This is a genomic window from Pseudomonas sp. Z1-29, from assembly GCF_051131995.1.
Lineage (GTDB): Bacteria > Pseudomonadota > Gammaproteobacteria > Pseudomonadales > Pseudomonadaceae > Aquipseudomonas.
On sequence record NZ_CP071645.1, the window covers coordinates 1,714,053 to 1,771,221 of the forward strand.

The 57,169-nt window shown below is 60.2% G+C and carries 52 protein-coding genes (2 of these 52 only partly in view); 44 read left to right on the forward strand and 8 right to left on the reverse strand.

Annotated features, from left to right (window positions below):
* A protein-coding gene (locus J3P84_RS07990) for a DMT family transporter (protein WP_434629164.1) crosses the window boundary here: on the reverse strand, positions 1-882 show its 5' portion. It extends 9 nt beyond the left edge of the window; 882 of the gene's 891 nt are visible here — the first part of the coding sequence; its start codon is at positions 880-882; its stop codon lies off the left edge, out of view.
* A 92-nt stretch (positions 883-974) separates the two neighbouring features.
* Positions 975-1,718, reverse strand: coding sequence for an AraC family transcriptional regulator (locus J3P84_RS07995; protein ID WP_434629166.1), 744 nt, complete (start codon positions 1,716-1,718; stop codon positions 975-977).
* Between the two features lie 135 nt (positions 1,719-1,853).
* On the opposite strand from J3P84_RS07995, the gene J3P84_RS08000 reads away from it, so the two are divergent.
* Positions 1,854-2,672, forward strand: coding sequence for a UDP-2,3-diacylglucosamine diphosphatase (locus J3P84_RS08000; protein ID WP_434572576.1), 819 nt, complete (start codon positions 1,854-1,856; stop codon positions 2,670-2,672).
* 73 nt (positions 2,673-2,745) lie between these two features.
* Here the strand turns inward: J3P84_RS08000 and J3P84_RS08005 are convergent, their stop codons facing one another.
* Both J3P84_RS08005 and J3P84_RS08010 read right to left on the reverse strand, forming a co-directional pair.
* Positions 2,746-3,327 (reverse strand): HD domain-containing protein, encoded by a 582-nt coding sequence (locus tag J3P84_RS08005; RefSeq protein WP_434629168.1) that lies wholly within the window; start codon positions 3,325-3,327, stop codon positions 2,746-2,748.
* Between the two features lie 11 nt (positions 3,328-3,338).
* On the reverse strand, positions 3,339-3,650 hold the full coding sequence (locus J3P84_RS08010; protein ID WP_434629170.1) for an Mpo1-like protein: 312 nt from the start codon (positions 3,648-3,650) through the stop codon (positions 3,339-3,341).
* 160 nt (positions 3,651-3,810) lie between these two features.
* Here J3P84_RS08010 and J3P84_RS08015 point away from each other — a divergent pair, with 160 nt between their 5' ends.
* A complete protein-coding gene (locus J3P84_RS08015; protein ID WP_434629172.1) occupies positions 3,811-4,866 on the forward strand; it encodes an AraC family transcriptional regulator in 1,056 nt (351 codons plus the stop codon).
* On the opposite strand, the gene J3P84_RS08020 is transcribed toward J3P84_RS08015, so the two are convergent.
* The gene (locus tag J3P84_RS08020) at positions 4,823-6,277 is read right to left on the reverse strand and encodes a TrkH family potassium uptake protein (RefSeq protein ID WP_434629174.1); all 1,455 of its coding nucleotides are present in this window, start codon (positions 6,275-6,277) and stop codon (positions 4,823-4,825) included. The genes J3P84_RS08015 and J3P84_RS08020 overlap by 44 nt on opposite strands.
* A 155-nt stretch (positions 6,278-6,432) precedes the next feature.
* Here J3P84_RS08020 and J3P84_RS08025 point away from each other — a divergent pair, with 155 nt between their 5' ends.
* Positions 6,433-6,996 (forward strand): NAD(P)H nitroreductase, encoded by a 564-nt coding sequence (locus tag J3P84_RS08025; RefSeq protein ID WP_434629176.1) that lies wholly within the window; start codon positions 6,433-6,435, stop codon positions 6,994-6,996.
* Between the two features lie 190 nt (positions 6,997-7,186).
* On the opposite strand, the gene J3P84_RS08030 is transcribed toward J3P84_RS08025, so the two are convergent.
* From J3P84_RS08030 to phhA, 3 genes are all read right to left on the reverse strand, one after another.
* Entirely contained in the window at positions 7,187-8,380 is a 1,194-nt protein-coding gene (locus J3P84_RS08030) for an amino acid aminotransferase (RefSeq protein ID WP_434629177.1), read from the reverse strand.
* Positions 8,380-8,736, reverse strand: a complete 357-nt coding sequence (locus tag J3P84_RS08035; RefSeq protein ID WP_434629178.1) for a 4a-hydroxytetrahydrobiopterin dehydratase — start codon at positions 8,734-8,736, stop codon at positions 8,380-8,382. The genes J3P84_RS08030 and J3P84_RS08035 overlap by 1 nt, the downstream gene beginning before the upstream one ends.
* A 99-nt stretch (positions 8,737-8,835) precedes the next feature.
* Positions 8,836-9,621: a phenylalanine 4-monooxygenase gene (gene phhA / locus J3P84_RS08040; protein ID WP_434629180.1), complete on the reverse strand. Its 786-nt coding sequence runs from the start codon at positions 9,619-9,621 to the stop codon at positions 8,836-8,838.
* Positions 9,622-10,016: 395 nt separating this feature from the next.
* Here phhA and J3P84_RS08045 point away from each other — a divergent pair, with 395 nt between their 5' ends.
* The 41 genes from J3P84_RS08045 to J3P84_RS08245 form a co-directional block, all read left to right on the forward strand.
* Positions 10,017-11,576 carry a sigma-54-dependent transcriptional regulator gene (locus J3P84_RS08045; RefSeq protein ID WP_434629182.1) on the forward strand — a complete coding sequence of 520 codons (1,560 nt, stop codon included), beginning with the start codon at positions 10,017-10,019 and terminating at the stop codon, positions 11,574-11,576.
* A gap of 339 nt (positions 11,577-11,915) precedes the next feature.
* Positions 11,916-12,653 (forward strand): flagellar basal body rod protein FlgF, encoded by a 738-nt coding sequence (locus J3P84_RS08050; protein ID WP_305499560.1) that lies wholly within the window; start codon positions 11,916-11,918, stop codon positions 12,651-12,653.
* A gap of 49 nt (positions 12,654-12,702) precedes the next feature.
* Positions 12,703-13,488, forward strand: a complete 786-nt coding sequence (gene flgG / locus J3P84_RS08055; RefSeq protein WP_434572605.1) for a flagellar basal-body rod protein FlgG — start codon at positions 12,703-12,705, stop codon at positions 13,486-13,488.
* 71 nt (positions 13,489-13,559) lie between these two features.
* Positions 13,560-14,255, forward strand: a complete 696-nt coding sequence (gene flgH / locus J3P84_RS08060) for a flagellar basal body L-ring protein FlgH (RefSeq protein WP_434629184.1) — start codon at positions 13,560-13,562, stop codon at positions 14,253-14,255.
* 45 nt (positions 14,256-14,300) lie between these two features.
* On the forward strand, positions 14,301-15,371 hold the full coding sequence (locus J3P84_RS08065; RefSeq protein ID WP_434574135.1) for a flagellar basal body P-ring protein FlgI: 1,071 nt from the start codon (positions 14,301-14,303) through the stop codon (positions 15,369-15,371).
* A 10-nt stretch (positions 15,372-15,381) separates the two neighbouring features.
* Positions 15,382-16,686 (forward strand): flagellar assembly peptidoglycan hydrolase FlgJ, encoded by a 1,305-nt coding sequence (flgJ, locus tag J3P84_RS08070; RefSeq protein ID WP_434629186.1) that lies wholly within the window; start codon positions 15,382-15,384, stop codon positions 16,684-16,686.
* 10 nt (positions 16,687-16,696) lie between these two features.
* Positions 16,697-18,763, forward strand: coding sequence for a flagellar hook-associated protein FlgK (flgK, locus tag J3P84_RS08075; protein WP_434629188.1), 2,067 nt, complete (start codon positions 16,697-16,699; stop codon positions 18,761-18,763).
* Between the two features lie 13 nt (positions 18,764-18,776).
* Positions 18,777-20,342: a flagellar hook-associated protein 3 gene (locus J3P84_RS08080; protein WP_434629190.1), complete on the forward strand. Its 1,566-nt coding sequence runs from the start codon at positions 18,777-18,779 to the stop codon at positions 20,340-20,342.
* 93 nt (positions 20,343-20,435) lie between these two features.
* On the forward strand, positions 20,436-24,005 hold the full coding sequence (locus J3P84_RS08085; RefSeq protein ID WP_434629192.1) for a glycosyltransferase: 3,570 nt from the start codon (positions 20,436-20,438) through the stop codon (positions 24,003-24,005).
* A gap of 239 nt (positions 24,006-24,244) precedes the next feature.
* Positions 24,245-25,018, forward strand: coding sequence for a glucose-1-phosphate cytidylyltransferase (gene rfbF / locus J3P84_RS08090; RefSeq protein WP_434629194.1), 774 nt, complete (start codon positions 24,245-24,247; stop codon positions 25,016-25,018).
* Complete coding sequence (rfbG, locus tag J3P84_RS08095; RefSeq protein ID WP_434631204.1) at positions 25,009-26,082, forward strand: CDP-glucose 4,6-dehydratase; 1,074 nt, start codon at positions 25,009-25,011, stop codon at positions 26,080-26,082. The genes rfbF and rfbG overlap by 10 nt, the downstream gene beginning before the upstream one ends.
* Positions 26,079-26,639 (forward strand): dTDP-4-dehydrorhamnose 3,5-epimerase, encoded by a 561-nt coding sequence (rfbC, locus tag J3P84_RS08100; protein ID WP_434629196.1) that lies wholly within the window; start codon positions 26,079-26,081, stop codon positions 26,637-26,639. The genes rfbG and rfbC overlap by 4 nt, the downstream gene beginning before the upstream one ends.
* Entirely contained in the window at positions 26,639-27,508 is an 870-nt protein-coding gene (locus tag J3P84_RS08105) for an NAD-dependent epimerase/dehydratase family protein (protein WP_434629198.1), read from the forward strand. The genes rfbC and J3P84_RS08105 overlap by 1 nt, the downstream gene beginning before the upstream one ends.
* Positions 27,498-28,568, forward strand: coding sequence for a class I SAM-dependent methyltransferase (locus tag J3P84_RS08110; protein WP_434631207.1), 1,071 nt, complete (start codon positions 27,498-27,500; stop codon positions 28,566-28,568). Before J3P84_RS08105 ends, J3P84_RS08110 begins: the two co-directional genes overlap by 11 nt.
* Positions 28,569-28,583: 15 nt before the next feature.
* Positions 28,584-29,321 carry a cephalosporin hydroxylase family protein gene (locus tag J3P84_RS08115; protein ID WP_434629200.1) on the forward strand — a complete coding sequence of 246 codons (738 nt, stop codon included), beginning with the start codon at positions 28,584-28,586 and terminating at the stop codon, positions 29,319-29,321.
* Between the two features lie 51 nt (positions 29,322-29,372).
* A complete protein-coding gene (locus tag J3P84_RS08120; RefSeq protein ID WP_434629202.1) occupies positions 29,373-32,306 on the forward strand; it encodes a TIGR00180 family glycosyltransferase in 2,934 nt (977 codons plus the stop codon).
* Positions 32,307-32,335: 29 nt separating this feature from the next.
* Positions 32,336-33,337, forward strand: coding sequence for a UDP-N-acetylglucosamine 4,6-dehydratase (inverting) (gene pseB / locus J3P84_RS08125; RefSeq protein WP_434629204.1), 1,002 nt, complete (start codon positions 32,336-32,338; stop codon positions 33,335-33,337).
* Positions 33,334-34,494, forward strand: coding sequence for a UDP-4-amino-4,6-dideoxy-N-acetyl-beta-L-altrosamine transaminase (gene pseC, locus J3P84_RS08130; RefSeq protein WP_434629206.1), 1,161 nt, complete (start codon positions 33,334-33,336; stop codon positions 34,492-34,494). The genes pseB and pseC overlap by 4 nt, the downstream gene beginning before the upstream one ends.
* Before the next feature lie 6 nt (positions 34,495-34,500).
* Positions 34,501-35,202 carry a pseudaminic acid cytidylyltransferase gene (pseF, locus tag J3P84_RS08135; protein ID WP_434629208.1) on the forward strand — a complete coding sequence of 234 codons (702 nt, stop codon included), beginning with the start codon at positions 34,501-34,503 and terminating at the stop codon, positions 35,200-35,202.
* Positions 35,199-36,704, forward strand: a complete 1,506-nt coding sequence (gene pseG, locus J3P84_RS08140) for a UDP-2,4-diacetamido-2,4,6-trideoxy-beta-L-altropyranose hydrolase (protein ID WP_434629210.1) — start codon at positions 35,199-35,201, stop codon at positions 36,702-36,704. Before pseF ends, pseG begins: the two co-directional genes overlap by 4 nt.
* Complete coding sequence (gene pseI / locus J3P84_RS08145) at positions 36,697-37,749, forward strand: pseudaminic acid synthase (protein WP_434629212.1); 1,053 nt, start codon at positions 36,697-36,699, stop codon at positions 37,747-37,749. The genes pseG and pseI overlap by 8 nt, the downstream gene beginning before the upstream one ends.
* 196 nt (positions 37,750-37,945) lie before the next feature.
* On the forward strand, positions 37,946-38,872 hold the full coding sequence (locus J3P84_RS08150) for a ketoacyl-ACP synthase III (protein ID WP_434629214.1): 927 nt from the start codon (positions 37,946-37,948) through the stop codon (positions 38,870-38,872).
* A gap of 83 nt (positions 38,873-38,955) precedes the next feature.
* Complete coding sequence (locus J3P84_RS08155) at positions 38,956-40,248, forward strand: motility associated factor glycosyltransferase family protein (protein WP_434629216.1); 1,293 nt, start codon at positions 38,956-38,958, stop codon at positions 40,246-40,248.
* Positions 40,245-40,514: a hypothetical protein gene (locus tag J3P84_RS08160; RefSeq protein ID WP_434629218.1), complete on the forward strand. Its 270-nt coding sequence runs from the start codon at positions 40,245-40,247 to the stop codon at positions 40,512-40,514. The genes J3P84_RS08155 and J3P84_RS08160 overlap by 4 nt, the downstream gene beginning before the upstream one ends.
* Positions 40,515-40,767: 253 nt before the next feature.
* A complete protein-coding gene (locus J3P84_RS08165; protein ID WP_434629220.1) occupies positions 40,768-41,619 on the forward strand; it encodes a flagellin domain-containing protein in 852 nt (283 codons plus the stop codon).
* 72 nt (positions 41,620-41,691) lie between these two features.
* Positions 41,692-42,057 carry a flagellar protein FlaG gene (locus J3P84_RS08170; protein ID WP_434629222.1) on the forward strand — a complete coding sequence of 122 codons (366 nt, stop codon included), beginning with the start codon at positions 41,692-41,694 and terminating at the stop codon, positions 42,055-42,057.
* Between the two features lie 83 nt (positions 42,058-42,140).
* Positions 42,141-43,577, forward strand: a complete 1,437-nt coding sequence (fliD, locus tag J3P84_RS08175) for a flagellar filament capping protein FliD (protein WP_434629224.1) — start codon at positions 42,141-42,143, stop codon at positions 43,575-43,577.
* A 133-nt stretch (positions 43,578-43,710) separates the two neighbouring features.
* Complete coding sequence (gene fliS, locus J3P84_RS08180; protein WP_305499598.1) at positions 43,711-44,106, forward strand: flagellar export chaperone FliS; 396 nt, start codon at positions 43,711-43,713, stop codon at positions 44,104-44,106.
* Between the two features lie 11 nt (positions 44,107-44,117).
* Positions 44,118-44,414: a flagellar protein FliT gene (locus J3P84_RS08185; RefSeq protein ID WP_434629226.1), complete on the forward strand. Its 297-nt coding sequence runs from the start codon at positions 44,118-44,120 to the stop codon at positions 44,412-44,414.
* A gap of 174 nt (positions 44,415-44,588) precedes the next feature.
* Positions 44,589-46,064, forward strand: coding sequence for a sigma-54 dependent transcriptional regulator (locus tag J3P84_RS08190; protein WP_305499600.1), 1,476 nt, complete (start codon positions 44,589-44,591; stop codon positions 46,062-46,064).
* A 128-nt stretch (positions 46,065-46,192) separates the two neighbouring features.
* Positions 46,193-47,383 (forward strand): sensor histidine kinase, encoded by a 1,191-nt coding sequence (locus J3P84_RS08195; protein ID WP_434631210.1) that lies wholly within the window; start codon positions 46,193-46,195, stop codon positions 47,381-47,383.
* Between the two features lie 4 nt (positions 47,384-47,387).
* Positions 47,388-48,776 carry a sigma-54-dependent response regulator transcription factor FleR gene (gene fleR, locus J3P84_RS08200; protein ID WP_434629228.1) on the forward strand — a complete coding sequence of 463 codons (1,389 nt, stop codon included), beginning with the start codon at positions 47,388-47,390 and terminating at the stop codon, positions 48,774-48,776.
* A gap of 232 nt (positions 48,777-49,008) precedes the next feature.
* Positions 49,009-49,335 carry a flagellar hook-basal body complex protein FliE gene (gene fliE, locus J3P84_RS08205; RefSeq protein ID WP_305499603.1) on the forward strand — a complete coding sequence of 109 codons (327 nt, stop codon included), beginning with the start codon at positions 49,009-49,011 and terminating at the stop codon, positions 49,333-49,335.
* Positions 49,336-49,350: 15 nt separating this feature from the next.
* A complete protein-coding gene (fliF, locus tag J3P84_RS08210) occupies positions 49,351-51,135 on the forward strand; it encodes a flagellar basal-body MS-ring/collar protein FliF (protein WP_434629230.1) in 1,785 nt (594 codons plus the stop codon).
* The gene (gene fliG, locus J3P84_RS08215) at positions 51,128-52,147 is read left to right on the forward strand and encodes a flagellar motor switch protein FliG (protein WP_007958288.1); all 1,020 of its coding nucleotides are present in this window, start codon (positions 51,128-51,130) and stop codon (positions 52,145-52,147) included. Before fliF ends, fliG begins: the two co-directional genes overlap by 8 nt.
* A gap of 7 nt (positions 52,148-52,154) precedes the next feature.
* Positions 52,155-52,985, forward strand: a complete 831-nt coding sequence (gene fliH, locus J3P84_RS08220; RefSeq protein WP_434629232.1) for a flagellar assembly protein FliH — start codon at positions 52,155-52,157, stop codon at positions 52,983-52,985.
* Entirely contained in the window at positions 52,975-54,333 is a 1,359-nt protein-coding gene (gene fliI / locus J3P84_RS08225) for a flagellar protein export ATPase FliI (RefSeq protein WP_434629234.1), read from the forward strand. Before fliH ends, fliI begins: the two co-directional genes overlap by 11 nt.
* A 6-nt stretch (positions 54,334-54,339) precedes the next feature.
* Positions 54,340-54,789: a flagellar export protein FliJ gene (gene fliJ / locus J3P84_RS08230; protein WP_434629236.1), complete on the forward strand. Its 450-nt coding sequence runs from the start codon at positions 54,340-54,342 to the stop codon at positions 54,787-54,789.
* Between the two features lie 102 nt (positions 54,790-54,891).
* On the forward strand, positions 54,892-55,197 hold the full coding sequence (locus J3P84_RS08235) for an STAS domain-containing protein (RefSeq protein WP_434601464.1): 306 nt from the start codon (positions 54,892-54,894) through the stop codon (positions 55,195-55,197).
* 5 nt (positions 55,198-55,202) lie between these two features.
* On the forward strand, positions 55,203-56,909 hold the full coding sequence (locus tag J3P84_RS08240) for an ATP-binding SpoIIE family protein phosphatase (RefSeq protein ID WP_434629239.1): 1,707 nt from the start codon (positions 55,203-55,205) through the stop codon (positions 56,907-56,909).
* Positions 56,910-56,940: 31 nt separating this feature from the next.
* Positions 56,941-57,169: the 5' portion of an Hpt domain-containing protein gene (locus J3P84_RS08245; RefSeq protein ID WP_434629241.1), read on the forward strand. 116 nt of this gene lie beyond the right edge of the window; only the first 229 of its 345 coding nucleotides appear in the window; it begins with the start codon at positions 56,941-56,943; its stop codon lies off the right edge, out of view.

Sequence of the window (57,169 nt, forward strand, 5' to 3'; positions counted from 1 at the left end):
CGAGGCCTGGGCGCCGGCGCTGGATTTTTTCGTGCCGTCGAGCTGGCTCGACACCACAATCGCAACGATGATCAGCACGCCACCGAGCAGCATGCGCAGCGTCGGGTTTTCATCGAACAGCAGCCAGGCAATGGTAATGCCGTAGACCGGTTCCATGGCGAACACTACCGCCGCGGTGCGCGCCTTGATCACCGCGAGGCTGGCGACGAACAGGCTGTGGGCCAGGCCGGTGCAGAACACCCCGAGCAGGCCGATCCACAACCAGTCGATGGGGCGCACGTCGCTCAGTTGTGGCGCGGCCGTCGGCAACAGGCATAAGCCCACGACCACGTTCTGGCACAGCGCGGCCTGCACCGGCGGTACGTGCGCGGAGCCGGCGCGATTGGTCAGCGACAACAGCGAGAACAACAGTCCCGAAGCCACGGCCCAGAGCAAACCGGTGGTGGCGCCGCTGGCCAGGTCAAAGTCCGGTGTGACCAGCACCAGGCCGACGCTCACCAGCACCACCAGGAGAATTTCGTTGGCACGGATCCGCTCGCGGAAAATCAGCCCTTCGAGCAATACGGTGAAGGCCGGGAAACTGGCGAACCCCAGGGTGGCGATGGCCACCCCGGCGACTTTTACCGAGATGAAAAAGCTGACCCAGTGTCCGGCCAGCAACAGCCCGCCGAGCAGCAACCGGCGAGCGTCGCGGCCGCGCAGTTTTTGCCAGCGGGTGCGGCTGGCGAACCGGGCAAACACCGCCAGGGCCAGCACGGCGAACACCGCACGGCCAAACACAATGACCGCCGGCGAGGCGGCGGCCAGTTTGCCGAACACGCCGGTCAGGCCAAACATGAGCGCGCCGATGTGCAAGGCGCCGAGGGCGGTACGGGGAGTCATTGCAATCCTTGTTGAGCGGTTGAGCGTCCGGCTATTGAACCCTTTGCCAGCCGTTTCTGTCTGTCGCGAACCTAGCGATTTTTAGCGCGGATCTAGCGCCGAAGCTTGCCCGGCGAAACACCGAACTCGCGCAGCACCGCCGCCGCGAAGGCGCTTTGCGAACTGTAGCCAACCTGATGGGCGATTTCGCCGATAGGCAGGTTTGAGTCTCGCAACAGTCCCACGGCTTTGTGCAGGCGGCGGCTGCGGATGTATTCCATTGGCGTCTGCCCGCATTCAGCGACAAAACGCGCATGCAGGCGCGCGCTGGAAAGCCCGGCGACCCGCGCCAGGTCCGCCACTTGCAGCGGATAGGCCGCGTGCTGGTCGATATGGGCGTCCAGCGCGGCATAGGGCAGGCGCCGGCTGCCGCTCGTTTGCTGGCGGGCGCCGTTGAGGCTGGCCAACAGCAGCACCGCGCCTTGCTGGGCGATCAGCGGATCGTCCACCGGACTGCCCGCGAGCCAACTGACCAACTGGCTCTGCCCCGTATCCAGGGGCAAGCGGATATTGCGGTCGAGCAAGCGCCGGCTGGCATCGGCGTGATCGCCCAGGCATTGCCCGACCCAGTCATCATCAGGCACATCCAGCACCAGGCAACGGCTGCCCTGGGGGCTGCCGCAGGCGTGATGGGCGCCGGCGGGTACCACCACGAAACTCTGCTGCACCACCTGGCTGCCACGCCCTTCGACTTCGAAGTCCAGCGCGCCGGACAAGCCGAACACCAGCTGCGCATGGTCGTGGCTGTGGACAATCAGATCGTGGCTGTAGTGGCGTAGCGTGAGGATCGGTCTCATCGCGGTCTCCCGTGGCAGGCGGCCAGTCTACACCGAGGGCGCGCCGCCTCGCGCTGTCATGCAACCGACGCATTATTGTCATGGGCCATTAACCGCTGGGGTGCACTGTGGTGAAAACGATCAGAGGGTTGCCCAATGACCAGCGCCGAGCTCGCCAGGCCCAGCCGCAAACAGCGTGTCCGCACCCTGTGGATTTCCGACGTTCACCTGGGTACGCGAGATTGCCAGGCCGAGCACCTGTCGCACTTTCTCAAGGGCTATCACGCCGACAAGGTCTATCTGGTGGGCGATATCATCGACGGCTGGAAACTGCGCAGTGGCATGTATTGGCCCCAGGCCCATACCAACGTCATTCGTCGCTTGCTGACCATGAGCAAGCGCGGCACCGAGGTGATCTATGTCACCGGCAACCATGACGAATTCCTGCGACGCTATTCGAAGCTGATCCTGGGCAACATTCAATTGGTCGACGAAGCGGTGCATGTCACCGCCGATGGTCGACACCTGCTGGTGATCCATGGCGACCAGTTCGATGTGATTACCCGTTATCACCGTTGGTTGGCCTTTCTTGGGGATTCGGCCTACGAATTCACCCTGACGCTCAATCGCTGGCTTAATCATTGGCGGGCCCGTTACGGCTACGGTTACTGGTCGCTGTCGGCGTACCTCAAGCACAAGGTCAAGACCGCCGTCAGCTTCATCAGCGACTTTGAAGAAGCCATCGCCCATGAATGCGTGAAGCGTGAACTGCATGGCGTGGTGTGCGGGCACATCCACCATGCCGAGATTCGCACGGTGGGCGGGGTGGAATACCTCAACTGCGGCGATTGGGTCGAGTCGTGCACGGCGCTGATCGAGCATTGGGACGGCTCGATCGAGCTCTATCGCCTGGCGGACGCCCAGGCGCGCGAAGCGCTGGTCAAGGCTGAGTTGAAAGTGACTGAGCCTGCCTGAATTTTAAACGTTTAGTGGAGAGGAGCTTTTGTGGCGAGGGGATAAATCCCCTCGCCACAGAGGGTTCCTTGTCTTATCTCTCGGCCATCGCCGCCTTGTAGATCGATTGCTTCGGTGCCGCAAACAGTCTTTCCAGCATTGGCTCGAAGAAACTCAGCGGCAGCGTGTCGTACTCGGGATCGAACGCCGCGGCGTCGTATTCTGCACAGAAATCGATCGTCGCCTGGTACTGCGGGTGCTCCCTAAACTGCTCGCGCAGGTGCCGGTCCATGCCCAGGTGATGGAAGAAGTAGTAGCCCTGGAAGATCCCGTGTTTTTCCACCATCCACAGGTTCTCGGCGCTGACGAACGGCTTGAGGATCGCCGCCGCGATGTCTGGATGGTTGTACGAACCCAGTGTGTCGCCAATATCGTGGAGCAGGGCGCAGACCACGTACTCCTCGTCTCGCCCGTCGCGGTAGGCACGGGTGGCGGTTTGCAGGGAGTGGGTCAGGCGATCCACGGGGAAACCGCCGAAGTCGCCATCGAGCAATCTCAGGTGGGTCAGAATCCGGCCCGGCAACTGCCGCGCGTAAGCGCTGAAGTCGGCGGCGATGATTGCCCAGTCTTCCCGGCTGCCGTCCTGCATGTGGGTGAAGCGCGCGTGAGACGTCATCGGCAATCTCCTTAGAACGCCACCTTGCCCAGCAGCATGTCGCGGTACATGACGAAGTCGCCGAGCAGACTGTAGAGAGGGTGTTGGAAAGTCGCAGGGCGGTTTTTTTCGAAGAAGAAGTGCCCGACCCAGGCGAAGCCGTAGCCGGCCACCGGCAGCGCGACCCACAGCCACCAGGCGCCGACGACGAGGGCCAGGGCGAAAACCAGGATGACCAGGGAGGTGCCGATGAAGTGCAGACGCCGGCAGGTGCTGTTGCTGTGTTCGCTGAGGTAATACGGGTAGAACTCGGCGAAGGTATTGAATCGTCTGGTGTTTTCCAAGAATGCAGGCTCTTTGGTTATTGTTTTGGCGGCCGATGCGTCGAGCCGCATACATTGAGTCTAGAGCGAACAATCTCCATAGCCAGTGACAAAGAGCGCCACTTTAGTATCCTTCGCAAATCCAGCCGTACCCTGCGGCTCGTCATGCAAGCAAAACGTCATGAGCGAACGAACGACTTCTTCAAGCTGGGCGATGGGGATTGTCAAGGCGTTGGAAATGGACGGCCTGGACTGTCGGGCGCTGTTCAAGCAACTGGCGCTGGATTTTGCTGCGCTGGAAGATCCCGACGCGCGCTTTACCCAGGACTCGATGACGCGGCTCTGGCAATTGGCGGTGGCTCGCTCCGGCAACCCCGCCATCGGCCTGAACATGGGCAAGGTGGTACGCCCGGCATCGTTCCATGTGGTCGGTTACGCATTGATGTCCAGTCGCACGCTGGTCGAAGGCTTCCAGCGGCTGGTGCGCTACCAGCGGATCATTGCCGAAAGCGCCGACTTGAGTTTTCGTCATCTGGAGGAGAGCTATGGGCTGATTCTCACCGTGCATGGCGATCACCTTCCGCCGACCCGGCAAAGTGCCGAAGCCTCCCTGGCCTGCGCGCTGTCCTTGTGCAGTTGGTTGACCGGACGCACCTTGCATCCGGTAAAGGTACTGTTCCAGGGTTCCGAACCCGTTGACCTGGCACCTTATCAACAGGCTTTTGGCGCGCCACTGGTGTTCGATGCTCCCTATGACGCGCTGATTTTCCAGCAGGAGGACATGGAGGCGCCGCTGCCCACGGCCAACGAGGCCATGGCGCAGCTCCACGATCGGTTTGCCGGCGAATACCTCGCGCGTTTTTCCGGAAGCCGCGTGACCCACCAGGCGCGGCAGGTGCTCTGCCGGCTGCTGCCCCGGGGCGAGCCCAAGCGGGACGTGGTCGCGCAGACCCTGCACTTGTCGCAACGTACCTTGCAGCGGCGCTTGCAGGATGAGGGCACGAGTTTCCAGAACTTGCTGGACGATACGCGCCGCGAACTGGCCGAGCAGTACCTGGCGCAGCCGACCATGACGCTTCTGGAAGTGGCTTATCTGTTGGGGTTTGCCGACCCGAGCAATTTTTTCCGGGCCTTTCGGCGCTGGTTCGGCACCACGCCCGGCGAATACCGGGCGCGGGCTGTAGCGACGCCGGTCAGTGACGCCAGAACGCCGGAATACACAGCACGAACACCGTAATGATCTCCAGCCGGCCGAGCAGCATGCCGCCTGAAAGAATCCACTTGGCCGCATCCGGCAGCGGAGCGAAGTTGCCGGCCGGGCCGATGGTCTCGCCAAGCCCCGGGCCGACGCCGGACACGGTACTGGCGGCGCCGGTCAGCGCCGTCATCCATTCGACGCCCAGCAGCGATAGCAGCAGCGCGATCACGCAGATGGTGATGGCGAAGAAGAACGAGAACGTCAGGATCGACCGGACGATTTCTTCGTCAAGGCGGTGACCGTTGTATTTCTGCTTGATCACCGCGCGCGGGTGAATCAGTTGGTTAAGGTTGGCCCGAAGCAGGATGTAGGCAACCTGGAAGCGGAAAATCTTGATCCCGCCGGCGGTCGAACCCGAGCAGCCGCCGACGAAACCCAGGTAGAAGAACAACATCAGCGAGAAATTGCCCCACAGGCTGTAGTCGCCCAGGGCAAAACCGGTGGTGGTGACGATGGACGTCACGTTCAGCGCCACGTGCCGCAGGGCGTCGAGCCAATGCAGGTCGGTGGTGGCCCAGTACCAGGTGCCGAGCACCAGCCAGGTGACCAGCAGCACGCCGATCAGCCCCTGGACTTGCTGGTCCTTGATCAGCGCCCGGCGGTTGCCGCGCAGGGTCGAGACGTAGAGGGCAAACGGCAGGCTGCCGAGGATCATGATGACAATGGCGACCCAATGCACGGCCGGTTGCGTCCATTTGGCCAGGGACAGGTCGGAGGTGGAAAAACCGCCGGTGGAAATGGCTGACATCGAATGGTTGATCGCATCGAACAGACTCATCCCGGCCCACCACAGTGCCAGCGTGCCGAGAATGGTGATGCCGACGTAGGAGGCCACGATCAGCCGCGCCACCATGTGCGAGCGCGGCATGACTTTTTCCGAGCGATCGGACGATTCGGTCTGGAACAGCCGCATGCCGCCGATGCGCAACAGCGGGAGAATCGCCACCGCCATGCCGATGAAGCCGATACCGCCGAGCCAGTGCAGCAGCGAGCGCCACATCAGGATCCCCGGCGACATTTTATCCAGGCCACTGAGGACCGTTGCGCCGGTGGCGGTAATGCCCGACATGCTTTCGAAAAAAGAATCGGTGTAGCTGATGTGCTGGGTCAGCAAGAACGGCAGCGCGGCAAAGACACACACCACCAGCCAACTGCTGACCGTCAGCAGGTACATGTCCCGGGGGCGCAGATGGATGTGCTCGGGGCGTCCGGGAAGAATCAACGCGAGGCCGGCGACAAAGGTAATCATGCTCGACCAGAGGAATGATGGCAGGTCGCTGGTGCGTTCGTAGATCAGCAACGTGGCCATCGGCACGATCATGAAGATCGCCAGGGTGATCAGGAAGATGCCGATGATGAAACCAATGATCCGCAGGGTCGGCAACGCCATGAAGTCCGCTCGGGCTGATAGGGGAAAGGGCGCCATTCTACCTGTGACAAGCGGCATGTAAACCGGCGCCCGGCGCTGCTTGCAACTGAATTTGCACTAACGAACTGGCGGCACAAGCCACTAGAATAGCCGAACATTTTTCCAGGAGGTCGCCGATGCAGGCTCTCGACGCTTTGCTCAACCGTGTTTCCGTTCCGCGTCTGGTGGACCCTGCGCCCACGCCCGAACAACGCCAGGTCATGTTCGCCGCAGCGATGCGTGCGCCGGATCATGGCCAACTGCGCCCGTGGCGTTTCCTGACCATCGAAGGCGAAGCACGTCACCGCATGGGTGAGCTGCTGGCCGAGGCGGCACGCTTCAATGATCCGCTGGTGCCGGAAGCCGTGGTGGAGAAGGCCCTCAATGGCCCATTGCGCGCGCCCTTGGTCGTGGTGGTGATCGCGCGATTGCAGGACCATTTCAAGATTCCCAAGCCTGAGCAATTGCTGGCAGCCGGCTGCGCGGCCCATGGGATTTTGCTGGCCGCTTATGCCCAGGGCGTTGGCGGGGTGTGGCGTACCGGGGAATTGGCCTATTCGCCCCACGTCGCGCGGGGGCTGGGCCTGGAGGAAGGGGAGGAGGTGATCGGCTTCCTTTACCTGGGTACACCGCAAAAAGAGGCGCGCGCGGCGCCGCAGGAAGATATCGGGCAGTTTGTGCAGGAATGGACCGGCGCCTAGAAAACCAGCCTGGCCCTTGGCGGAGGGAATTTATCTGTGGCGAGGGGATTTATCCCCGTTGGGCTGCGAAGCAGCCCTTAAAGCTGACGCCTCGGGATATCAAGTGGCTCGATACAAATCTTGGGGCTGCTACGCAACCCAGCGGGGATAAATCCCCTCGCCACAACGGATGTCTAGCCACAGACGTTGCTTACTTGCAAACATCCGCAATCGCCAGCGCCAGCGCATCCAGGCGCGTCGCGTCGATGCCGGCCACGTTGGCCCGGCCGGTGCCGACCATGTAGACGCTATGGCGCTCGCGCAGTTGCCCGACCTGTTCCGGCGAGAGTCCGGTGTAGGAAAACATACCGCGTTGCACCCCCATATGGGCGAAGCGTTCGCGTAGACCATGGGGTTCGAGCGCTTCCAGCAATCCGCCGCGCAACTGCGCGATGCGCAGGCGCATGGCTTCCACTTCGTCGGCCCACAGGCCTTTCAACTGCGGATTGCCAAGGATCGTCGCAACCACCGCCGCACCATGGTCCGGTGGCGTCGACCACAGGTTGCGAGCGATGTTGGCCAGTTGACTGCGGATGTCGACCAGTTTCTCACCATCGTGGGCGCAGACGATCAGCGCACCGGTGCGGTCGCGATAAAGACCGAAGTTCTTCGAGCATGAGCTGGTGATCAGTACTTCGGGCAGCGCTTCGGCGAACAACCGCACAGCCCAGGCGTCCTGCTCCAGCCCGTCGCCAAAGCCCTGGTAAGCGAAGTCGATCAGCGGCAGCAGACTGCGGCTGCGCACCACGTCGAGCACCTGGCGCCATTGCTCATGGGTCAGGTCGAAACCGGTGGGGTTGTGGCAACAGGCGTGCAGCAGTACCACGTCTCCCTTTGGCACCTGGTTCAGGGTTGCCAACATTGCCTCGAAATCCAGGCGGTTGTCGGCACCGACGTAGGGGTAGTGGCTGGCCTTGACGCCGGCGGCGGCGAAAATGGTCTCGTGGATTGGCCAGGTCGGGTTGCTCAGCCAGACGCCACGGCCCGGCAGGCACTGGGCGATGAAGTCGGCGCTCAAGCGCAGGGCGCCGGTACCGCCCGGCGTCTGGGTGGCGCCGGCGCGTTTATCGGCGAGCAGCGGCGAGTCTGCTCCGAGCACCAGTTCATTGATCAACCGGCCGAACGCGGCGTCACCATGGCCACCGATGTAAGTCTTGGTGAACTGACGGTCTACCAGTTGCTGTTCGGCCTGTTTCACTGACTGGAGAATCGGCGTCAGGCCCTGGGCATCCTTGTAGACACCCACGCCCAGGTCGAACTTGCCAGGATTGCTGTCCGCCCCGTAGGCCTCCATCAGGCCGAGGATCGGGTCGCCGGGCACGCGGCCGATGGCATCGAAATGCATTACTTGCGGCCCTCGGCGGTCTTGGCGACGTCGTCGGTACGGGCGGCCATGATGAAGTCGTTGCGGTGCAGACCCTTGATGGAGTGGCTCCACCAGGACACGGTGACTTTGCCCCACTCGGTGAGCAGGCCGGGGTGATGCCCTTCAGCCTCGGAGATTTCGCCGACCGCGTTGGTGAACGCCAGGGCATGCTTGAAATTCTTGAACAGGAAAACCTTTTCCAGCTGCATCACGCCGTCGCGCACTTCGATGTTCCAGTCGGGGATCTGCTTGATCAGGATCGGCAGTTCTTCGTCGCTGACCTGCGGGGCATCGGCGCGGCAGGCTTCGCAATGGGCTTGGTTCAGAGTGTTCATGGTGTGTTCCCGGATCGAATATTTGGAAAACGTCGATGCGCCCACGCTAAAGCAAAGCCGCGTGGCGCAACAGACTCAATTGAAAGCAAAAGTAGCGGTTCACGCCGCTTTCGGTGGAAATTTCGGCGCGTGCAGGCCCAGTTCCCGGCCGCGCCCGACCATGCCCATGATGTCCTCGTGGGCCAGGTCGAACAGGCGCTTGAGCTCGGGCAGGACGAAATACACCGGCTGCAGGATGTCGATGCGATACGGCGTGCGCATGGCCTCCAGCGGGTCGAAGGCTTGATGCTCCGGCTCGTCCGACAGGCAATAAACGGTTTCCTTGGGGGACGACAGGATGCCGCCGCCGTAGATGCGCCGACCGTGCGGGGTGTCCACCAGGCCGAACTCGATGGTCATCCAATAGAGGCGCGCCAGGTAAACGCGTTCTTCCTTGGAAGCCTGTAGGCCAAGTTTGCCGTAGGTGTGGGTAAATTCAGCGAACCACGGGTTGGTCAGCAGCGGACAGTGGCCGAAGATCTCGTGGAAAATATCCGGCTCTTGCAGGTAATCGAGTTCTTCACGGGTACGAATAAACGTCGCGACCGGAAACTGTTTGCTGGCGAGCAGTTCGAAGAACGTCTGGAACGGAATCAGCGCCGGTACCCGGGCGACTTGCCAGCCCGTGGTTTCGCCGAGCACCTTGTTGATTTCCCCCAGTTGTGGAATGCGGTCGTGGGGCAGGCCAAGCTTGTCGATGCCGTCCAGGTATTCCTGGCACGCACGGCCTTCAATGACTTTCAGCTGGCGGGTGATCAGCGTGTTCCACACCGCGTGTTCTTCGGCGGGGTAGTCGATAAAACCTTGCGCATCGGGCTCGCGGGCCACGTATTGCGTCTGCTTCATGCTGCTCTCCTGCTGTTATCCCTCAAGGGAAGACTTGTTTTTTGTTATGTCCAGCGATGGATTAGAGATAACTCGAAGCAGGAGCGGGTGCAGCAGGTCGATTCAAGATTGAAGGGCTTATCTGCGGCAATTTTGTAAACTTTTCGTTACGTATTGGCGGGTATCGCCGCTTTGAAGGGATATCAGGCTATAAAAGCTCCTACAACTGTCACATAATCTTGACGACTATTTGCGCTGTTGCGCCGAAAAAACTTGTGGCGAGGGAGCTTGCTCCCGCTGGGGCGCGAAGCGGCCCCTGTTTTGGGTCTGCTGCGCAGCCCAGCGGGAGCAAGCTCCCTCGCCACAGAGGGGCTGGAATGGCGCGCTTTTCTACTCATATGCACCTGGGCCCTTTTATGCGCATCAAAGTCCACTGCCAGAATCGCATCGGCATCCTGCGGGACATCCTCAACCTGCTGGTGGAATACGGCATCAACGTCGCTCGTGGCGAAGTGGGGGGCGAGCACGGCAATGCGATCTACCTGCACTGTCCGAACCTGATCAATATCCAGTTCCAGGCGTTGCGTCCCAAGTTCGAAGGGATCGCCGGGGTATTCGGCGTCAAGCGGGTAGGGCTGATGCCCAGCGAGCGTCGGCACATGGAGCTCAACGCCTTGCTCGGCGCCCTCGAGTTTCCGGTGCTGTCCATCGACATGGGCGGCTCTATTGTCGCGGCCAACCGGGCGGCGGCGCAGTTGCTCGGGGTGCGGGTCGACGAAGTGCCCGGCATCCCGCTGTCCCGCTACGCCGAGGACTTCGACTTGCCGGAGCTGGTGCGCGCCAACCAGTCGCGTATCAACGGGCTGCGGGTCAAGGTCAAGGGCGATGTGTTCCTGGCCGACATCGCCCCGCTGCAATCGGAGCACGACGACAGCGAAGCCATGGCCGGTGCGGTACTGACCCTGCACCGCGCCGACCGGGTCGGCGAGCGTATCTACAATGTGCGCAAGCAGGAGCTGCGCGGCTTCGACAGTATTTTCCAGAGTTCGAAAGTGATGGCGGCAGTGGTTCGCGAGGCGCGGCGCATGGCCCCGCTGGACGCGCCGCTGTTGATAGAAGGCGAAACCGGTACCGGCAAGGAACTGCTGGCCCGCGCCTGTCACCTGGCCAGTCCGCGCGGGCAGTCACCGCTGATGGCGCTCAACTGCGCCGGGCTGCCGGAGTCCATGGCCGAGACCGAGTTGTTCGGCTACGGCCCCGGTGCCTTTGAAGGCGCCCGGGCCGAAGGCAAGCTCGGCCTGTTGGAGCTGACTGCGGGAGGCACGCTGTTCCTCGACGGCGTTGGGGAAATGAGCCCGCGCCTGCAAGTGAAGTTGCTGCGCTTTTTGCAGGACGGTTGCTTTCGTCGCGTCGGCAGTGACGAAGAGGTCTACCTGGATGTCCGGGTGATCTGCGCGACCCAGGTCGACTTGTCCGAACTCTGCGCCCGAGGGGAATTCCGTCAGGATCTGTACCACCGCTTGAACGTGCTTTCCTTGCATATCCCACCGTTGCGCGAATGCCTCGATGGGCTGGAGCCATTGGTGGAGCATTTTCTCGACCAGGCCAGCCGCCAGATCGGCTGTCCGCTGCCAAGGCTTGCCCCGGCGGCGATGGAACGTCTCAGCCACTACCATTGGCCGGGCAACGTCCGGCAGTTGGAAAACGTGCTGTTCCAGGCCGTTTCCCTGTGCGACGGCGCAAAGGTCAAGGCCGAGCACATCCGCCTGCCGGACTACGGCGTGCGCCAACCCCTTGGCGACTTTTCCCTGGAGGGTGGGCTGGACGAGATCGTCGGGCGTTTCGAGAAAGCGGTGCTGGAGCGCCTGTACTCCGAACACCCCAGCAGCCGGCAACTGGGCAAGCGGTTGGGGGTTTCCCATACGACTATTGCCAATAAGCTGCGCGAGTATGAAGTCGGTAAAACCGAGTCATAGCTATTTATCTATTGTGTTTGTGCCGGCCTCATCGCGAGCAAGCTCGCTCCCACTGGGTTTTCCAAATGCACCCCAACCCGCAGAGCGCTGAAGATCCAATGTGGGAGCGAGCTTGCTCGCGATGGCGGCAGTGGCCATCAGCCGGGGACAAGCATTGCCACCCACCGGCATGCCACCGCCGGTTTTTCGTCTCCGGTCTTGCTCCAGTATCCCTTCCACAATTCTCCAGCCCTTTGTTTACCGGGCCCGGGCCCGTCAGAAAAAAGTTGGTCTGCTAATTGCTTAAGGCTCTGCAACACAGCAGTGGACGGCAAACGTCCGGCATGCAGAGGAACGACAGTGGACAAGTACCTTTATGTGGCAATGACCGGCGCCAGCCAGAACGCACTGGCGCAGCGGGCCCATGCCAACAACCTGGCGAACATCTCCACCAACGGTTTTCAGAAAGACCTGGAGCAGGCACGTTCGATGCCGGTGTTCGGCGACAGCTTTCCGGCGCGGGCGTTTGCCATGTCCGAACGGCCTGCTACCGATTTCACCCCGGGTGCGCTGATTGAAACCGGCCGTGAACTGGACGTGGCCGTCAGCGGGCCGGGCTGGATGGCCGTGCAGAACCCCGACGGTGGCGAAAGCTACGTGCGCACCGGCAGCCTCAACGTCGACGCCCTTGGCGTGCTGCGCGCCGGCAACGGCATGCCGGTGATGGGCAACGGCGGTCCGATTGCCGTGCCGCCAGAGCAGAAAATCGAAATCGGCCAGGACGGCACCATCAGCATCCGCGCCATGGGCGAAGGCCCACGGGTGATGGCTGAAGTGGACCGCATCAAGCTGGTCAACCCGGACCTCAAGACCATGACCAAAGGCCTGGACGGCTCGATCCGTTCCAAGGACGGCCAGCCGGCGCCCATCGATGGCAACGTGCAGCTGGTGTCGGGGTTCCAGGAAGCGAGCAACGTCAATGCCGTGGATGAGATGACTTCGGTGCTGGCCCTGGCCAAGCAGTTCGAGCTTCACGTCAAGATGATGACCACCGCCAAAGAAGGCGATGAGGCCATGGCTCGGGTCTTGCAGATCTAATCATTAATTACAGCGCTGCGCCGAAAAACAGGCGTATGAGGAGAATCGAATGCTTCCGGCTCTTTGGGTTGCCAAAACAGGTCTGTCCGCCCAGGACACCAACCTTTCCACTATTTCCAACAACCTGGCGAACGTTTCGACCACGGGTTTCAAACGTGATCGCGCCGAGTTCCAGGACCTGCTCTACCAGGTAAAACGCCAGCCAGGCGCCCAATCGACCCAGGACAGCGAATTGCCCTCGGGCCTGCAAGTGGGTACCGGTGTGCGCATTGTCGGCACCCAGAAAAACTTCAACGCCGGTAGCCTGCAAACCACCGAGCAGCCGCTGGACATGGCCATCGACGGTCGCGGTTTCTTCCAGATCCTGCAGCCGGACGGCACCACGTCCTACACCCGTGACGGTACCTTCCACCTCGACTCCAACGGCCAGATCGTCAACGCCAGCGGTTTCGCCCTGGAGCCGGCCATCGTCATCCCGAACGATGCGCAGACATTCACCGTGGGCCGTGACGGCACCGTGTCCATCACCATCGCGGGCAATCCGGCTGCGCAGGTGATCGGTAACCTGCAGACCGCTGACTTCATCAACCCGGCCGGCCTGCAGGCGGTGGGTAACAACCTGTTCCTGGAAACCGCCGCCAGCGGCGCGCCGCAAGTCGGCACCCCAGGCCTGAACGGTTTCGGCACCACGCTGCAGAACACCCTGGAAACCTCCAACGTGAGCACCGTCGAGGAAATGGTCAACATGATCACCACCCAGCGCGCCTACGAGATGAACTCCAAGGTGATCTCCACCGCCGACCAGATGCTCTCGTTCGTCACGCAGAACCTGTAATACGTCGCTAAATCCGTCATTAGGTAGATAGGGTGGCCCCAGGGTCGCCTGCAACACCAAGAGGTAGGGTCATGAATCGCTTTGTATCTGTTCTGGCATTGAGTGGGGTTACCGCGCTGGCGGGCTGTGTCGCGCCAACGCCCAAGCCCAATGACCCGTATTACGCTCCGGTGTTGCCACGCACGCCGTTGCCGGCTGCCGCCAATAACGGCTCGATCTACCAGGCTGGCTTCGAACAGAACCTGTACAGCGACCGCAAGGCTTTCCGGGTCGGTGACATCATCACCATCACCTTGAACGAGCGGACCCAGGCCAGCAAGAACGCCAACTCGCAGATCGACAAGACCAGCCAGACCAGCGTCGGCCTGACGTCGTTGTTCGGCTCCAGCCTGACCACCAACAACCCGATCGGTGGCGGCGACCTGAGCCTCAACGCCGGCTACGGTTCCGACCGGTCGACCCAAGGCGACAGCCAGTCCGGCCAGAGCAACAGCCTGACCGGTTCGATCACCGTGACCGTCGCCGATGTACTGCCCAACGGCATCATCGCCGTACGCGGCGAGAAGTGGTTGACGCTCAATACCGGCGATGAGCTGGTGCGTATTGCCGGCATGGTCCGCGCCGATGACATCTCCACCGACAACACTGTTCCGTCGACCCGCGTGGCCGATGCGCGCATCACCTATTCGGGCACTGGTGCCTTTGCCGATGCGAGTCAGCCAGGTTGGTTCGACCGTTTCTTCCTCAGCCCGAAGTTCCCTTTCTAGGTGATCAAGTTGAATCTTAAACAGCTGTTGATCGGTGCCCTGGTGATGTCGGCAGCCTTCACCGCTCAAGCCGAGCGCCTGAAGGACATCGCCAGCATTTCCGGCGTGCGTTCCAACCAGTTGATCGGTTACGGCCTGGTCGTGGGCCTGAACGGTACCGGTGACCAGACCACCCAGACTCCGTTCACCCTGCAGACCTTCAATAACATGCTGTCGCAGTTCGGCATCAAGGTGCCGGCCGGCTCCGGCAACGTGCAGTTGAAGAACGTCGCGGCGGTGTCGATCAGTGCCGACCTGCCGCCGTTCGCCAAGCCCGGCCAGCAAGTGGATATCACTGTCTCGTCCATCGGCAACTCCAAGAGCCTGCGTGGCGGGACCTTGCTGCTGACCCCGCTCAAGGGTATCGACGGCAACGTCTACGCAATCGCCCAGGGCAACCTGGTGGTGGGCGGGTTCGATGCCGAGGGGCGTGACGGTTCGAAGATCACCGTCAACGTTCCGTCGGCCGGCCGTATTCCCGGCGGTGCGTCGGTTGAACGTGCCGTGCCGAGCGGCTTCAATCAGGGCAACAGCCTGACCTTGAACCTCAACCGTTCCGACTTCACCACGGCCAAGCGCATCGTCGACAAGATCAACGACATGCTCGGCCCAGGCGTGGCCCAGGCCATCGACGGTGGCTCGATTCGTGTCACCGCGCCACTGGACCCGAGCCAGCGCGTCGACTACCTGTCGATCCTCGAAAACCTTGAGGTCGATCCGGGCCAGGCGGTGGCGAAAGTCATCATCAATTCGCGCACCGGCACCATCGTGATCGGCCAGAACGTCAAGGTTTCGCCGGCCGCCGTGACCCACGGCAGCCTGACCGTGACCATCACCGAAGACCCGATCGTCAGCCAGCCGGGGCCATTGTCCAACGGCCAGACCGCCGTGGTTCCGCGCTCGCGGGTCAATGCCGAACAGGAAGCCAAGCCGATGTTCAAGTTCGGCCCGGGCACCACCCTGGATGAGATCGTCCGGGCGGTAAACCAGGTCGGCGCGGCACCGGGCGACCTGATGGCAATTCTCGAAGCCTTGAAGCAGGCCGGCGCGTTGCAAGCCGACCTGATCGTGATTTAAGGAACGAGCCATGGATATGCGCAAGGGCGCTTTGATCAGCGGCGATTCGGGGTCCTACTCGGACCTCAACCGCCTGAACCAGCTCAAGGTCGGCGACAAGAACAGCGACGGTAACCTGCGCAAGGTGGCGCAGGAGTTCGAGTCGCTGTTCCTTGGCGAGATGCTCAAGTCCATGCGTTCGGCCACCGAAGCGATGGGCAAGGACAATCCGATGAATACTGCCGAAGCCAAGCAGTATCAGGAAATGTACGACCAGCAGCTGGCCGTTTCGATGTCCCGCGAGGGCGGTGGTATCGGCCTGGCCGACGTGCTGCTGCGCCAGATGTCGAAGAACAAACCGACGGCGCCAGGTGAGGCGGCTACGTTGTCCGCCGCCAAGCAGCAAGAGGCGCTGGACAAGGTGACCAAGCCGGTTGTAACGCCGGTGGCCGCCGGAACGCTGCCCACCGACGGGCCTTTGTCGCGCACCAATGGCCAGCGCCCGCTGTGGGCTTCGCGGGCCGTGAACGCGCCGCAAGGTGCAGGCGAGGGCGTGCACCGCAACGATATGGAATTGCTCAACCAGCGTCGCCTGGCGCTGCCGCCGAAATTGGCCGACCGCCTGCTCGCCGGGCTGGTGCCTGCGGCTGCGGCCTCGACCGAGGCGCCCGCACAGAACATCCTGCCTGACCGCGCCGTTGCCGCCGTCAAGCCGGCCACCGGCGAATTGGGCAATGGTGACTGGCTGGCCGCGCTCAAGGATTCCGAGGCCAAAGGGCAGGTACAGGTTTATGGGCGCGCCGTGGCACAACCGCCACTGGCGCCGGCCCGCAAGGCGTTCCGCGATGCTGATGAATTCGTCAATGCGATGTTGCCGATGGCCAAGGAAGCCGCCGAGCGCATCGGTGTCGATCCGCGTTACCTGGTGGCCCAGGCCGCCCTGGAAACCGGTTGGGGTAAATCGGTCATGCGTCAGCCTGATGGCAGCAGCAGTCACAACCTGTTCGGCATCAAGGCCAGCAAGAACTGGACGGGCGATTCGGCGCGGGCAATCACCAGCGAATTCCGCAACGGTGAGATGGTCAAGGAAACCGCCGAGTTCCGCTCCTACGCATCGTACCGCGACAGCTTCCATGACCTGGTCAATCTGCTGCAAAGCAACAGTCGCTATCAAGCTGTGCTGAAGTCGGCCGATAACCCGGAACAGTTTGTACGCGAATTGCAGAAGGCCGGTTACGCCACCGACCCGAACTACGCCAGCAAGATTTCGCAGATAGCTCGGCAGATGACGAGTCCACAAAACTTCGCTTCGGCAAGCGCTACCACGATTTTATAAGGATTGAACCATGAGTCTGCTCAACATAGGGATGTCGGGCCTGTCGGCCAGTCAGTTCGCCCTGTTAACCACGGGTAACAACATTGCCAACGTCGATACCGATGGGTATTCGCGCCAGCAGACCGTGCAGGGCACCAAGGCTTCCAATCAATACGGCAACGTGTTCATCGGTTCCGGCACCACCCTGGCCGACGTGCGGCGGGTATACAACGCCTATCTCGAAGCGCAGTTGAAGACCACCACCTCGCTCAACAGTGACGCGGCGGCCTACCAGTCGCAGATTTCCCCGCTCGATGCGCTGTTGTCGGACACCGGCACCGGTCTCAATGGTGCCCTGACCAAGTTCTTCGCCTCGGTGCAGAACGTCAACGCCAAGCCGGGCGACGATGCGTCCCGCCAGTTGCTGCTCAGCGATGCCCAGGCCATGAGCGCCCGGTTCAATTCCGTCGCCAGCGAGCTGAACAAACAGAGCGAGACCATCAACGGCAACCTCAAGACCATGGTCGAGCAGGTCAACAGCCTGGCTAACACCGTGGCTCAGTTGAACAAGAAAATCGCCGAGGTTTCCAACAGCGGTGGCGCACCCAACGACCTGCTCGATGCTCGCGGCGAAGTCATTCGGCAGATTTCCAGCCTGACCGGTACCCAGGTCGTGGAAAATGGCAGCAGCCTGGACATCTACCTGGGCTCCGGCCAGCCCTTGGTGCTGGGCACCACGGTCAACAAGCTGGAAACCGTGCCGGACAAGAACGATCCGGGGCGCCTGGGCATCCAGCTCAACAGTGGTTCCAGTGTCATGGACCTCACTCAGGTCCTCTCGGGCGGCGAGATCGGCGGCCTGATGCGCTACCGCAGCACCGTGCTCGACCCGGCCATGAACGAGCTGGGGCGCGTGGCCCTGGTCGTTGCCGACCAGATGAATGCCATCCAGGCCTCGGGCATCGACCGCAACGGTGATTTTGGCTCCAACCTGTTCTCCAATATCAACAGCGCCGCGCAGGTAAGCCAGCGCAGCGTGGCATCGCTGAACAACAGCACCGGGTCCGGCAACTTCGAAGTGGCCATCAAGGACACCGGCAAGCTGAGCACCAATGACTACAAGGTCACCTTCACCAGCGGCACCGACTACACCGTGCAGCGCCTGCCCGACGGCACGTCGATGGGCAGCTTCAGCACCACGACCAATCCCCCGCCGGAAATCGACGGTTTCTCGATGAAATTCGTCAACGGCACGGCGGCAACCGGCGACTCGTTCAAGCTGACCCCGACCCGCAACGCGGCGGCCAGCATCAAGACCGAGATGACCGACTCCAAGCGGCTGGCGATCGCCGCGCCGCTGGGCGCCGCCATCGCACCCGGCGGCAGCGGCACGCTGAGCATTCCGGCCAGCGGCCAGCCGACCCTGACGACCAAGCTGGACATCTACGACGCCGCCACCACCAGCATCATCCAGAATGGCATCAAGACGTCCACGCCGGTCAAGGTGGTGTTCGGTGATCCGTCCGCCGATGGCACCAGCCAGCCGTATCAGTTGCTCGATGCCCAGGGCAACGAGATCAGTACCGGTTCGATCAAGCCCGGCGAAAGCAACACCCTGAACCTGACCATTCCGCTCAAGGATGCCAATGGCAACCCGATCACGGATGGCGCGACCCCGCCGGTACAACGCACGGTCGCTTTTGAAATGAGCATCGCCGGCGCACCGACCAAAGGTGCCGCCATCAACGTCACGCTTACCCAGCCCGGCAGCCTGGACAACCGTAACGGCACCGCCCTGGCCGACCTGCAGACAGGCAAGACCGTCGACACCAACAGCAACAGCAAAGGTATTTCCCTGAGCGATGCCTACGGCAAGCTGGTCGAAGGCGTCGGTGCCAAGGCCGCTCAGGGCAAGCTCGACAGCGCCGCCACTGGCGCGATCCTGAAAAACGCCTCGGACGCCCGCGACTCGCTGTCCGGCGTGGACCTGGACGAAGAGACCGGGAACCTGGTGAAGTTCCAGCAGTACTACACCGCGTCCTCGCAGATCATCAAGGCGGCGCAGGAAATCTTCAGCACTTTGATCAACAGTCTTTAAGGAGTCGTAGCCCATGCGAATTTCCACCAATCAGTTTTATGACACCTCGGCTGCGAACTATCAGAAGAACTTCGCAAAAGTCCTCAAGACCATGGAAGAGAGCTCAAGCCAGGTTCGCGTGAACACCGCGGCCGATGATCCGGTGGGCGCTTCGCGTCTGCTGCAGTTGGGTACCCAGGCGGCGTTGCTCGACCAGTACGAAACCAACACCAAGACCATCAGGGCGACCCTGGGCACTACTGAAGCGGTCATGGAGAGCATTGGTAACGTGCTGCAGCGCGCCAGGGAACTGTCCGTGAGTGCCGGTAACGCCGGCTACACCGATGCTGACCGTCAAGCCACTGCCTCGGAGCTGGGCCAGATCGAAGAGCAGTTGCTGAGCCTGATGAACTCCAAGGACGAAAACGGCAAGTACATATTCGCCGGGTCCAAGGGCGACACCATCCCGTTCACCCGCAACGACGATGGCACCTACAGCTATAACGGTGATCAGGTCACCCTCGACCTGCCGATCGGCGATACCATGTCCATGGCCACCAACAGCACCGGCTGGGAAGTGTTCCAGCAAGCCGTCAATACCAGCCGCAGCCAGGTCACCATGACCGCGCCGGCAGTCAATGACGGTCGTGTCGTGCTGTCCGACGGCCAGGTGTCGTCCAGTGTCAGCTACAACAGCAAGTTTCGCAGCGGCGAGCCGTACACCGTGGAATTCGTCAGCGGTACGCAGCTGAAAATCACCGACTCGCTCGGTAATGACGTGACGGCGGAAGCCAGCCAGGGCGGCAGTTTCGACCCTGCCAGCAAGAGTGGTCAGGCAGTCAATTTCCGTGGCGTGGAGCTGACCCTGAACATCAATCTGCAAACGGGTGACGACCCCGCCACGGTGTTGCCAGGGCGCACCTTCACGCTGGCTGCCAAGCCGGACACCTTTGTTCCGACACGCAGCCCCGGCAACCCGACAGCGGTGCAGATCACCGGCAGTGAGATCACCGACCCGGTGGCGTACCACGCCAGTTTCCCTACCGGTTCGGCAGTGCTGAAGTTCACCAGCGCTACCGATTTCGAACTTTATGCCGCGCCGCTGACCGCTGACAGCCGGCCGGTTTCCAGCGGTACCCTCGCCGGTAACGTGGCAACAGCTTCGGGCGTCAGCTTCACCTTGAACGGCGCGCCCGCCGCGGACGATCAGTTCAGCGTCGCAATCAACACCCACGAAACCCAGAATATCCTGGACACCGTGAGCCAGTTGAAGAAGGCGTTGAACACCCCTACCAATGGTGACCCTCTCGAGGTACAGAAACTTCAGGCTTCGTTGGCTTCCGGTATCGGCAACCTGACGAGCGGCACCGATCAACTCTCCAGTGCCCGGAGTTCGGTCGGCGGTCGGGGTCAGTCGCTGGATACCCAAAGCGGCACCAACCAGAGTCTGGTCCTGGCCAACAGCCAGACCCAATCGTCGATTCGTGATTCCGATTCAGCCGAAGTATTGATTCGCCTGACGATGCAAAGCACCATGCTGCAAGCCTCGCAACTGGCCTTCAGCAAAATCGCGCAGTTGGGTCTGTTCAACAAGATCTGAGCCGGTATCGACCGAGCCGCCAACCGTCTTTTTTAAGCGGTTTCGGGGCTCCGACCTGAAAAGGCCGGAGCCCGCCGCTCGAGAGTTTTAACCGTGAAGCTACTTCCCCTCGTCAGTATCGTTATCCCTGCCTACAACCCTCGGTTTTTCGACCAGGCACTGCTCAGTGCCTTGGCCCAGACCTACGAAAATATTGAAATCATTATTTGCGACGATTCGCCTGGCGATGAAATTCGCCACATCGTTGGATCTTTTACACAGCCGGCCCATCCCGTCCGTTATCTGAAAAACCCGCAACGATTGGGGCTCCAAGGCAACCTGTTGCGCTGTGTCGAAGAGGCGCAGGGCGAATTCATCAAGGTGTTGTGCGATGACGATCGACTGTTTGCGCCGAGCATTGCAATGCAGGCTCAGGTACTGATGGATCATGCGGACGTCAGCGTGGTATTTGCCCTGCGATTGTTGTGCGATGCGGGAAACTTTATTTTGCCGCCGCGCATCGAAAATTGCCGCTTCGCGCCAAATGACGCCCTGCTCAAGGGCGACGACATGCTGGCGATTTTCGAGAAAACACCGACCAACTTCATCGGCAATTTCAGTTCGACCCTGATGCGTCGGGCCGATGTACTGGAACTGTTGCCGGCCCTGGTCCAGGAGGGTGCTGGATTCGTTGCCACGCTCGACTTTGCCTTGTTCGTCTGTTTGATGCGCCGCGGTAATCTGGTCGCCCAGGGGACGGTCCTGAGTGTCGAGCGTCTGTATCCCGGGCGGCTGAGCAAGACTCCGGAAATGCTCAAGGCGGCGAAGGTGGAGTGGGAGTGGTTGGCACAGATGCTCGCCGTGCGAAACGGCGAGGCGGCGCCCGCCTCGGGCTGGGTGCGCTATGTGGATCTGAGCAGTGTCACCGATCAACCTCACGCCTGGCAGGAACTGTGTGTGACCCGGGTGCTGGGCAATCGCAACACCGTGGTCAATGGCCGAGTGGGGGCGCAGAGTGAAAGCTACGCCGAGTTCTATCGCGAATGGCTGTCGATCCGCCGGTTCAGCGAGGTCGAACAGCGCACCATGCCTGCGCGCATCGACAGTTGGCCGTCGCGTCCGAACATCGTACTCATTGTCATCGACAGCGTTGGGGACAGTGTGGCGTTGATGGCGACGCTACGCGGCATTGATGGCCAGCTCTATCCGGCGCACGCCGTGGTGGTATTGTCCGATGCCCATTGCGAGGTCAATGACCGTGTACTGCAGCTGCCCTATCAGGCCGACTGGGCACGGCAACTCAATGCCATTGTTCCGCAGTTGGAGGGCGCACATTGGTTCTACCTGCTGCGCGCTGGCGATACCCTCCGTGATTCAGCATTGTTAATCCTGGCCGAACGCGTGGCAGGGATACAAGGGGTTCTTTGCGTCTATAGCGACGAAGGAGCGCTGATGGATGCAGAATCATGCGAGCCCGTGTTCAAACCTGACTTCAACCTGGACCTGATGCGCGCCTATCCCTACGTCGGCCGAACCCTGGCCTTTGAGCGTGAGCGTTTCATGGCCCTAGGCGGTTTCGATCCGGCACGTGGTGAGCTGGCACCTCATGATCTGCTCTGGCGCCTGGTGGAAGAAGCCGGTCCGCAGATTATCGAGCACATCGCCGAAATTCAGGTGGAGTCCGTCCTCACCTTTGCCCAATGGTTGTCCTGGCCCGAGGTCATTGAGAATAATGCCGCGATGGTTAGCGCGCACCTTGACCGTATTGGCATGGTGCATGAGATTCGCCAGGACACGTTGCCATTGATCAATCGCATCGACTATCGACACAGCACACGCCCGCTCGTATCGGTCATCCTGCGCACCGGTGATTCGCTTGCAGTATTGCAGCGCTGCACCGAAAGCCTGATCGAGCGCACCGCCTACACCCATTACGAAATTCTGATTGTGGACAGCGGCGTCCAGGCTCCGGCCATGCTTGACTGGCTGGCAAACATGTCACAGCTGGGCGCGAGCATGTTGCGGGTGCTGCGTTACGCTGGCGAGGATAGCGATGCGGCGGTGCACAACTTCGCTGCGAGCCAGGCCCGAGGCGAGTACCTGTTGTTGCTCAGCCCACAAATCGTCATGGGTGAAATTGATTGGCTGGACGAAATGCTCAATCATGCCCAGCGGCCTGAAGTCGCGGTGGTCGGAGCGAGAATACTCAGTCCCCAGGGCACGATTGCCGGTGGCGGACAGATTCTTGGGTTGGCCGGGCCGGTGGGCACACCGTTTCAGGGTGAGACGGCAGCATCCCGAGGCTACATGCAGCGCTTGCATGTCACCCAGAACTGGAGTTCGGTCAGCAGCGATTGCCTGATGGTGCGCAAGCAAGTGTTCGAAGACCTTGGAGGTCTGGATGATGCGACTTTTACGCTGGGCCTCAGCGATGTCGACTTGTGCTTGCGTGCGGGCAAGGATGGCTACCTGGTGGTCTGGACGCCTTATGCCAGCGTCATGCAGGTTGCTCCGCCGTCATCGGGTCAGCCTGAAGAAACAACACGGTTGGAGCGCGAGCGCGAAATATTCTATCGCAAGTGGTTGCCCCAGATCGCCCGAGACCCGGCCTATAGTCCTTCCTTGAGCCTGGGGGTTTCCAGTTTCAGCCTCGAACCTTCGCTGCGTAACAACTGGAACCCGTTCTGCACTCGTGCCTTGCCGCTGGTGCTTGGTCTGCCGGTCAATGCAACCGCGGTGGGCCACTATCGTGTCACTGCCCCGTTGGCCGAGCTGGAAGCGGCTGGACGGGTCATTGCCCGGGTAGCCTACGAGTCGCCTTCCACTGTTGATATCGAGCGATTGTCTCCAGACACTATCGTTTTGCAGGGACGCTACAGCGAGGGTTCCGCTGGCGACATCCTGCGGATGAAGAAGTATTCCAATGCTTTGCGAATTTTCGAGCTCGACGACTACATCGTCAGCGCACCCAAGAAAAATACCCATGCCCGCAACAAGCCGGCCAATACCGAGCAGATGTTGCGCGAGGGCATCGGGCTCTGTGATCGCGTGGTGGTGACCACTCAACCATTGGCCGATGCCCTGTCCAGTATGCACAGCGAGATACGCGTGGTGCCCAACATGCTGCAACCCGAGCCGTGGGCCCGGTTGACCAGCCGCCGCAGCACGTCTTCCAGGCCTCGGGTTGGCTGGGGCGGTGGCACCAGCCACAGCGGCGACCTGGAGATCATCGCCGACGTGGTCCGCGAGCTGGCCAATGAAGTGGAATGGGTGTTCTTCGGCATGTGCCCTGAGGTATTGCGCCCCTACATTCATGAATTTCACGGTTCGGTCGGCCTGAATACCTACCCGTTCAAATTGGCCAGTCTGAACCTCGACCTGGCACTGGCGCCGCTGGAGTTTCACATCTTCAACGACTGCAAGAGCAACCTGCGCTTGCTGGAGTACGGCGCCTGCGGCTACCCGGTAATCTGCACCGACACCAAGGCCTACGACGGTTTCCTGCCCTGTACCAAAGTGCGCAGCAACAGCACCGAGGAGTGGATCGCGGCGATCCGCATGCACTTGGCCGACCCTGACGCCAGTTATCGGATGGGCGATGAACTGCGCGAAGCAGTGCTTCGTGACTTCATGCTCAGTGCCGATAATTTGCAGCATTGGTTGTGGGGATGGTTACCGGATTGATAGGTGGGACGGGTAAATCCCCTCGCCACAAAAGCAGGGCTCGGTGCTCTTTCTGACTTCTACCCCCGAAAACTCCGCCTTTCGATCTGGCGCGTTTCCTGCAAGTCCCCCTCATATCGCCATAAAACGAGCGCTCGCGGCCCCGTCGCAGCGCCCGGATCGGCATCGAAGGTGTAATCCCGGCGCCCGCAAGCAAAACAACGCTTGGCCGAGCCCGGTGATGAACAAGAGGGGAGACGATGAAGGCAGTTATCTTGGCAGGTGGGCTCGGCACGCGGATCAGCGAGGAGTCGCACCTCAAGCCCAAGCCGATGATCGAAATCGGCGGCAAGCCAATTCTTTGGCACATCATGAAGCAGTACTCTGCTCATGGAATCCATGACTTCGTGATCTGCCTGGGCTACAAGGGCTACGCCATCAAGGACTTCTTCGCCAACTATTTCCTGCATACCTCCGACGTCACTTTCGACATGTGCAACAACCGCATGGACGTCCACCAGAATTACAGCGAGCCGTGGCGCGTGACCCTGATCGACACCGGCGAGGACACCATGACCGGCGGGCGTCTGCGTCGGGCGGCGCGTTACCTGGAAGACGAAGAGGCGTTTTGTTTTACCTATGGTGATGGCGTGTCGGACCTGAATATTGGCGCGCTCGTGGATTTTCATTTGTCCCATGGCAAGCTTGCCACCGTGACGGCCGTCCAGCCCCCTGGGCGTTACGGTGCGTTGGAGCGCGACGGCGATAGCGTTCTGGGTTTCACCGAAAAACCCCGGGGTGACGGCGGCTGGATCAACGGGGGTTTTTTTGTGCTCTCGCCAAAGGTCTTGCCTTTTATCGCCGATGACCAGACGTCCTGGGAAGCCGAACCGCTGGCGGCTCTGGCGACCGAGCAGCAGCTCCAGGCGTTCCAGCACGATGGGTTCTGGCATCCAATGGACACCCTGCGGGATAAAAACCACCTCGAAGCCTTGTGGCAAAGCGGCGAGGCCCCATGGAAACAATGGTCTTGAATCCCGAATTCTGGCGTGGCAAGCGCGTACTCGTCACCGGCCATACCGGCTTCAAGGGCAGTTGGCTGACGCTGTGGCTGCAGAGCCTGGGGGCCAAGGTCAGTGGTTTTTCCCTTGACCCGGCCACCCAGCCGAACCTGTACGAACTGGCCCGCGTGGGCGAGGGCATCGATGACCGACGCGGCGACTTGCGCGACCTCGGTGCCTTGCTCGAAGTGCTGGCTGACGTGCAACCGCAGATTGTCCTGCACCTGGCAGCCCAACCGCTGGTACGTGAGGCGTATCGCGATCCGTTGGGTACCTATTCCAGCAATGTCATGGGCACCCTTAACCTGCTCGAAGCGATCCGTCAGATTGGTGGCGTGCGCGCCTGTGTCATGGTCACTACCGACAAGGTCTACGCCAATCAGGAATGGCTGTGGCCCTACCGCGAAAACGAAGCCCTGGGCGGCCACGATCCTTACAGCAGCAGCAAGGCCTGCTGCGAGTTGCTGGCGCAGTCTTATGCCGCCTCGTTTTTCTCCGCCGATCGTTACGCCGAACATGGCCTGGCTCTGGCCACGGCGCGGGCTGGCAACGTATTGGGTGGGGGCGATTTCGCCCCTGAGCGGCTGATTCCGGACGTGCTCAAGGCCTGGTCGGCGGACGAACCGGTGACGCTGCGTTATCCCCACGCCGTGCGCCCGTGGCAACACGCCTTGGAGCCATTGGCCGGTTATCTGCAGTTGGCCGCTGCCCTCTATGAGCAGGGGTCGGAATTTGCCGGTGCCTGGAACTTCGGTCCCGGCGAAGCGGACATGTGCAGTGTCGGTGATGTCGTCCAGTTGCTGGCCGAGCGCTGGCCACAAGCGCCTGGCTTGCGCATCGAACCGAGTGATCTGCATGAGGCAGGCCTGCTGCGTCTGGACAGCAGCCGTGCCCGGCAATTGCTGGGCTGGCAGCCGCGTTGGTCGTTGCAGCAGTGCCTGGCCCAGACCCTCGGTTGGCACCTGGCCTGGCAGAACGGCGATGACATGCGTGCGATCACGCTGAATCAATTGAATCTCTACAGGGGGCGGTTATGACTGATTTCACCCTTCAGGCGTTAGCGCTGGAAGGTTTGTATCTGATCCGGCAAAAAGTCTTCTGCGATGATCGGGGGCGATTTGCCCGGTTGTTCTGTCAGTCCCGCCTCACGCTTCAGGGGAGACCGTTCGCTATTCGCCAGATCAATCATTCACGTACGGTCGAAAAAGGTAGCGTGCGCGGCCTGCACTACCAAAAGGCCGGATACGCGGAGTCCAAGTTGATTACTTGCGTACGGGGCGCGGTATGGGACGTGGTGGTCGATTTGCGGCCGCAATCCCCAACCTACCTGCAGTGGCATGCCGAGGACCTGCGAGCCGATGACGGACGTAGTTTGCTGATTCCTGCCGGTTTCGCCCATGGTTTCCAAGCCCTGACCGATGACGCTGAAGTGTTGTATCTAACCGATGCTGACTACGCGCCGGATCATGAAGCCGGCCTCTCGGTCATTGACCCTGCACTGTCCATCTCCTGGCCGCTGCCGGTTAAAAATCTGTCGGCCAAAGATGCGAGTCATCCGTTGCTGGACAAAGATTTCAGTGGAGTTCAGCTGTAATGGGACACTCCTCGACCGTACTGGTCACGGGAGCCACCGGCTTTGTCGGTCGGCATCTGGTCAGTGCTTTACTCGCCAAAGGCTTCAACGTTCGAGCTTCAGGTCGAAACGTCGAAAGCGCGCGTGCCATGCCGTGGTTTGACGATGTGGAGTTTTGCACAGCAGACGTCCATGCACCGGACCTGGATGTGGGCGCGCTGACCGACGGAGTCGATGCCATCGCTCATCTGGCTTGGCCTGGCCTGCCGAACTATCAGGCGCTGTTCCATTTCGAGCGAACCTTGCCTTTGGACTACGCGTTTCTCAAGCGCGTGATCGAGGCCGGCGTCAGCCATGTTCTGGTCACCGGTACCTGTTTCGAGTACGGACTGCAAAGTGGCCCATTGAGCGAGGCGGTGATCGCACAGCCCTGCACGCCGTATGGCCTGGCGAAGCATACTTTGCATCGGTTCCTTGAAGCCTTACAGCGAGAACGTGCATTTACGTTGCAGTGGGCTCGCCTGTTTTATTTGCACGGCCCGGGACAGAATCCTAACAGTCTGTTGGCCAGTCTCGATCGGGCGATCGACGAAGGTGATGCGCAGTTCAACATGTCGGCGGGCGACCAATTGCGTGATTACCTGGAGATCGAACAAGCCGCTTCTCAATTGGCCTCGCTAATAACCCGGCGCGATGTCGATGGGGTGATCAACTGTTGCAGTGGCCATCCGGTGTCGGTGCGGGCGCTGGTGGAACAGCGAGTGCGTGAGCGCCAGTCGGCGATCGCCTTGAACCTGGGCCACTATGGGTATTCGGGTCATGAGCCCATGGCGTTTTGGGGCGATGCGCAGCGGATTTCGCAGCTCAGGAGAGAAGAACATGCAGCATGAACTGTATCGGGCGAGCGGACTGCCGATCTTACAGAACCGTACATTTGCCACTGCCGAACAGGCTCAGGCATCGGCCAGCGCGGATATCGTGCTGGTGCAGGACAGCCAGAGCGGTCTGATCTTCAATCAGGCATTCGACGCCAGCAAACTCAGTTATGACGTCGACTATCAAAACGAGCAGGCGTACTCAGTGCAGTTTCAACAGCACCTGAATGACGTCGAAGCGATTCTGGCGCAACATTTCACAGACAAAAGCCTCATTGAAGTTGGTTGTGGCAAAGGTTATTTCCTCGAAATGCTGCGAGGCCTGGGCTACTCCATCACCGGGATCGATCCTTCCTATGAAGGTGACAACCCTGATGTGATCAAGGCGCCCTTCAGTCGGGAATTGGGGGTGGAGGCTGACGCCATCGTGTTGCGCCATGTACTGGAGCACATCACTAATCCGGTGGGTTTTCTGGCCGAGCTCGCCGCTGCCAACCAGGGCGGACAGATTTATATCGAAGTGCCGTGTTTCGACTGGATTATTCAGCACAACGCCTGGTTCGACGTGTTCTACGAGCATGTGAATTACTTCCGTCTTGCCGATTTGCGTGCAATGTTCGGGACGGTGCACGAGGCAGGACATTTGTTCGGCGGCCAATACCTTTTCATCGTTGCCGATCTTTCCACTTTGCGCAGCACGCCCGCCAAGGCACCACAGCCGCTGATGCTGCCGGAAAACTTCACCGCCAGCCTCAACCGTGCCGTGCAGATCATTCGGGGCGCGCCTGAGCGAGGTTCGGCGATCTGGGGCGCGTCCTCCAAAGGCGTGATTTATTCATTGGCGCTGCAACGCGCGGGCGTTGCAGTGGATCGCGTGGTGGATATCAATCCGGCCAAGCAGGGGCGCTACTTGCCGCTGAGTGGCGTGCGAGTGTCTTCCCCCCAAGAGGCGATGGACACCTTGCCCGAAGGCGCCAATCTGTTCGTAATGAATTCCAATTACCTCGAAGAGATCAAACGGATGACCGGTGGGCGCTACGTCTACCATGCCGTTGACAGCGCTTCGTTCCAATAACCGCGAGATTCGAACATGACCGACAACACTATCCATAAAGCTTTCGAAGCCCAATGCCAGACCGAAATCGCCGGTCAAGGCCAAGACCAGAAACTCGTCGGCTTGGCCAAGGAGTTTTTCAACGAATCGGCGCGCCATAAGTACAGCTACCATTTTTCCTGGATGGGCCGGCCGATCATCCAGTTGCCCCAGGACATGATGGCGATGCAGGAGTTGATCTGGCAGATCAAGCCTGACCTGATCATCGAATGTGGCATCGCTCACGGCGGTTCGATCATTTATTACGCCTCGTTGCTGGAGCTGCAGGGCCATGGAGAAGTGCTAGGCATTGACCTGGATATCCGTCCTCATAACCGCGAAGCCATCGAGAGCCACCCGATGAGCAAGCGCATCTCGATGATCGAAGGTTCGAGCATCGATCCGGCCATCGCCGAGCAGGTCCATGCAGCGGCCAAAGGCAAGAAGGTCATCCTGGTGCTCGATTCCAACCATACCCATGACCATGTGCTGGAAGAGCTGCGCCTGTATGCGCCGTTGGTTTCGGTGGGCAGTTATTGCGTAGTGATGGACACGGTGGTGGAAGACATGCCGGCTGACTTCTTCCCGGATCGCCCATGGGGCCCGGGCGACAATCCGAAAACCGCAGTATGGAAATACCTTGAAGAAAACGGTGACTTCGAAATCGATCAGCAACTGCAGAACAAGCTGCTGATCACTGTCGCACCGGATGGCTATCTGCGCCGGGTTCGTTGATTCATCCGTTTCAAGTCATTGGCGTCTGGCAGGTTGTGGGGACTAGGAAATATGCAGGTTCGAAATACGATTCAAAACAAGGTGGCACCGCTGAACGAGCGGTTCACCGTGGTGGTCATCTCCCACAACCGCAGCGCATTCCTGCACCGTACGTTGCATTATTACAGCAGCTATCCGTGTTCGATTCTGGTGCTGGATTCATCAGTGGAACGGGATGAACAGATTGCCCGGGAATTTCCGTCGGTCGATTACCGCCACCTGCCCCAGTTCACTTACAAGGGGCTGCAGGACAAGCTGGTATATGGCGTCAATCAGGTCAAGACGCCCTACATGGTGTTCGCTGCCGACGATGACTTCCTGCTGCACGATGCCTTGACCGAGTCGGTGGAGTTTCTCGAAGCCAATCCGGATTACGGCCTCTGTCACGGCTACGGAATCATGTATCTGTCCTGCGCGACAGAAGTCTGTTACTTCCGTCGTGACCGCAAAGTGCATGAGGACTACGACAGCGAACTGGCCGAGGACCGGGTGATCCGCTTCATGGATCAGTTCCTGCCGCCGTTCTACGCCGTGACCCGTACCGACCTGCTGCAACAGTGGTATGGCATGCTGCCGCCAGGGACCAGTTTCGAGTGGCAGGAAATTGGCCATACTTTTTACCTGTTGGCTTGCGCCAAGGCACGGATCCTGCCGATTCCGTTCGCCGTCCGCGAACTCAACTACGGCGGTTCCGAACACAACACCAACGTGCTGACGGTGCTGAGTTACAAAGACGCCAAAAGCGTCGCCGAGCGTGAGCAGTTCGCCGAGTTCCTGGCGTCTCTCCCTACGCCTCTGCGCGAGCAGGCGCCGGGGCGCGTCAAGCAGATTGCCCTGGACAGCTTCGCGGCCATGGCTGACTGCCTGGTGCAGGGGCGCTCACTCAAAGGCACGCAGATCATCCGCTCGACATGGCTGGAGGCGGGGGGCGAGCCGGTCCGTTCGTTTGGCCCACAGCAATTTGTCGAAATGCCGTTCTACAATCAGCGGGTCTTCGACCTGCTCACTCAATTTGAGTTCCTGCTGCATGCAATGCCGGCCGGTCGCCTTCAGCTTCAGCAGTTGGAAGGCATCCTGCTGCGTCAGCATGAACTGATGCGGCTGCAACCTAACGACAACGAGCGCACGATACGCAGCCGGTTATGGGAGGCCCAGGGCCTTTACGCATTCAACCGCACAGTGGTCAAGCGCCTGGCCGAGTCGTTGAAAAACAGCGACGAACCAGACGAAGCGGTGAAATTGCAGGCCTGGGCCGAGCGGCTGGATTCGGTGCCGGGCCAGCAGGATCGCCGGTTGCTGGATAACATGCACTCCGGCCGTCTGTTGAGCTGGCTTGAAGCACGCAGCCCCAACGCCCAACAGCTCACATCCATTGCAGCCCATCTGGTCGAGCATCAGGGCGGACCGCGCTTTGGCATTCTGCTGCTGGACCTGGACGCTGACATGTTCAAGCTACAGGCCACCTTCGACAGTCTGGTCAATGGCCACTGCAAGGCGTTCAACGTGGTGGTCTTCACCACCGGCGACCTGCCGGCGACCACCACCGTGCGCGACACCGTGCACTTCGTCAAAGTCAGCACCTCCAATTATGTTGAGCGCGTCAATCAGATCATCGGGCAATCGACTGCTGACTGGATGGTGCTTGCCGAGGCCGGTGACCAGTTCACCCCGAGTGGCCTGTTGCGCGCGAGCCTCGAGCTGATCGATGCCGACGGCGTTCGCGCGGTGGCCATGGATGAAATCCAGCGTAAGGCTGATGGCAGCCTCATCGATGTGTTCCGCCCTGGCGTCAATCTCGATTTCCTGCAATCGGTGCCTTCGCTGATGGCGCGGCATTGGCTGATTAATCGCCAAGTGCTGGCCCAGGCCCGAGGATTCACGCCCGAATACACCCAGGCCCTGGAGCAGGATCTGCTGTTGCGCCTGATTGAAGACGCAGGGCTGGCCGGCCTGGCGCACCTGGCCGAGCCGTTGCTGATCTGCGACGCCCCGCCGGAAGAGGAAAAGCCCCAGGAGCGTCAGGTACTGACGCGCCACCTGGCCGCCCGCGGCTATCGCGCCCAGGTCATCTCGGCGCTACCGCTGACATACCAGATCGATTACCAGCATGCCGAGCGGCCACTGGTGTCGATCATTCTCGAAAGTCGAGACAATTTCGAGCAGGTACAGCAGGCGCTGGTCAGCGTGCTGCAACGCACCCGCTACCATCGGCACGAAATATTGGTTGCCGATAACCACAGCCGATCCGAGGAACTGGCTCAGTGGCTCGATAGCCTGGAAGGCAAGGGCGAGCGGATCCGCGTTCTGCGCAGCGACAGTCGCCTCAGTGCGTCGGCTCTGTACAACTGGGCGAGCTCGCAAGCCAAGGGCGAGTATCTGGTGCTATTGTCGGCCGAAGTGCAGGTGATCAATGCCAACTGGCTCGACAGCCTGCTCAATCAGGCCCAGCGGCCCGAGGTGGGGATTGTCGGCAGTAAGCAAATGGATAACCGTGGTATCACTACCCAGGCAGGGCTGGTACTGAAGCCCGATGGGAGGGTGGCCTCGGTGTTCGTTGGCGAACGCAAGGACGCCAAGGGCTATCTAAACGGCCATCAGGCGGAACAGAACTACTCGGCGGTGTCCGGCGCGTGCCTGATGATCCGCAAAGACTTGTTCGAAGCCGTTGGCGGCCTGGACGAGGAACATTTCGGTGAAGCGTTTGCCGACGTCGACCTGTGCCTGAAAGCGGCGGATGCGGGTTATCTCACCGTCTGGACTCCCCAGGCCCAAATGCTGCACTCCGGTACGTTCCCTGATGCACCGGAGGCGACCAAGGTCTTGCGCAACAAGTGGGAGGCGCGCTTCAGCCATGACGCGGTGCGTAACCCAAACCTGGCCTTGACCGGAACCGGCTTTGCGCTGGGCACCGCTGCGGCAGTGGATTGGGCAAGGTTGCTCGCATAGGCCTGGTAATCAGGCAAAGGACTCAAGGTATGTTCAACGGTAAATCGATCTTCATCTCAGGCGGCACCGGCTCGTTCGGGCGTAATTTCATCCGCCGGTTGCTGGAGCAGTACCAGCCCAAGCGCGTGGTGGTGTTTTCCCGCGATGAGCTCAAGCAGTACGAGATGCAACAAACCTTCAATGCTCCCTGCATGCGTTATTTCCTGGGAGACGTGCGTGACGCCGATCGTCTGCGCCAGGCCATGCGCGGGATTGATTATGTGGTGCATGCAGCAGCGCTCAAACAAGTGCCCGCGGCTGAATACAATCCCACCGAATGCATTCGCACCAACGTCAATGGCGCAGAAAATATCATCGCAGCGGCGATCGAGAACGGTGTGAATAAAGTCGTTGCACTGTCCACTGACAAAGCGGCCAGCCCAATCAACCTGTATGGCGCGACCAAGTTGCTGTCGGACAAATTGTTCGTGGCGGCCAACAATATCGCGGGTGAACAGCAGACCCGGTTCGCCGTCGTGCGCTATGGCAATGTTGCCGGCTCCCGGGGGTCGGTGGTGCCGTTCTTCAGCAAGCTCATCGCCGAGGGCGCGACGGAGCTGCCAATTACCGATGAACGTATGACTCGCTTCTGGATCACCCTCGATCACGGTGTGCAATTCGTGCTGGACAGCTTCGCCCGCATGCACGGCGGCGAAGTGTTCGTGCCGAAGATTCCATCGATTCGCATCATCGATTTGGCGTCGGGCATGGCTGGACATTTGCCGCGCAAGAACGTGGGCATACGCCCCGGTGAAAAACTACATGAGTTGATGGTGCCGCTGGATGATGCACGCATGACGATCGAGTTCACAGACCATTACACAATCCAGCCGTCGATTCGCTTCACCAACGTGGATGTGGATTTCGCTGTGGACAACCTGGGCGAACGAGGCACCCCCGTCGCGGAGGACTTCGAGTATCGCTCTGACACCAATCCTCACTTTTTGTCGGTGGAACAGATCGCCGATCTGCACGCCCGGCTATCGGTATGATTCCCTACGGTCGGCAAAGCCTCGATCAGGCTGACATCGATGCCGTCGTCGCCGTGTTGCAGTCCGATTGGCTGACGCAAGGGCCGGCGATTGAACGTTTTGAACAGGCCATGGCCCGTCGCTGCCAGGCCGGTTATGCCGTGGCGGTGTGCAACGCGACCGCCGCGCTGCACATCGCTTGCCTGGCTGCGGGGCTTGGGCCTGGGGATCGCTTGTGGACCACGCCAAACACTTTTCTGGCCTCAGCCAATTGCGGCCGTTATTGCGGCGCGCAGGTGGATTTCGTCGATATCGATCCGCTGACCTGGAATCTCGATGCCGTTGCCTTGGCCATAAAACTCGACAGGGCCGAGTGTGACGGGACCCTGCCAAAAGTCTTGGTGGCGGTAGCCTTCTCCGGGCAAAGCTGTGACATGCGTGAGATCTTTCGCCTGTCCGAGCGATACGGCTTCACGGTCATTGAGGACGCCTCTCATGCCGTGGGCGCGTCTTATGCCGACAGGCCAGTGGGGTGTGGCGAATTCGCGGACATGACGGTGTTCAGTTTCCATCCGGTGAAAATCATTACCAGCGCTGAAGGCGGGATGGTCCTGACCAATCGCCCGGAGCTGGCGCAGCGCCTGCAACGTCTGCGCAGCCATGGGATGACCCGTGACGCCGCGCAGATGAGCGAGCCCAGCCATGGGCCCTGGTACTATCAGCAGGTGGAGCTGGGTTTCAATTACCGTATCACGGATCTTCAAGCTGCCCTGGGGCTTTCCCAGTTGGACAAGCTCGATGGGTTTGTCGCCCGGCGTCGTGGTTTGGCGGCGCGCTATAATCAGTTGCTGGGTGGTTCGCCGCTGACCTTGCCCGGCGTGCAAGCCGACGCCGAATCGGCCTGGCATTTGTATGTGGTGCGCTTGCGACTTGATGAGATTTCCCTCAGTCATCGTCAGGTTTTCGAAGGCTTGCGCGCGGCCAAGATCGGCGTGAACCTGCATTACATACCGGTCCATTTGCAACCGTATTACCGCGATCTGGGATTTGCCCAAGGTGATTATCCACAGGCTGAACGTTATTACGCCGAGGCCATCAGCCTACCGATGTTTCCTTCCCTCAGCGACGAACAGCAGGACTATGTGGTTGGGCAACTGAAACGATTGCTTGAGGAGTAACGACGCGTGAGCGCAATCGCGATCATTCCTGCCCGTGGCGGCAGCAAGCGCATTCCCCGCAAGAACCTCAAGCCATTCGATGGCGTGCCGATGGTTGTTCGCTCGATTCGCACGGCGCTGGAGTCGACGTTGTTCGACGCGGTGTTCATCAGCACCGATGACGAAGAAATCGCCGAAGTGGCGAAGGCTCACGGTGCGCAGGTGCCATTCCTGCGACCGGCAGCGTTAGCGGATGATTTCACCGGAACGGCGACGGTGATTGTCCATGCCCTGAATGAATTGCGTGCGCGTTCGTTCGACTTTGTCTGTTGCATTTATGCCACCGCCCCCTTGTTGCAACCGCGGTTTCTACGTGAAGGTTTTGACTTACTGCGCGAGCATCCCGAGAAGTCGTTCGCGTTTTCCGTGACCGGTTTTGGCTTTCCGGTGCAACGTGCGTTGACACTGGACGAACAGGGCGCGTTGACGCCTCTGTACCCGCAATTTCGCGACACCCGCTCCCAGGACCTGGCCGAAGCTTTTCAGGATGCTGGCCAATTCTATTGGGGGCGCCGGGACGCCTGGTTGCGTGGCGATGCATTGTTTTCGCCGAAAAGCCTGCCGGTAGTGCTGCCTCGTCATCTGGTGCAAGACATCGATACAGCCGAAGACTGGAAGCGCGCCGAGTATCTCTACGCCGCTTTGAAAGCAGGCGGTGAATTGCAATGAGAGTGCTGATCCGCGCCGACGCTTCACCCAGCATCGGCAGCGGGCACATCGCCCGTTGCCTGACCTTGGCGCGAGTCCTGCGCGGGCAGGGCGCGCACGTCGCGTTCGCCTGTCGGTTGCTCATCGGGCATCGTCTGCACGCCTTGGAGGCCGAGGGCTTCGAGACGTTCTCCCTGCCGGACTTTTATCCCGGAGAAGATCCGCAACAGTCCATCGAGTCATTGTTGCCCTGGCAAGCGGATATCGAGGCGTTGGAGCAGGCGCTGGCCGATAGGCCCGGTTTCGACTGGATCATCGTTGACCACTATGGTCTGGATCATCATTGGCAGACCGCTGCCCGGCGCCTTGCGCCAAGGATCATGGCGGTGGATGACCTGGCGACCCGGACTTATAGCGTCGACCTCCTGCTTAATCAGAATCTGTCCGGTACCCAAGCTGCGTATGAAGGGTTGCTGCCCGAGCATTGCCGTACGCTGCTGGGACCGCGTTACGCGTTGTTGCGCGATGAGTTTCGTTGCGGGGCGATCGAGATAAAACCGAAGGTCAGGCGCGTGCTTGTCAATTTCGGCGGTTTTGATGCGGCGATGCAAACTCATCACGCAATGCTGGCGCTGGCGGATTACCCTGAGCTGGAAGTGGATTTTGTTGCCGGTGCGGATAACCCGGCGTGGGCTCGCATGCAACGGATGGCGGCGAGTCGTCCCCATTGGCGATTGCACAGTTTCGTCAGTCATTTTCATCGGCTCATGCTGGAGGCCGACCTGTTCATTGGTGCCGGTGGTGGAACCAGTTGGGAGCGGGCCGCCATGGGGTTGCCCACGATTTGTATCGCGGTATCGAACAATCAGCAGGCCAACAGCGAGGTGATGGCGACATTCGGGGCTCATGTTTATCTGGGACCCAAAGAGGACGTTACGATGGAGCAGTTGCGCCAAGCCATCGGGTTCCTCGTCGGCAACCAAGGGTTGCGCCAAAGTTTGGCCCAGCGTTCCCTGCAGTTGGTCGATGGCTTGGGCGCATCCAGGGTCGCTGTAGCCATGGCCGGCGCGTTGCTGCAGGTTCGACCGGCCACGCAAGCTGACACCCATCTGCTTTTCGAGGGGCGTAATGCCGACGCCGTGCGCCGTGTATCGCTGGATCGTTCACCCGTCGACTGGGATCGCCATTGCCAATGGCTGCAAGGCAGCCTGGTCAATCCACAGCGTTTATTGCTGGTTGGCGATGCGTCCGACGGACCTGTCGGCGTATTGCGTTATGACCTGCAAGGCAGCGAAGCGCTGGTATCGATCTATTTATTCGAGAACCGCCTGGGGCTGGGGTGGGGCAGGGCATTGCTGGCCCATGGTGAGGCGTTTGCTACCGTCCACTGGCCGCAATTGAGCCGCTTTACCGCTCAGGTTCTGCCCGCTAACCAAGCGTCTCTGGACCTGTTCCGCCAAGCCGGTTTCAGTCAAGGCACATGCGTGTTCACGCGCGTATTGAAGGATCATCCTCATGAGTAGTTTCAAGATCGGTCAGCGCAGTATCGGGGCTGACGCGCCGCCTTTCATCATTGCGGAGATGAGCGGCAACCATAACCAATCCCTGGAAGTGGCCTTGCAGATCGTCGAAGCCGCCGCCCATGCCGGCGCTCACGCTTTGAAGCTGCAGACCTACACTGCCGATACCATGACGCTGGATCTGAGCGAAGGGGAATTCTTCATCAAGGACCCCAGCAGCCTTTGGGCGGGTACATCGCTCTATGACTTGTACGAAAAGGCCCATACGCCCTGGGAATGGCACGCTCCGATTTTCGCCCGGGCCAAGGCGCTGGGCATGCTCGCGTTCTCGACGCCGTTCGACGAGACCGCTGTGGATTTCCTCGAAAGCCTGGACGTGCCCGCCTATAAGATCGCCAGTTTTGAAAACACGGACGTGCCGCTGATTCGTCGGGTCGCTGCGACGGGCAAACCGCTGATCATTTCCACCGGCATGGCGAGCATCGCTGAGCTCGATGAAACCGTGCGTGCCGCCCGCGAGGCCGGTTGCAAGGATCTGGTGTTGCTCAAATGCACCAGTACGTATCCCGCCACACCAGCCAACAGCAACGTGCGCACCATCCCCCATCTGCGGGAGTTGTTTGGTTGCGAGGTGGGCTTGTCGGATCACTCCATGGGAGTCGGCGTGTCCGTTGCTGCGGTGGCGATAGGGGCGACTGTCGTTGAAAAACATTTCACCCTTGATCGCGCCGCTGGCGGGGTGGATGCCAGTTTTTCCCTGGAACCTGCAGAATTGGCAGCGCTGGTGATCGAAACCGAGCGTGCCTGGCAGGCCATGGGGCAGGTGCTTTACGGCGTGACCGAGGCCGAGCGCAAATCTTTGGTCTACCGTCGTTCGTTGTACGTAACGCAAGACATGGCCCCCGGCGAAGCGTTTACGTCGCAGAACGTCCGTGCCATCCGCCCGGGCCTTGGACTCGCGCCCAAACACCAGGATTCATTGATGGGCCGTCGCGCTCGGCAGGCTATCAAGCGTGGCACTCCGCTGTCCTGGTTGTTAGTTGAATAGCTTTTTGATGGGGCCTATTCAGCATTTAGCGTGACCTGCGAGTCATAACGCGCATCTTCACTGTATTGTATTGACCGGGAAGATGGCGCCTGGGCCTTATCAGGACCAGTGATAGCCCTTTACACTTCCCATTTGTCGGCGCCCCTCGATTCCTTGCGAGCGGTGGTATTGGGCTGTTTTTGATTGGGAAGCCGTAATGATTGGCATAAAGAGCATTGCGAGCTACGTTCCTGTAGCCGGCGTGGACAATTACGCACAAGGTGCAAAATTTGAAAAGGATGAAGAATTCATCCTTGGCAAGATTGGTTCCGCCTTCTTGCCACGCAAGGATGACGGGCAGGAAACCTCCGATCTGTGCGTCGAAGCAGCTAATGCGCTGTTTGCCAATAATCCCGATCTGAAGCGCGAATCCATTGACGTGCTGATTGTCGTCACCCAGAACGGTGACGAAGAAGGCTTGCCCCACACCTCGGCAATCGTCCAGGACAAACTCGGCCTGCCCACCAGTGTGGCAGCGTTCGACATCTCCCTGGGTTGCTCGGGTTATGTCTACGGTATCTACGCCATCAAGGGTTTCATGGAAGCCGCCGGCCTGAAGAACGGCCTGCTGGTGACTGCCGACCCTTACTCGAAGATTGTCGATCCGGAAGACCGCAACACTACGATGCTGTTCGGCGACGCCGCCACCGCTACGTGGATGGGCGAAAATGCGCCGTGGCAATTGGGCAAGGCCAAGTTCGGCACCGACGGTTCCGGTGCGCCGCACCTGAAGGTTAGCGATGGCGTATTCTTCATGAACGGTCGCCAGGTGTTCAACTTCGCCTTGCTCAAGGTGCCGGCACATCTGCACGAGTTGCTCGCCGACTCCGACCTGCGACCCAGTGACATTGATGCGTTCTGTATCCATCAGGGCAGCGCCGCGATTGTCGACGCCGTGGCGCGTCGTTTCGAAGGCGAGCCGGAAAAGTTCATTAAGGACATGGTCGAGACCGGCAACACCGTGTCGTCGAGCATTCCACTGCTGTTGGAGAGACACGTGCTCAACTCCGAATGGAAGCGTGTGGCGTTGAGTGGCTTCGGCGTAGGTCTGTCATGGGGTTCGGCGATCATCTATCGCCCGTGAGCCCATAAAACCCAGGCACAAAAATAGCGTCCAAGGTGTAACCTTGAACGCTATTTTTTTGCCTGACGCAAAAGCGAGACGCCATGAGCGAGTACTTTGAACGCAACCTCCAGGTGATCCAGCATCGTTGGCCGGCCTTGGCCGAGCGTCTGTTGCTTGAGGATGTCAGTGAATTGCAGGCTGATCTTGTAGAGGGTCTTGGGTCGACACTGAGTGTCAATGGCATTCAACTGACCAGTCGACACGACCGTCTTGCCGAGGCCGACCTGCAAGCCGCCACGCTTCCGCTGGACGCTCCCGTGGTGCATGTATACGGCACCGGGCTGGGCGATCTGCAGAACCGCTTGCTGGAGCGAGCGGGGCTCGAAAGGTTGTGTGTGCATATTCTCAATGGTTCGGTGTTTGCCCTGGTGTTGCAGGTGCTGGATCAATCGCCATGGCTGTGCGACCCGAGAGTGGTATTGCTTCATGCCGGTGACCTGGCGGAAATCCAGTTGCCATTTTTTGCACTGCCCGCCGAGCTGGTGCTAGCCGACGATTACAATGCCAAGATTCGTGATCGATTGATCAGTGAAATCCATCTGGCTTTCACCAATCGGGAGTTCGATCCACAGTCCCCTGAGATTGTTGAACGCCTGCAATCGACCTTCAGTCTCGCGAGCGAGGATCGGGATGTCGTCGAGCTGTTCGGCGCATTCAAGGGCCGTAAGGCGCTTGTCGTGGCCACCGGCCCCAGCCTTGAGCAGCATTTCGAAAGACTGCGTCACCTGAGCGAGCAAGCCCAGCGACCATTGTTGATTTGTGTCGATACGGCATACCGGCCGTTGATCGATCACGGCATTCGTCCCGACATCGTGGTCAGCATCGACCAGCGTATCTCGGCGCGTCATCTTCCCTCTGAAAACACCGACGGCATCGCGCTGGTTTATCTGCCGATGGCCGACCCCTTGGTGATTGAGGCGTGGCAAGGGCCTCGCTACGTCGCTTACTCCTCCAGCCCGGTCTATCGCCAGATGCGTGAGCAACTGCACCGGGCCGAACTCCATGTAGGCGGAAGCGTGATTCATCCGGCGGTTGATCTGGCGGTGCAAATGGGCGCTGCGCACATCACGCTTTTTGGTGCTGATTTTGCCTTTCCCAACGACAAGACCCATGCAGGATGGGGCGATGGCGACTTGGGGCCGCAGTTAAAGGCGTCCAGGCACTGGGTGCTTGATGGGCATGGCCGACGAGTCAAGACCCAGCTCAACTTCCGCAGCTACCTCTGTGAGCTGGAGCGTTTTATCGCCAGGCATCCCCAGGTGCGGTTCTATAACAGCAGTCGAGACGGAGCGTTGATTGTGGGCACCGATTTTGATCCGGAATATGTGCAATGACCGAGCTACAGGTAGTGATCGATGATGCCCGTGAGTGCGCGCGTCTGTTTCGCCTTGGACGAGATGTCGAGGCGGGGCTGGCGATGGTCGCGCTGATCGAATCGGCGCAGCCTTTAGTCGAATTGATGCCAGGCGACGTCCCTGCGTCGTGGAACAGGCTGCTTGCCTTGATGCTGGTTGATCAGCAGGCGCAGAACTGGATTTCGTTGGCCGATTATCTTGAGTATGAATGGGCCCAACTGTTGACCGCCGGTCGGCCGAAATAACCTCTTTCGCTCCACTCAACGCTGTCCTCCGCCTTCGGCTCCGTCACCGGCGTTTCCCTGACGTCATTTTTCCACCCTCCAGCAGCGGCCAAGTCCTTGATTTATGAGGGGTGGCACCCTGATGGCAAAATTTTTGAAAATTCTGCTAAAGCAAGTTCCAATTACGACGATAACTATTACGAAGGTTCTCTAGGCCACACCCGGCGGTTGCCAGGGCCGGAAGCCGCAGTACCCAACCAACGAGGAATTCGTCATGGCTTTAACAGTAAACACTAACGTCACATCGTTGAATGTTCAGAAGAACCTGAACAAGGCTTCCGATGCTCTCTCCACTTCGATGACCCGCCTGTCTTCCGGCCTGAAAATCAACAGCGCCAAAGATGACGCCGCCGGCCTGCAGATCTCCACTCGTATGACCTCGCAAATCCGCGGTCAGACTGTTGCGATCAAGAACGCCAACGATGGTATCTCCATCGCTCAGACCGCTGAAGGCGCGATGCAGGAATCCACGAACATTCTGCAGCGTATGCGTGAGCTGGCTGTTCAGTCCCGTAACGACTCCAACGGTACTGCTGACCGTGAAGCTCTGAACAAAGAATTTGCTCAGATGTCGAACGAATTGACCCGTATCGCCAAGTCTACCAACCTGAACGGCAAGAACCTGATTGACGGTACCGCTGGCACCATGACCTTCCAGGTTGGTTCCAACACCGGTGCTGACAACCAGATCACCCTGACCCTGGACAGCGGCTTCGACGCAGCTTCCCTGTCGGTTGACTCCGCCACCGTTCAGATCACCGGTACTGATTCGGCTACCGCTGAAGCTTCGATGAACAACGCGCTGACCAAGATCGACGCTGCTCTGGCCAAGATCAACGCCAGCCGTGCTGACCTCGGTGCTGCACAAAACCGTATGACCAGCACCATCTCCAACCTGCAGAACATCAACGAAAACGCCAGTGCTGCACTGGGTCGCGTACAAGATACCGACTTCGCTGCTGAAACTGCACAACTGACCAAGCAGCAGACTCTGCAGCAAGCGTCTACCTCGGTTCTGGCCCAGGCCAACCAACTGCCATCCGCTGTACTGAAGCTGCTTCAGTAATAGCCGGATGAGTTTTAGCGGGGGAGTGCGCTTGCGTGCTCTCTCGCTTTTTCCGTTCAAGAGGTGATGGACATGGATATGAGCGTGAAGCTGAACTTGTCTTATCCAGCGGCAAAGCCGGCACCTACCGTGGCCGACAAGTCCGTGGGGAAGCCTCAAGCCGAGCTTGCCACCGTGACCCCGGTCAAGCAGGCGCCTAAAGACGCTGCTGCTGAGCAGGACAAACTCAAGAAGGCCGTTCAGGAAATCGAGAAGTTCGTCCAGTCGGTCAAGCGCAACCTGGAGTTCTCTATTGATGAGCCTTCAGGCAAAGTAGTGGTCAAAGTGATTGCCAGTGGTTCCGGTGAAGTGATTCGTCAGATCCCGAACGAAGAAGTTCTGAAACTGGCCGACAGTTTGAATGATGCAAACAGCTTGTTGTTCAGCGCTGAAGCCTGACAGCTGGCACGAATTTTGTTGCTCTATTCTTTTGGGCGGTGTATTGGCCAAAAGGCCGGCGACACACTGAAGGGAGTATCACCATGGCAAGTCCAATTCTTCCGGGACTGGGTCTAGGCTCAGGCCTTGATACCGGTGCGATCGTCAAGGCGCTGGTGGATTCTGACAAGGCGGCCAAGCAAGGTCAGATCGACCGTGCCACGAAGACGAATACGTCGAACATTTCCGGTATCGGTTCGTTGAAGGCCCTGCTGGCTACGTTTCAGTCCGCGCTCGAAGCTTTGGGGAGTACGACTAACCCTCAGTTCACCGGCTTTGCCGCTACATCTTCCGATGCCAAGATATTGACCGCGACGTCGAGTAACTCGGCGGTCGGTGGTACCTATAGTGTCAAGATCACCAATCTGGCTACTGCCTCGAAGGTGTCGACGGCTGCTTTCGCCGGCGGAGCTACGAGCGCAGTGGAAGCGGGTACGCTGACGATCAGCAGCCAAAGCGGCGCGTCCTACGCCGTTGATGTTCCGTCTGGCTCCACCTTGCAATCGGTCAGGGATGCAATCAACTCCAAATATCAAGCCAGCGGCGTGAACGCCAACATCGTGACGGACAGCTTTGGCTCGCGTCTGGTGGTAGGTTCTACAAAGACCGGTGCAGGGAATGATCTGTCTTTAAGCGGTATTGCCAGTCTGACCGCTGACGGCACCGCGCTCATGGCCAACCCGCCGACAGCGGCATCTTCCGGCTCTCTGTCTCTTGCCACTGATGCGAAATTCGAAATTGACGGTCTGGCAATGACGAGTCCGACCAATAAGCTGGACAATGCGGTCACTGGCTTAAGCATGACATTGGTTGCGCCTACTGCCACTGCGGTAACGGTTACCGTTGCCACCAACGCGGACGGCTTGAAGGCTTCGATCCAGAAATTCGTCGACGCTTATAACGCCATTGCCAAGGCGGTGACCTCGCTGACTAAACCGACGACAGACGCTGACGGTAATTCCGTGCCGGCGGCATTGGCCGGTGATGCCATGCCGCGCGCGCTGTTGGAAGCTATCCGAGGCCCATTGTCCCAAACGGGTGCTGGTGACAAGCTGACAGTTTTGTCCCAGTTAGGGATTACCACCAACCAGACGACCGGTGCGTTGGATTTCGACAGTGCCAAATTTTCAACTGCTTTGAATTCAAAACAGTTGGGTGGGGAAGTTCAAACGCTGTTCACTGGCGAGAACGGCTTGATGGAGCGCATGCAGAAAGCGATCAAACCGTACACCGAGCTCAAGACGGATGCAGGGGGAAAGCCTATTGATAATATCCTGACGGCTCGCTCCAAGAACCTGACTGTTATCCAGAAAAAGCTGGCTGCGGATCAGGAAGCACTGGATCGTCGGATCGAAACCCTGACCAAGGTACTGACTAAAAAGTACAACGACATGGACACCCTGGTAGGCAAGTTGAAAGCCACCGCCAACAACATCACCTCCATGTTCGAAGCGATGACGGCACAGCAGAAAAACAGCTGATTGTCGACCGATACAAAAAGCCCGGCAACGTGTCGACTACGTTCCGGGCTTTCGGCTTTTCCGACCTAAAGTTTTCTGACGCAGCGTCGATATGCTGTTTATACGAACCGAAGTTTTTTTGATGAGGTAGAACATGAATCCGATGTTAGCCCTTCGCCAATACCAGAAGATTGGCGCCCAGGCGCAAACCTCCGAAGCAAGTCCCCATCGTCTTGTGCAAATGCTCATGGAAGGCGGGCTGGACCGTATCGCCCAAGCCAGAGGCGCGATGGAGCGCAAGGATATTCCAAACAAAGGCATTCTGATCGGCAAGGCCATCGGCATCGTCGGCGGCCTGCGTGAAGGCTTGGACCTGGAAAACCAGGCCGAGTCGGTCGCCGAGCTGGATGCGCTCTACACCTACATGATGAAACGCCTGGCCGAAGCCAACGCCAAGACCGATCCGAAGATCCTCGACGAAGTCGCCGATCTGCTTCGCACGGTCAAGGAAGGCTGGGATGCCATCGCCACGCCTGGCCCGCAGTTCTAAGGAGTGCTCCCATGAATCTTGTCCTGCAGCGAATCGAACAAACCCGTGATGCCCTGGTTGGCGCCTTGGCTGAGCGTAATTGGGAAGCCATTGGTCAACTGGACCTGGCGTGCCGTTCCTGCATGGAGGACGTCTTGAGCGAGTCCGAGGTGGACGAGGCGGCGTTGCGTAATAATCTGGAAGAACTGTTGGGGGTTTATCGCCAGTTGCTGGAAGCGGCGACGGGCGAGCGTCAGGCAATCGTGAGCGAAATGTCGCAGATTCATCAGGCACAGAACGCGGCGAAGGTTTATCACTTGTTCGGCTGATTTAATTTTCAGTTAATACCGAACAAAGTGCGCCATAAATTTGACTGTGCACGATTTTTTGACTTAACTAGTGGCTGTTTACAGATTTCAGGCGTCTACAGGCATGACAAGTCTGCAAGCGTCTAGCTTGCCCCCAAATCCGGGCACTGAGTTGACTAGGGAAGTTGCTATTGCATGTGGCGTGAAACCAAAATTCTCCTGATCGATGACGATAGCGTCCGCCGCCGCGACCTGGCGGTGATCCTGAATTTTCTTGGCGAAGAAAATTTGCCCTGCGGTAGCCATGATTGGCAGCAGGCTGTCGGCTCTCTGTCGTCCAGTCGTGAAGTCATTTGCGTCCTTATCGGGACGGTAAATGCTCCCGCGTCGCTTTTGGGCTTGCTAAAGACACTCTCGACCTGGGATGAGTTCCTTCCAGTTTTGCTGATGGGCGAAAATTCTTCCCTCGACCTGCCGGAAGACCAGCGCCGCCGGGTGCTTTCCACCCTGGAAATGCCGCCGAGCTACAGCAAACTGCTCGATTCGTTGCACCGCGCCCAGGTTTATCGCGAAATGTACGACCAGGCGCGTGAGCGCGGCCGGCATCGCGAACCCAACCTTTTCCGCAGCCTCGTCGGCACCAGCCGTGCCATCCAGCACGTGCGCCAGATGATGCAGCAGGTAGCTGACACCGACGCCAGCGTGCTGATCCTGGGCGAATCCGGTACCGGCAAGGAAGTGGTCGCGCGCAACTTGCATTACCATTCCAAGCGCCGCGAAGCGCCATTCGTGCCGGTCAACTGCGGGGCGATTCCCGCCGAGCTGCTCGAAAGCGAATTGTTTGGTCACGAGAAGGGCGCGTTCACCGGTGCAATCACCAGCCGCGCCGGACGTTTCGAGTTGGCCAATGGCGGCACGCTGTTCCTCGATGAAATCGGCGACATGCCGCTGCCGATGCAGGTCAAGCTGCTGCGCGTCTTGCAGGAGCGTACCTTCGAGCGCGTGGGCAGCAACAAGACCCAGAGTGTCGACGTACGGATCATCGCCGCGACCCACAAGAACCTCGAGACCATGATCGAGGTCGGCAGCTTCCGCGAAGATCTTTATTACCGTCTCAATGTATTCCCGATCGAAATGGCGCCGTTGCGCGAGCGGGTCGAAGACATCCCGCTGTTGATGAACGAGCTGATCTCGCGCATGGAGCATGAGAAGCGTGGTTCGATCCGCTTCAACTCGGCGGCGATCATGTCCCTCTGCCGTCACGGTTGGCCGGGCAACGTCCGCGAATTGGCCAACCTGGTGGAGCGCATGGCGATCATGCACCCCTACGGTGTGATCGGCGTGAATGAGCTGCCGAAGAAATTCCGCTACGTCGATGACGAAGACGAGCAAATGGTCGACAGCCTGCGCAGCGACCTGGAAGAGCGGGTGGCGATCAACGGTCATACGCCGGATTTCACCACCAATGCCTTGCTGCCGCCGGAAGGCCTGGACCTCAAGGATTACCTGGGCGGCCTGGAGCAAGGGCTTATCCAGCAGGCTCTGGACGACGCCAACGGCATCGTCGCCCGCGCGGCAGAGCGCTTGCGCATTCGTCGAACCACCCTGGTGGAAAAGATGCGCAAGTACGGCATGAGCCGTCGTGAAGGAGATGAACAGGCGGATGATTGACGCCTGTTTTGCAACCGCCTGATTTTCAGGCGGTTTTTTTTCGGCACGGGTATTGCTACAGCTCTCGCAACGTTCCGTTTAACTGACGGTCAGCCAAGCGAGAGAGCACGATGACCCAAGCCGCCCTGATGTCTTCTGTCCCCGAGCCGGGTCATATGCCGTCCGTCGAACAGGCTGGCCGGCTTGGGCTTGAACAGGCGTTTTCGCTGTTCAGCCAGATGTCCAGCCAGTTGACCGACTCCTACAGTCTGCTTGAAGCGCGGGTAACCGAGCTCAAGGGGGAGCTGGCGGTGGTCAGTGCCCAGCGCATGCAGGAGCTGGCGGAAAAAGAGCGCCTGGCCAACCGGCTGCAAAATCTGCTCGACCTCTTGCCTGGCGGGGTCATCGTCATCGATGCCCACGGCTTTGTGCGCGAAGCCAACCCGGCGGCGTGCGAGCTGCTCGGCCTGCCTCTGGAAGGCCAGCTCTGGCGACACGTCATCGCCCGCTGCTTCGCTCCCCGCGATGACGACGGCCACGAAGTTTCCCTGAAGGATGGTCGGCGGCTGTCCATTTCGACCCGTTCGCTGGACGCCGAGCCTGGACAGTTGGTGTTGCTCAACGACCTGACCGAAACCCGTCACTTGCAGGACCAGTTGGCCCGTCACGAGCGTCTGTCTTCCCTTGGGCGGATGGTCGCGTCGCTGGCCCATCAGATCCGTACGCCGCTGTCTGCCGCGTTGCTGTACGCCAGTCATCTGACCGAACAGCAACTGCCGATGGAGACCCAGCAGCGTTTTGCCGGCCGCTTGAAGGAGCGCTTGCATGAGCTGGAACACCAGGTGCGCGACATGCTGGTGTTCGCCCGTGGCGAGTTGCCGCTGACCGACCGCGTCGCGCCCAAGGTGCTGCTGCAGTCTTTGCAGGCTGCAGCACTGACCCATGTGCAGGGCGTGTCGATCCGCTGGCAGTGCGACAGCCATGCGGGCGAGGTGCTGTGCAACCGTGACACGCTGGTGGGCGCGGTATTAAATCTTATTGAAAACGCGATTCAGGCCAGTGACGTTGATGTCCGTCTGAAAGTGCACCTGTATACCCGCGACAACACCCTGCGCCTGTGTGTCAGCGACAGCGGCAGCGGTATCGAGCCGTCCGTGCTTGCACGTCTGGGCGAGCCATTTTTTACCACCAAGACCACTGGAACCGGCCTGGGCCTGACCGTGGTCAAGGCGGTGGCGCGTGCCCATCAGGGCGAATTGCGGCTGCGCTCGCGGCTGGGGCGCGGTACGTGCGCGACGGTGTGCTTGCCGCTGTTTTCCAGCGCGCCAGGGGTGGAGTGAGCAAATGGCGACCAAGGTTCTACTGGTTGAAGATGATCGCGCGCTACGCGAAGCACTCGCCGATACGCTGCTGTTGGCCGGGCATGATTATGCCGCTGTCGGTTCGGCGGAAGAGGCATTGCTCGCAGTGGCCCGTGAGCCATTCAGCCTGGTGGTCAGCGACGTCAATATGCCGGGCATGGACGGCCATCAATTGCTCGGCCTGCTGCGCGCACGCCAGCCGCAACTGCCAGTCCTGTTGATGACCGCCCACGGCGCCGTCGAGCGGGCGGTGGATGCCATGCGCCAAGGGGCGGCGGATTATCTGGTCAAGCCGTTCGAGCCCAAGGCCCTGTTGGACCTGGTGGCTCGCCATGCCTTGGGTAGCCCTGCTGTCGAGGGCGAGGGGCCGGTGGCCATCGAGCCGGCCAGTGCGCAGTTGCTGGAGTTGGCCGCACGGGTGGCCCGCAGCGATTCAACCGTGTTGATTTCCGGCGAGTCCGGCACGGGCAAGGAAGTCCTGGCCCGATATATCCATCAGCAATCCCGGCGCGCCAGCGAACCGTTCATTGCCATCAACTGTGCGGCGATTCCCGACAACATGCTCGAGGCGACGCTGTTCGGCCACGAGAAAGGTTCGTTTACCGGCGCCATCGCGGCCCAGCCTGGCAAGTTCGAGCAGGCTGATGGCGGGACCATTCTGCTGGATGAAATTTCCGAGATGCCGCTGGGCCTGCAAGCCAAGCTGCTGCGCGTCTTGCAGGAGCGGGAAGTGGAGCGGGTCGGCGCGCGCAAGCCCATAAGCCTGGACATTCGCGTGGTGGCGACGACCAACCGTGACCTGGCCGGGGAAGTCGCGGCGGGGCGCTTTCGTGAAGACCTTTATTACCGGCTGTCGGTTTTTCCGCTGGCCTGGCGTCCACTTCGCGAGCGCACCGCCGATATCCTGCCGCTGGCCGAGCGCCTGCTGGCCAAACACGTCAATAAAATGAAGCACGCGGCGGCGCGGTTGTCCGCCGAGGCGCAGGCCTGCCTGATCGCCTATCCCTGGCCGGGCAATGTCCGGGAACTGGACAACGCTATCCAGCGGGCGCTGATCCTGCAGCAGGGCGGCTTGATCCAGCCGGAAGATTTCTGCCTGGCCGGCCCGGTGGCCTGCGCGCCTTTGCCGGCGTTGCAGTCCGCCCCGGCGCAGATTCCTCCCGGGGAAGTGATGGGGGAAACCGCGGGCGCCCTGGAAGATGACCTGCGCCGTCGCGAATTCCAGATGATCATCGACACCCTGCGCGCCGAACGCGGCCGACGCAAGGAGGCGGCTGAGCGCCTCGGTATCAGCCCGCGGACCCTGCGCTACAAGCTGGCGCAGATGCGTGATGCCGGGATGGATGTAGAGGCTTATCTCTTCGCCAGTTGAAGCATTAAACAAACCCTGTGGGAGCGAGCCTGCTCGCGAAGACAATGGTCCTCGCGACGCGGGGGTCGGCTGACACACCGCTATCGCGAGCAGGCTCGCTCCCACAGGAGCCTGAAAGGATCCGCGCGCGCATTTGTTTCCGACGGCCACGGAGCTGGCACCCTTGTTGCTACTACCTACGTACCCGCTGAGTAAGTGTCAAAAAAATGCGGGCCGCCAGAGAGAATAGATCATGAGCCAAGGTATTGAATTTAATCGGTTGATGCTGGACATGCGCTCCATGCAGATGGACGCCATGGCCCAGCCTAAATCGGTCGCGGTGCCCCAAGTGGCCGGCAGCAGCTTTTCCGACATGCTCGGTCAGGCCGTCAATAAAGTGAACGATACCCAGCAGGCTTCGAACCAGTTGGCCAGTGCTTTCGAGATTGGCAAAAGTGGCGTCGACCTGACGGACGTAATGATCTCTTCGCAGAAAGCCAGTGTCTCGTTTCAGGCGTTGACCCAGGTACGCAACAAGCTGGTTCAAGCCTATCAAGACATCATGCAGATGCCGGTCTAAGGAAGCTATTGAGTCATGGCAGAAGCAGCCGTTGATAACGTTCCAGCCAAGGCAACTCCGGTAGACGGCAAACCGCCGTTGTTCGGCCTGTCTTTCCTGGAAAACCTCTCCGAGATGACCATGCTGCGTCAGGTTGGCCTGTTGGTCGGCCTGGCTGCCAGCGTGGCGATTGGTTTTGCCGTGGTCCTCTGGTCCCAGCAGCCGGACTACCGTCCCCTGTACGGCAGCCTGGAGGGCATGGATGCCAAACAAGTCATGGAAACCCTGGCTTCCGCCGACATTCCTTATACCGTCGAACCCAATTCCGGCGCCTTGCTGGTCAAGGCCGACGACGTCGCTCGCGCGCGCCTCAAGCTCGCTGCCGCCGGCGTGACGCCGACCGATGGCAATATCGGATTCGAGATCCTCGACAAGGACCAGGGCCTGGGCACCAGCCAGTTCATGGAAGCGACTCGTTATCGTCGCGGCCTGGAAGGCGAATTGGCGCGGACCATTTCCAGCCTCAACAATGTCAAGGGTGCCCGTGTGCATCTGGCGATTCCGAAAAGCTCGGTGTTCGTGCGCGACGAGCGCAAGCCGAGTGCCTCGGTACTGGTCGAACTGTATTCCGGCCGCTCGCTTGAGCCAGGCCAGGTCGTTGCCATTATCAACCTGGTGGCGACCAGCGTTCCCGAGTTGAGCAAGTCGCAGATCACCGTGGTCGACCAGAAGGGCAACCTGTTGTCCGACCAGGCGGAAAATTCCGAACTGACCATGGCCGGCAAGCAATACGATTACAGCCGCCGCATGGAAGGCATGTTCACCCAGCGGGTGCACAACATCCTGCAACCGATCCTCGGCAACGGCCGCTACAAGGCCGAAGTCTCGGCGGACGTGGACTTTAGCGCCGTCGAATCGACTTCCGAGCAGTTCAACCCGGATCAACCGGCGTTGCGCAGCGAGCAGTCGGTGAACGAACAACGGACCGCCAGCAATGGCCCGCAAGGTGTACCGGGTGCCCTGAGCAACCAGCCACCAGCACCGGCCAGCGCGCCGCAAACCACCGGTGGCGCTACCGCCGCCGCAGGCATGGTGCAGCCAGGCCAGCCGCTGATCGACGCCAATGGCCAGCAGATCATGGATCCGGCCACCGGCCAGCCGATGCTTGCGCCATACCCGGCCGACAAGCGTCAGCAATCGACCAAGAATTTCGAGCTCGACCGTTCCATCAGCCACACCAAGCAGCAGCAGGGCCGTTTGAATCGCCTGTCGGTCGCAGTAGTGGTGGACGATCAGGTCAAGGTCAACCCGGCCAACGGCGAAACCAGCCGCGCGCCATGGACCGCCGACGAATTGGCGCGCTTCACTCGCCTGGTGCAGGACGCCGTCGGTTTCGACGCCAGCCGTGGCGACAGCGTCAGCGTGATCAACGTACCGTTCTCCCTGGAGCGCGGTGAAGAAATCGCCGATATCCCGTTTTATTCGCAACCCTGGTTCTGGGATGTGGTCAAGCAGGTATTGGGTGTGTTGTTCATCCTGATACTGGTATTTGGAGTGCTGCGTCCGGTGCTCAACAACATCACCGGTGGCGGCAAGAACAAGCAGCTGGCAGGCTTGGGCGATGTAGAGCTGGGAGGCATGGGCGGCCTGGATGGCGAATTGGCCAACGATCGCGTCAGCCTCGGCGGGCCGCAGAGCATCCTGCTGCCAAGCCCGAGCGAAGGCTATGACGCTCAGTTGAACGCCATCAAGAGTCTGGTGGCAGAGGACCCGGGTCGTGTGGCCCAGGTCGTGAAAGAGTGGATTAACGCAGATGAGTGATAATCGAGCCGCTGTTGCCAAATTGTCCCGGGTCGACAAAGCCGCGATTTTGCTGCTGTCCCTGGGTTCGACGGACGCCGCCCAGGTGCTGCGCCACATGGGACCCAAAGAGGTCCAGCGCGTCGGCGTGGCCATGGCGCAGATGGGCAATGTGCACCGCGAGCAGGTCGAGCAGGTGATGAGCGAGTTCGTCGACATCGTCGGCGATCAGACCAGCCTGGGCGTCGGTTCCGACGACTACGTGCGCAAGATGCTCACCCAGGCCCTGGGCGAGGACAAGGCCAACGGCCTGATCGACAGGATCCTGCTGGGTGGCAATACCAGCGGCCTGGACAGCCTGAAGTGGATGGAGCCGCGCGCGGTCGCCGACGTGATCCGTTACGAGCACCCGCAGATCCAGGCGATCGTCGTCGCGTACCTCGATCCGGACCAGGCCGGTGAGGTGCTCGGCAACTTCGACCATAAAGTGCGCCTCGACATCATCCTGCGGGTTTCGTCGTTGAATACCGTGCAGCCGGCGGCCCTGAAAGAATTGAACCAGATTCTCGAGAAGCAGTTCTCGGGCAACTCCAATGCTTCGCGCACCACCCTGGGCGGTATCAAGCGCGCGGCGGACATCATGAACTTCCTCGACAGTTCGATCGAAGGTCAACTGATGGACTCGATCCGCGAAGTCGACGAAGACCTGTCCGGTCAGATCGAAGACCTCATGTTCGTGTTCAACAACCTGGCCGATGTCGACGACCGCGGTATCCAGGCACTGTTGCGCGAAGTGTCCTCCGATGTGCTGGTGCTGGCCCTCAAGGGTTCGGACGAAGGCGTCAAGGAGAAGATCTTCAAGAACATGTCCAAACGGGCGGCCGAACTGTTGCGCGACGACCTCGAGGCCAAGGGCCCGGTGCGCGTCAGCGATGTGGAAACCGCACAGAAGGAAATCCTCACCATCGCCCGCCGTATGGCCGAAGCCGGAGAAATCGTGCTCGGTGGCAAGGGCGGCGAAGAGATGATCTAAGGTCGTTATGTCTGCCAAGAGCGATGATTCACCCAGCGACCTGATCCGCGCCCGCGACGTCGGTGGTTTCGACGTCTGGTCGCTGCCCAGCTTCGATCCCCACGTGCCCGAGCCTGAGCCAGAACCGGTGGAAGAGTTGCCGGAGATGGAAGAGGTGCCGCTGGAGGAGGTCCAGCCGCTGACCCTCGAAGAAGTCGAGAGCATTCGCCAGGAGGCCTACAACGAAGGCTTCGCCATCGGCGAAAAGGAAGGCTTCCACAGCACCACGATCAAGGTCCGCCAGGAAGCCGACGTGGCGCTGACGGCCAAGCTGCGGGCGCTGGAATCGCTGATGCTGAACCTGTTCGAACCCATCGCCGAGCAGGACACCCAGATCGAGAAATCCCTGGTCGGGCTGGTGCAGCACATCACCCGACAAGTGATCCAGCGCGAGCTGGCCATCGATTCGAGCCAGATCGAGCACGTCATGCGCGAGGCCCTCAAGCTGCTGCCCCTGGGCGTCGGCAATGTGCGGCTGTACATCAATCCGCAGGACTTCGAGCTGGTCAAGGCCTTGCGCGAGCGTCATGAGGAAAGCTGGCGCATCGTCGAGGATGAGACCTTGCTGCCGGGCGGTTGCCGGGTGGAAACCGAGCACAGCCGCATTGATGCGACAATCGAAACACGCATCAGCCAGGTCATGGCCAAGCTGTTCGACCAATTGCACGAGCAGGCCCTGCATCCGGCTCCGGCCGACCTCAGCCTGGAGTTGCCGGACGAACCGGAGGCCGCCGTCATCGTCGATCCGGACGCGGCCGAACTGACTGCTCTGGAAGTGGACGGCCGTAATGCGCCTTGACCGAACCAGCTTCGGCAAGCGCCTGGGCAGCTACGCCGAGGCCACTGAGCTGGCCGGCCAGCCGATCCTGGAAGGGCGCCTGTTGCGTATGGTTGGCCTGACCCTAGAAGCGGAAGGCCTGCGCGCCGCGATGGGCAGCCGGTGCCTGGTGATCAACGATGACAGTTATCACCCGGTGCAGGTCGAAGCCGAAGTGATGGGCTTCTCCGGCAGCAAAGTATTTCTGATGCCGGTGGGCAGTGTCGCCGGTATAGCCCCTGGTGCCCGCGTGGTTCCGCTGGCCGATACCGGTCGGCTGCCCATGGGCATGAGCATGCTCGGCCGTGTGCTGGACGGGGCCGGGCGGGCCTTGGACGGCAAGGGCGGAATGAAAGCTGAAGATTGGGTGCCGATGGACGGCCCGACAATCAACCCGCTCAAGCGCGACCCCATCAGCGTGCCGCTGGACGTCGGCATCCGTTGCATCAACGGGTTGTTGACGGTCGGTCGCGGTCAGCGCCTGGGCCTGTTCGCCGGTACCGGGGTGGGCAAGAGTGTGCTGCTGGGCATGATGACCCGCTTTACCGAAGCCGACATCATCGTGGTGGGGCTGATCGGCGAGCGGGGCCGCGAGGTGAAGGAATTCATCGAGCACATTCTCGGCGAAGAAGGACTCAAGCGTTCCGTGGTGGTGGCGTCGCCGGCGGACGATGCGCCGTTGATGCGCCTGCGGGCCGCGATGTATTGCACGCGTATCGCCGAATATTTTCGCGACAAGGGCAAGAACGTCCTGTTGCTGATGGATTCGCTGACCCGTTTCGCCCAGGCCCAGCGGGAAATCGCCCTGGCCATCGGCGAGCCGCCGGCCACCAAGGGTTATCCGCCTTCGGTGTTTGCCAAGTTGCCGAAACTGGTGGAACGGGCCGGTAACGCGGAGAAGGGCGGCGGTTCCATCACCGCTTTTTATACCGTGCTGTCCGAAGGCGACGATCAGCAAGACCCGATCGCCGACTCGGCCCGAGGCGTGCTCGACGGCCACATCGTGCTGTCCCGGCGCCTGGCCGAAGAAGGGCATTACCCCGCCATTGATATCGAAGCGTCGATCAGCCGGGTCATGCCGTCGGTCATTAGTGCCGAGCACATGAAGCGCGCCCAGCAGTTCAAGCAATACTGGTCACGTTACCAGCAGAGTCGCGACCTGATCAGCGTGGGCGCCTATGTGCCTGGCGGTGATCGTGAAACCGACATGGCCATCAATCTTTATCCGGCCATGGCGGTCTACCTGCGCCAAGGCTTGAACGACAACATCGGCATGGCTGCCAGCGAAGCGCACCTGCAAACTATCTTCGCCCCCGTCGCGGGCGGATAACCGCCTATGGCCACGAGTCGTGCGGCGCGCCTGGCGCCGGTGGTGGACATGGCGGAAAAAGCCGAGAAGACCGCCGTTCAGCGGCTGGCTTATTTCCAGGGACAAGTGGTCGTGGCCGAGAGCAAGCTGGCCGACCTGGAGAATTTTCGCCTCGAATACCAGGAGCAGTGGATTGCCCGTGGCAGTCATGGCGTTTCCGGGCAATGGCTGTTGGGCTACCAGGGGTTCCTCGCACAACTGGGCACCGCGATCGATCAGCAGCGCCAAAGCCTCGTCTGGCACCAGAACAACCTGGAAAAGGCTCGCCAGAGCTGGCAGGAAGCCTTCGCCCGGGTCGAAGGGCTGCGCAAACTTGTACAGCGTTATATCGATGAAGCTCGGCAGCTGGAAGACAAGCGCGAGCAGAAGTTGCTTGATGAACTGTCTCAGCGTCTGCCGCGCCATGATCCGTATTGATCATGAAAGCGGAATTCTGTCGGTTGGAGGGTTTGATTCCTTGCTCAGACCTCTACCTGATGCTACACCTTGTACACATATGTCCACGACAAGGAAGTGAATATGTCTGTCGTAACTGAAGTGTCCGAAGATGGGAAAAAATTGACGATTGCGATTGAAGGTCGCTTCGATTTCGGGCGGCATCAGGAGTTTCGTGAATCCTACGAGAGACTCGTTAGTAAGCCCGAGTCTATCGTGGTGGATTTGAAGAAGGCCACCTACCTCGACAGCTCTGCCTTGGGCATGCTCCTGCTGTTGCGCGATCATGCCGGTGGCGACGAGTCGGATATCCGTGTGGTCAACAGCAGCAGCGACGTCAAGAAAATCCTCGCGATTTCCAATTTCGACAAGTTGTTCGATATCAGTTGATTACCATGCAATCGTCGCCGGAGCCGCTGACGATCCTGATTGCCGAAGACAGCGCCGCCGACCGGCTGCTGTTGTCGACCATCGTCCGCCGTCAAGGCCATCAGGTGCTCACCGCAGCGGATGGCGCCGAGGCGGTCGAAGTCTACCGGGAGCAGCGTCCGCACCTGGTGCTGATGGACGCGATGATGCCGGTCATGGATGGCTTCGAGGCCGCGCAGCAGATCAAGCAACTGGCCGGGGATCAACTGGTTCCGATCATTTTCCTCACCTCGTTGACTGAAAGCGAAGGGCTGGCCCGTTGCCTGGAGGCTGGCGGTGATGATTTCCTCGCCAAGCCCTATAACCAAGTGATCCTGGCTGCCAAGATCAAGGCCATGGACCGCTTGCGTCGGTTGCAGGCCACGGTGGTCGAACAACGTGACCAGATCGCCCGGCACCACGACTACCTGCTTAACGAGCAGCGGGTTGCCAAGGCGGTGTTCGACAAGATTGCCCACTCCGGTTGCCTGAGCGCGCCGAATATCCGTTACCTGCAATCGCCCTATGCCTTGTTCAATGGCGATCTGCTGCTGGCCGCCTTCAACCCGGCTGGTGACATGCACATCCTGCTTGGGGATTTTACCGGCCATGGCTTGCCGGCGGCTGTCGGGGCGATGCCACTGGCTGAAGTGTTCTACGGGATGACCGCGAAAGGCTACGGCCTGGCGCAGATCCTGCGAGAGATGAATGCCAAGCTCAAGCGCATCCTGCCAGTGGACATGTTCTGTTGCGCAACGCTGCTGTGCCTGAGCTTCCAGCGCTGCACCGTCGAAGTCTGGAACGGCGGCATGCCCGATGGTTACCTGCATGACAGCCTCAGTGGCGTGCGTACGCCGTTGCCGGCGCGCCACTTGCCGTTGGGCGTGCTCACGCCGCAACTGTTTGATGATCGCACTGAAGTGCATCCGATGTCGGTGGGTGACCGGGTATTCCTGTTGTCTGACGGCGTCATCGAAGCCAGCGACCGCGATGATCAGCCGTTTGGCGTGGAACGGTTGCAGCAGGTGTTTGCGGCCAACCGCGAGCCCGATCGACTGTTCGAAGATATCCAGCAGGCCCTCGGTGATTTTCGCGGCGAGGCCCGCGACGACTTCAGCATGGTCGAGGTGCGGCTGGTCGCGCCGACGCAACTCAGCCCGCCACCACCGGTCTATTCCGATAGCGGCCAGTCGAGCCCGCTGGATTGGTCGGTGAGCTTCGAGTTCCGTGGGCAGACGCTCAAGCGCTTCAACCCGATGCCTTACCTGTTGCAGCTATTGCTTGAGGTCCATGGGCTCAGGGGCCAGAGTGGCGCCTTGTACAGTGTCCTGACGGAGCTTTATTCCAACGCGCTGGAACACGGCGTACTGGGGCTCGATTCGAGTCTCAAGCGTGATGCGGCGGGGTTTGCCCGCTACTATACGGAGCGCGGCATCCGTCTGGATGAGCTGGACAGCGGCCATATCCGCGTGCATCTGCACGTGACTCCCCAAGGGGAGGGTGGGCGCCTGGTCATTGAGGTCGAGGACAGCGGCCAGGGGTTCGATGTCAGCCGGGTGCTGGCCCGGCCTGTGGATCGTGACCGGTTATCCGGGCGCGGTGTCAGCCTGGTGCGCCAGCTATGCCACGAGGCCAGTTGGTCCGACGATGGTCGTAGTGCGCGCGTGGAGTTTTTCTGGGAGGCTCTGGCATAATCGGGGCCATTCTTGATCAAGGAGCGAACAAGTGAGCGAGATTCATCTGGATCGGGACGTGCTCAGCACGTTGAAGGAAGTCATGGAGGAAGGGTATCCGGAATTGCTGGATACGTTCCTCAACGATTCCGAGGCACGCCTGCGTGTGTTGCTTGAGGCCAAGGACGCCGAGCAATTGAGCGCCACCGCCCACAGTTTCAAGGGCAGTAGCAGCAATATGGGCGCCATCCGCCTGGCTGAACTGTGCGGCGAGCTGGAAC

Excerpts from the sequence above, each read along its gene's own strand:
- J3P84_RS08105 (WP_434629198.1), top strand. The coding sequence starts at position 26,639 with ATGGGACACTCCTCGACCGTACTGGTCACGGGAGCCACCGGCTTTGTC.
- J3P84_RS08190 (WP_305499600.1), top strand. The coding sequence starts at position 44,589 with ATGTGGCGTGAAACCAAAATTCTCCTGATCGATGACGATAGCGTCCGC.
- J3P84_RS08000 (WP_434572576.1), top strand. The coding sequence starts at position 1,854 with ATGACCAGCGCCGAGCTCGCCAGGCCCAGCCGCAAACAGCGTGTCCGC.
- fliE (WP_305499603.1), top strand. The coding sequence starts at position 49,009 with ATGAGCCAAGGTATTGAATTTAATCGGTTGATGCTGGACATGCGCTCC.
- J3P84_RS08065 (WP_434574135.1), top strand. The coding sequence starts at position 14,301 with ATGTCGGCAGCCTTCACCGCTCAAGCCGAGCGCCTGAAGGACATCGCC.
- fliJ (WP_434629236.1), top strand. The coding sequence starts at position 54,340 with ATGGCCACGAGTCGTGCGGCGCGCCTGGCGCCGGTGGTGGACATGGCG.
- J3P84_RS07995 (WP_434629166.1), bottom strand. The coding sequence starts at position 1,718 with ATGAGACCGATCCTCACGCTACGCCACTACAGCCACGATCTGATTGTC.
- J3P84_RS08030 (WP_434629177.1), bottom strand. The coding sequence starts at position 8,380 with ATGCATTTCGATGCCATCGGCCGCGTGCCCGGCGACCCGATCCTCGGC.
- pseI (WP_434629212.1), top strand. The coding sequence starts at position 36,697 with ATGAGTAGTTTCAAGATCGGTCAGCGCAGTATCGGGGCTGACGCGCCG.
- pseB (WP_434629204.1), top strand. The coding sequence starts at position 32,336 with ATGTTCAACGGTAAATCGATCTTCATCTCAGGCGGCACCGGCTCGTTC.
- fliG (WP_007958288.1), top strand. The coding sequence starts at position 51,128 with ATGAGTGATAATCGAGCCGCTGTTGCCAAATTGTCCCGGGTCGACAAA.
- flgH (WP_434629184.1), top strand. The coding sequence starts at position 13,560 with ATGAATCGCTTTGTATCTGTTCTGGCATTGAGTGGGGTTACCGCGCTG.
- J3P84_RS08185 (WP_434629226.1), top strand. The coding sequence starts at position 44,118 with ATGAATCTTGTCCTGCAGCGAATCGAACAAACCCGTGATGCCCTGGTT.
- J3P84_RS08150 (WP_434629214.1), top strand. The coding sequence starts at position 37,946 with ATGATTGGCATAAAGAGCATTGCGAGCTACGTTCCTGTAGCCGGCGTG.
- fleR (WP_434629228.1), top strand. The coding sequence starts at position 47,388 with ATGGCGACCAAGGTTCTACTGGTTGAAGATGATCGCGCGCTACGCGAA.
- J3P84_RS08120 (WP_434629202.1), top strand. The coding sequence starts at position 29,373 with ATGCAGGTTCGAAATACGATTCAAAACAAGGTGGCACCGCTGAACGAG.
- J3P84_RS08160 (WP_434629218.1), top strand. The coding sequence starts at position 40,245 with ATGACCGAGCTACAGGTAGTGATCGATGATGCCCGTGAGTGCGCGCGT.
- fliH (WP_434629232.1), top strand. The coding sequence starts at position 52,155 with ATGTCTGCCAAGAGCGATGATTCACCCAGCGACCTGATCCGCGCCCGC.
- pseC (WP_434629206.1), top strand. The coding sequence starts at position 33,334 with ATGATTCCCTACGGTCGGCAAAGCCTCGATCAGGCTGACATCGATGCC.
- J3P84_RS08035 (WP_434629178.1), bottom strand. The coding sequence starts at position 8,736 with ATGAACACTCTGAACCAAGCCCATTGCGAAGCCTGCCGCGCCGATGCC.
- J3P84_RS08020 (WP_434629174.1), bottom strand. The coding sequence starts at position 6,277 with ATGGCGTTGCCGACCCTGCGGATCATTGGTTTCATCATCGGCATCTTC.
- J3P84_RS08240 (WP_434629239.1), top strand. The coding sequence starts at position 55,203 with ATGCAATCGTCGCCGGAGCCGCTGACGATCCTGATTGCCGAAGACAGC.
- J3P84_RS08015 (WP_434629172.1), top strand. The coding sequence starts at position 3,811 with ATGAGCGAACGAACGACTTCTTCAAGCTGGGCGATGGGGATTGTCAAG.
- flgK (WP_434629188.1), top strand. The coding sequence starts at position 16,697 with ATGAGTCTGCTCAACATAGGGATGTCGGGCCTGTCGGCCAGTCAGTTC.
- fliF (WP_434629230.1), top strand. The coding sequence starts at position 49,351 with ATGGCAGAAGCAGCCGTTGATAACGTTCCAGCCAAGGCAACTCCGGTA.
- rfbC (WP_434629196.1), top strand. The coding sequence starts at position 26,079 with ATGACTGATTTCACCCTTCAGGCGTTAGCGCTGGAAGGTTTGTATCTG.
- phhA (WP_434629180.1), bottom strand. The coding sequence starts at position 9,621 with ATGAAGCAGACGCAATACGTGGCCCGCGAGCCCGATGCGCAAGGTTTT.
- pseG (WP_434629210.1), top strand. The coding sequence starts at position 35,199 with ATGAGAGTGCTGATCCGCGCCGACGCTTCACCCAGCATCGGCAGCGGG.
- J3P84_RS08115 (WP_434629200.1), top strand. The coding sequence starts at position 28,584 with ATGACCGACAACACTATCCATAAAGCTTTCGAAGCCCAATGCCAGACC.
- flgG (WP_434572605.1), top strand. The coding sequence starts at position 12,703 with ATGCTTCCGGCTCTTTGGGTTGCCAAAACAGGTCTGTCCGCCCAGGAC.
- J3P84_RS08045 (WP_434629182.1), top strand. The coding sequence starts at position 10,017 with ATGCGCATCAAAGTCCACTGCCAGAATCGCATCGGCATCCTGCGGGAC.
- J3P84_RS08110 (WP_434631207.1), top strand. The coding sequence starts at position 27,498 with ATGCAGCATGAACTGTATCGGGCGAGCGGACTGCCGATCTTACAGAAC.
- rfbF (WP_434629194.1), top strand. The coding sequence starts at position 24,245 with ATGAAGGCAGTTATCTTGGCAGGTGGGCTCGGCACGCGGATCAGCGAG.
- J3P84_RS08170 (WP_434629222.1), top strand. The coding sequence starts at position 41,692 with ATGGATATGAGCGTGAAGCTGAACTTGTCTTATCCAGCGGCAAAGCCG.
- J3P84_RS08155 (WP_434629216.1), top strand. The coding sequence starts at position 38,956 with ATGAGCGAGTACTTTGAACGCAACCTCCAGGTGATCCAGCATCGTTGG.
- J3P84_RS08025 (WP_434629176.1), top strand. The coding sequence starts at position 6,433 with ATGCAGGCTCTCGACGCTTTGCTCAACCGTGTTTCCGTTCCGCGTCTG.
- rfbG (WP_434631204.1), top strand. The coding sequence starts at position 25,009 with ATGGTCTTGAATCCCGAATTCTGGCGTGGCAAGCGCGTACTCGTCACC.
- flgJ (WP_434629186.1), top strand. The coding sequence starts at position 15,382 with ATGGATATGCGCAAGGGCGCTTTGATCAGCGGCGATTCGGGGTCCTAC.
- J3P84_RS08195 (WP_434631210.1), top strand. The coding sequence starts at position 46,193 with ATGTCTTCTGTCCCCGAGCCGGGTCATATGCCGTCCGTCGAACAGGCT.
- J3P84_RS08005 (WP_434629168.1), bottom strand. The coding sequence starts at position 3,327 with ATGACGTCTCACGCGCGCTTCACCCACATGCAGGACGGCAGCCGGGAA.
- J3P84_RS08235 (WP_434601464.1), top strand. The coding sequence starts at position 54,892 with ATGTCTGTCGTAACTGAAGTGTCCGAAGATGGGAAAAAATTGACGATT.
- fliD (WP_434629224.1), top strand. The coding sequence starts at position 42,141 with ATGGCAAGTCCAATTCTTCCGGGACTGGGTCTAGGCTCAGGCCTTGAT.
- J3P84_RS08165 (WP_434629220.1), top strand. The coding sequence starts at position 40,768 with ATGGCTTTAACAGTAAACACTAACGTCACATCGTTGAATGTTCAGAAG.
- fliI (WP_434629234.1), top strand. The coding sequence starts at position 52,975 with ATGCGCCTTGACCGAACCAGCTTCGGCAAGCGCCTGGGCAGCTACGCC.
- fliS (WP_305499598.1), top strand. The coding sequence starts at position 43,711 with ATGAATCCGATGTTAGCCCTTCGCCAATACCAGAAGATTGGCGCCCAG.
- J3P84_RS08080 (WP_434629190.1), top strand. The coding sequence starts at position 18,777 with ATGCGAATTTCCACCAATCAGTTTTATGACACCTCGGCTGCGAACTAT.